The following is a 57,121-nucleotide window of genomic DNA, read 5'->3' on the forward strand; positions in this document are numbered from 1 at the left end:
GAATTCTTCATTCTTCAGGCGAGCATGCGCAGGACATCATCACTTATCAGGATCACAGTCGTCGACCGTGGTTTCGTCGGCAACGAACAAACGAGGACTTCGTGAGTAGATACTTCGGGCCTTTGCGCCAATTGGGTTTTGTGGTCAACGACATCGACAGCGCGCTGAAGCATTGGATCGACGTTGTCGGCGTTGGCCCCTTCTTCTTCGTGGAGGACCAACCGTTGAACGACTTCGTCTTCCGTGGCAAGTCGAGTGCGCCTCGATTCAGTGTGGCGCTCGCGCACAGCGGAAGCGCGCAGATCGAGCTGATTCAACAACACAACGATGAGCCGTCGGCATTTCGCGAGTTCGCCGATCGAGGGCTCGAAGGACTTCAACATGTTGCCTACTGGACAACGGATTTCGATCGATATGTGGAGGAATCCAAGAACCGAGGGCTCGTCGAATTGCAGAGTGGTAGATCCGGTAGTGGCGCACCGGATGAGCGATTCGTTTACTACGAGGACGGCCCGTATCCGGGAACAGTCATCGAAGTCTCGGAGGTCAGCGGAAGGAAGGGCGATCTGTTTCGCGCAGTCGAGGCTGCATCGAAGGAGTGGGACGGGTCGAATCCCATTCGCGACATGAGGAAGGTGCTGTAGTCGTGAGTAGGAAGGTAGCGATCGTCACTGGTGGCGCATCCGGGATCGGCCTGGCAACGTGCAAACGATTCGCCGACTTGGGTTGGCATGTCATCTCTGCCGACCTGTCGCATACATCCGGAGACACTGCGCCAGAACCAGATACACGGACGGTCGGCGTTCGAGTGGATGTCACCGATGAGGGAGACATCCGACGGCTTCGCGACGTCGCCGAAGAGCTGTTCGGTCGTGTCGACACGGTTGTGACCTCGGCGGGAACCGCGGACAACGCGCCGATCCGGCACACCACACCCGATCGATTCAGGCGAACCCTCGAGCTGAACCTCGTTTCCACGTTTGCGGTGGTCAGGGAGTTCGTGGATCTGCTCGCCGCAGATGGCGGCGGATCCGTGGTGACAATTGCCTCGGTTTCCGGCCTACGCGGCAGCGTAGACCGTGCTGCGTATTCCGCATCGAAAGGTGGCGTGGTCGCGTTGACCACACAACTCGCGATCGAGCTCGCCGGCGAGGGGATCCGAGTCAATTGTGTTGCACCGGGTTCGACGCGGACACCGCTTGCAAGTCGGGCCCAGAGCCCTGAAATGCAGAGCGCCATCTTGCAATCGATCCCGTTGAGCCGTTACGCGGAGCCGGCTGAGATTGCCGAAGTCGTGACCTTTGTCGCTGGTCCCGGCGCCGGTTTCGTGACGGGTCAGACGTGGACAGTCGACGGAGGTCAGTCGATGACAGCCGGTTGGAATCTTCCGAAGGAGCGACATGACTCTTGAGGCAACGTCCAGTACAACGGAGAAACCGGTAATCATCGGAGTGCACGTCAACGAGAACACCATGCGCGCACCCAATCCCCACATTCCGTGGACGCCCAGCGAAATAGCCGACACTGCCCTCGCTTGTGAGGGTGCGGGGGCGTCGTTGATGCATTTTCACGGTCGAGCCGTGGACGGCGGCGTGGATCACTCGGCGGCGACCTACGGAGAGATCGTCGAGCGGGTTCGGGCGGTATCGAATCTGCTGCTTGCGCCGTCGATGGCCAATGTTCCCGGCTACACGATAGACGAGCGGCTGTCGAATCTTGCCCCGAACCAAAGTGATCCGAAACGACGTTCGGACTTCTTGGTCGTCGACATGGGCTGTGCGGCGATGGACTTGATCGATGCGACGACAGGCTTGTTCGCAACCGATTCCAGGGTCTTCGTCAACGACACTCGAACACAGATCGAATTACTCTCGCGCGCTAGTGAATTGGGTCTGGTGCCGTATCAGACGTCATTCAACGTGAGTTGGACGCGCGCGATCTTCGCCCACGCAAGGGTGCGGAATCCGTCGTCACCATTGGTGATCGCTTTCATTCTCGGTGGTGACGAGTTTCCGGCTGCACATCCGGCGACAGCAGCAGGGCTACGTGCGCAACTGGACCTCCTGCCGGCTGATCTTTCAGTGGAGTGGATCGTCTCGGCCTACCGAGGCAATGTTCTTGCAGCAGCGGAGGAGTCGATCAAGCGCGGGGGCCATGTAGCAATCGGTGCCGGTGACTACCACTACGAAGAACTGGGATACCCCTCCACACCTGATCTGGTCGCCGAAGTTGTTTCGATCGCTCGGCGGTACGGGCGTGAACCCGCAACTCCTGATCAGGCACGTCGAATTCTAGGGGTGGATGTCCATGCGAGTAGTTGAAACCGAAGGTGCCGAACCTACTTTGGTTCATTCCTCTAACGGAACGAGAGTGTGGATCATGGATTCGATTGCGTTTGCTTCCTCGGCTCAGGCCGGTGATGTGATCGTGACCGGATCACACGGAGGGACGAGTGCTGGAGAGTACGCCGTCGGGTTCGGGGTTCGTGTTGTGGTGTGCAATGACGCCGGCATAGGGAAGAACAAGGCCGGAATCGCAGGTTTGGCTGCGATCGACGCCCAGAAGATCGTCGGCATTGCAGTCGGACACGAGAGTTCGCGTATTGGAGATGGCAACGACGTGTGGGAGTGCGGCATCGTGACGTATGCCAATCCGACTGCAGTCGCAGCGGGTGTGCGTGTGGGCAGCCGCGTTTCCGAAGAAGTGCTGGCACTGATAGAGAGGAGCGTCGACTGATGTTTCGGAACATTGTCGGTGTGGAGAACGGTAGACAGATTGTCGTCATGGACAGTATGTCGCAGATCGAACGGTCGGACCGCGACCGCATCGTCGTTGCGGCATCCAACGGCGGTCAAGAGTCAGGGCGGATGGCGATTGCGACGGGCTGTGCGTTGGCGGTGCTGAACGATGCCGGAATCGGCAAGGACAACGCGGGGATCATCGGAATCGTCCGCATGGGAGATTCGGGACTTGCCGGCGTAGCGGTCAGTCACGACTCTGCCGAGATCAGCAATGGAATGGATATGTGGCACAACGGAACTGTTTCGTATGTCAACGAGCCTGCAGCGGAGGCTGGGATACGGGTCGGTGACAACGTTCGCACGTGTGTGAGTGCGTTTGCGGTTCGCTTCCCTGTCGGCCCAATGTCGGCGTCCGAGAGTTCGTCATGATCGGCCATGTGGTCAACCGGCCCGAGGATGTAGTCCGCGAAGCGCTCGAAGGACTTCAGATCCTGCACCCGGAAATGCTCTCCTACCACCGAGATCCGTTGTTTGTGACTCGCGCGGGTGTCGCCCGAGACAAAGTTGTGTTGGTCTCAGGTGGCGGGGCCGGGCATGAGCCGTTACACGCGGAGTTCGTCGGATCCGGCATGTTGGACGCCGCAGTTCCTGGGTCGGTCTTCGCCAGTCCCACAGCCTTTCAGATCCGCGCTGCGGTCAATGCTGTCGAGACCGGACGGGGTGCACTTCTCATCGTGAAGAACTACACCGGAGACAAACTGAATTTCTCGATCGCGGCCGAGTTACTCGGAACTGAGCGGCAAGTGGAGATCGTGATGGTCGACGACGACCTCGCGACGACGACTGCAGACGAGGGTGGACCTGGACGTCGTGGTACCGCTGCGGTAATTGCCGTGGAGAAGATTTGTGGGGCGGCCGCGGAACGGCACTGGGCGCTTTCCGAGATCGCTGACCTGGGGCGCCGGGTGGTGGCGGCGTCGGCGACGTTGGGTGCAGCTTTCCGCTCGTGCACGGCTCCCGGACAGGATCGTCCGTCCTTCGAACTGGCGCCGGGGGAGATGGAGTTCGGCATCGGAATCCATGGCGAGCGTGGACGTGAGACGCGTCCGACGGTTCCTGCCGCCGAACTCGTGGCGCAGTTGTCGGAGCCGATCCTCGATGCTGTCGGGGTTGAGCGCGGGGACGGTGTGATAGCGATAGTGAATGGGCTAGGGGCAACCCATGGACTCGAATTATCCATTGCCACTGCAGAATTAAAGTCTTTCCTCGAGGATGCCGGTATCGGTTTGGATCGTGTGATTGCAGGTTCTTTCGTCACTGCATTGGATATGCACGGGCTCTCTATCACCCTTCTCCGTTCGACCGAGGAGTTTCTGGATCTCTGGGATGCAACGGTACGCACTCCCGCACTCGCTTGGTAACTCGAATATGCACTACTGAAAAGAGTTTCATGATGACAATGTTGAGCGTCGGGGACACTCGGGCGTGGATCGATCGATTTGCCGATGCCGCCGAAGATCAATTCGATTCCCTCACAGATTTGGACCGGCTTGTCGGAGACGGCGATTTCGGAATGAATCTGCGGACGGGCCTGCGAAGTGCGGTGCAACGACTTCGTTCCGACCCGCCGACCAGTCCTGGTGAAGTGTTCGCCCGTACGTCGGATGCGTTTCTCGACATCGGTGGGACAAGCGGACCACTTCTCGGTCTGTGGTTCGGCCGGATCGGAGCAGTCTCTGGAGTTGAAGTGACCGCAACAGACTTGGCTTCTGCCCTGGGTACGGCGACAGCTGCGGTGCAGCGTCTCGGCAATGCCCAGGTGGGTCACAAGACCATGGTCGACGCCATGGTCCCCGCAACCAGCGCATTGACCGAGGCGGCAGTCAGCGGGGCAACCTTGTCCGCTGCCTTGAACTCTGCGGCCACGGCTGCGAGGCTCGGCGCCGAATCGACTCGCGCGATGCTCGCCCGCCGCGGACGCGCGACCTACGTGGGAGAACACGCCAGGGGCGTCGAGGACCCGGGGGCATCGGCGATTGCCATGTTCTTCGCCGCATCCAGCTACAGGAGCGTTCCGGCATGAGCGATCTGCGAGACAAGGTCATCGTCACAGTTGCCCCGACGGGTGGCTTCCTCACTGTTGCCGACAATCCGTTCATTCCGACTCAGCCTGAGCAGATTGCGGCGGATGTGGCACGCTGCCACAGCGCTGGAGCCAGCGTGGCAGCACTTCATGCTCGACGACCGGACGATCAAGCGACCTGTGATGCCGCAATCTATCGGCAGATGAATACGCTTGTCCGCCAAAGCTGCGACATCGTGATCAACAACTCGACCGGCGGCGGAGTCAACGGTGACATGGTGAGTGTTCGCAGTGACGGTGCGCGCATCGTGGACTGGGACGCGAGGCTCCAGGGCCTGCATGGCGGCGCAGACACATGCACGCTCGATGCCATCACGGCCTATGTGACCTCACCGGTCGGTGAGGTACTGATGGACACGCCGCCCAGTCGTGCCGCCGAACTGGCAGCGTCAATGCGCAAACTAGGAATCAAACCTGAGTGGGAGGCCTTCAGCCCGTCACATCTGCTCCAGGAGATACGTACGTTGACCGAAGGGCAGCCTGGCCCGCACCTCGTCAACCTTGTACTGGGACTTGATCGAACTTTTCAGAATGCGATGCCGTACTCCCCGCAGATCTTGCAGCAGATGGTGGAACACCTACCGGAGGAATCGGTCTTCTCCGTGAGCATCAGCGGGCCAGATCAACTGCGTGGTCTGACTCATGCACTCCTGCTCGGAGGGCACGTGCGTGTGGGAATCGAAGACTATCCGTTTCTCGCGAATGGAGAGCCGGCCGAGAACGTTCGTTTGGTGGAGAACATCATCGACATCGTCCAGCGACTCGGAATGCAGCCTGCAACACCTGGGGAGGCAAGGGCAATCCTTGGTTTGGAGGGTTCGGATGAGTAGAACACCGACGAGTAGAACACTTCGCTCGCAGGATTGGTTCGGAGGCAATGATCTCAATGCATTCATCCACCGCTCGTGGATGAAGAACCAGGGTATCCCTGATCGGATGTTCGACGGCCGACCGGTTATCGGTATCTGTAACACGTATTCCGAGCTCGCGCCGTGCAACGCTCACTTCAGAGATCTGGCCGAGCAGGTGCGACTGGGAGTCATCGAAGCAGGCGGATTTCCAGTTGAGTTTCCGGTGATGTCATTGGGTGAGACGATCATCCGCCCCACCACGATGCTCTATCGGAACCTCGTCAGCATGGATGTGGAGGAGTCGATTCGAGCCAATCCGATCGACGGCGTCGTACTGCTCTGCGGCTGCGACAAAACCACCCCGGCGCTGGTGATGGGCGCAGCCAGTTGTGACCTTCCCACCATTGTCGTATCCGGTGGGCCCATGTTGAACGGCCGCCATCAAGGTAAGACTGTCGGATCTGGAACCTCGGTGTTCGAGATGAGTGAAGCAGTGCGAGCCGGATGCATGAGTGAATGTGAGTTCAGAGCAGCGGAATCGGCTATGTCTCGATCGCCCGGTCACTGCAACACTATGGGCACCGCGTCGACGATGGCGTCGCTTGTCGAGACTTTGGGCCTCACGCTCCCCGGTAACGCTGCGATCCCGGCAGTGGATTCACGGCGACGTGTACTTGCACGCGACAGCGGCGTGAGAATCGTGGAGATGGTGGCCGAGAACCTGACGATGTCTTCGGTCGTCGACCGAAATTCATTCGAGAATGCGATCAAGGTGAACACGGCTATCGGTGGGTCCACCAACGCTGTGGTGCACTTGCTTGCCATCGCCGGGAGGCTGGAAATTCCCCTCGAGCTCAGCGATTTCGGGGAGCAGAGTCGTGACGTTCCCCTGCTGGTCAACCTCATGCCTTCGGGTACCTATTTGATGGAGGATTTCTTCTACGCAGGCGGACTGCCTGCGGTGATCGCCGAGCTCGGAGACATCCTCCATCTGGATGCCGCCACGGTTACCGGAAAGACTCTCGGTGAGAACAACTCCGGCGAAACAATTTGGGACGACGACGTAATTCGTAGCACGGCGGCACCGTTGCTGGAGCAAGCCGGCATAGCGGTATTGACCGGCAATCTCGCGCCGAACGGTGCAGTGATCAAGCCATCTGCGGCGTCGCCGGAGTTGCTCAGCCACGTGGGCCGTGCGGTCGTGTTTCACGGAATGGACGACTTCACGGCGCGCGTCGACTCGCCGGATCTCGACATCGAGGCCGACGACGTCATCGTCCTCACCGGCGCTGGACCGAAGGGGTTTCCGGGTATGCCAGAAGTAGGTAATCTGCCACTCCCTCGAAGGCTGCTCGAGCGGGGTGTACGAGACATGGTCAGGATCTCTGATGCGCGAATGAGCGGAACAGCCTTCGGCACAGTCGTTTTGCACGTTGCGCCCGAAGCGGATGCCGGTGGGCCTCTCGGCGCGGTCAGGGATGGTGATTTGATCGAGTTGGATGTTGCTCGTGGGGTCTTGCGTGTACTCGTCGACGACGACGAGCTGGCCAGGCGTCTCGAGGCGTTGCCGCCACGCGTACAAAAGAGTACGAGTGGGTATCAACGACTGTTCGTGGATCATGTGATGCAGGCCGACCGCGGAGTCGATTTCGATTTCCTGGTGGGCAGGCGTGGAACGGAGGTACACGGTGACAATCACTGAGCGTGTCGGCCGAGTCGTGGTCGTGACCGGTGCAGGGTCGGGACTCGGCCGCGCAATGGCCAGAGGTCTACTCGATGCAGGACACCACGTTGTATTGGCTGGTCGAAACAGCGTGAGCTTGGAAGCGACAGGTGGGGGTCACGAGCGCGCAGTGGTAATTCCCGCTGATGTGTCCTCGCCCGAATCGGTTCACCGGTTGTTCACATCCGTGACTGAGTGTTTCGGCAGACTCGATGTGCTTGTCAACAACGCAGGGACATTCGGGCCGTCGGGGAGTGTGGACGAGATCGATCCTGAAGCGTGGAACGCGACAGTCGCAGCCAATCTCACCGGCGTATTCCTTTGTGCGCGTGAAGCGATTCGTATCATGAAAACACAGGATCCGAGAGGAGGCCGGATCATCAACAACGGGTCGCTCTCCGCTCACACGCCCCGGCCCGACAGTGCCGCCTACACGGCGACCAAACACGGTGTGTCAGGTTTGACGAAGTCGATCTCTCTCGACGGCCGAGAGTTCGACATCTGTTGCAGTCAAATCGACATCGGCAATGCGGCAACTGACATGACAGCCGGAATCGGCCACTCGGCAAGACAAGCTGACGGCACCACCAGGCCCGAGCCGACATTCGATCCTCGTCATGTCGCGAACACCGTTGTGCAACTGATAGATCTACCACTCGACGTGAATGTCCCGACTCTGACGATCATGGCAAACCGGATGCCGTACGTCGGGCGCGGTTGACGGCATCAGCGTCGTTGTAGGACAGGGCGGACGACGGACTGGGCACTCGAGAGATCACGTGAGATGGCGATTGCCGTCGTCCGCACCGCCGCGTCGATACGGGTCAGATTTATTCGGCCTGCCATACCGGAAATGGAGATTGCGCCGAGGACGCCTTCGTCCGGGCCGAATATTGGTGCTGCGGCGCCGACGATCCGGGGAAATGCTTCCTGGCGGTCGAAGGCGACACCACGCTTGCGAACACGATCCAGTTCTCGGTGGAAGAGTTCGGGATCGGTGATGGTGTTCTCGGTGTGTGCTTCGAGGACAGTGGGCCTCGTGAAATCCCCAGAGTTGGTGAACGCCAATACTGCTTTGCCGGAACAACTTGCGTGTGCAGGCCACCGACCACCGATTTGCTGCGGAAGGCGTGGTCCGTCGTCGCCACGGAAGACATCAAGGTAAACCACGTCGAAACCGTCCAATACAGCGAGTCCCACGTTGTGTCCCGTTGCTTCACGCAAGGCCGAAAGGTGGCGCCGCGCTGCTTCGCGGAGGTTTCGCTGCCGTGGAACAGATTCGCCGATCTCGAACAGGAGGAGACCCAAGCGGTAGTTGGTTCCTTGCCGTTCGAGCAACCCGACTCGGACGAGATCGTCGACCATTCGATACACCGTTGTTTTGGCCATGCCTGTCCGTCGAACAAGCGCTGCTGCGCTGAGAACGCCTGAGCTGTCACGAAAAGTCTTCAGTATCTCGGTGGAACGACCAATTGCGGAAACCTCGCCATCGGCCCGATGAATGGGACTCACCGAACTATTCTGTCTGCCGGATGCGAGATTGTCGAGGGGCAATCGCGCATCAGATCACGCAGGTCTTCCGGTGATGGGATCGCCGGAAATCGTCACGACTCGCACACCACGTCTTCTGCCGGCAGTGAGCCGTCGAGCAGGTACGAGTTGACGGCGGCGTTCGCGCAAGTATTCGCGTAGCCGGGGAACACCGCATGAGTGCGGCCTGGAACTGTCACGAGCCGTGAGCCTTTCATCGCTTCATGCATGCCGAGGCCTTCGTCGTACGTCGTGCGGGTGTCACCGGTTGCCTGGATCTGCAAGGTCGGAACGTTGTTGTCGATGTCGATCCGCGTAGGGGCCTCACTGCGCCAGAACGCGCACGGCATGATCGTGTTGTGTGTGCCGGCAAAGATCGGCTGATCATCACGGTGCTCCTCCAACTTGTTGCGGTACCACTGGGGATCGCTCGGCATCGATACGTCTCCGCAGACGATGGCGATTGTCCCGGCATAGTCAGGACCGGTTCCCAGTTCGGTCTGGAACCATGCCTGCATCAATCCCGTCAGCTGGGGATGGATGTTCTCGACGGTCTTGCCTGCGGCGAGATCGCGCAACTGAACCAATACCTGCGCGAATGCCTCGCTTTCCTTTTCGGTGTCGCCGGTTCCGTTGACGTACATCAGGAATGGAAGGACGTGATCATCGACGGCATGATCACCGATCTGTATCGGAGTGGTGGCCGCGTCCGAGATCAGCTTCTCGATGAGGGCGCGAACTTCGGCGGGCGTCGATCCGAGTGCATAGGTGGAGTTGTGTTCTGCTGCCCACTGCGAGAATCCGTCGATCGCTTTCTCGTTGGCCGGGCCCATGTCCTGGAACATCTCGTATCCGTATTTCTTCGGATCCGGTGCACTGTCGAGAACCACACGGTCGATCCTGTCCGGGAACATTTGAGCATAGGTTGCACCGAGGTATGTGCCGTACGACCACCCGAAGTACGACGCCTTCTCCTGGTCGAGGGCGCCACGAATCACGTCGAGGTCGCGGGCGATGTTTTGAGTATTGATGTGTGGCAGATAGTCCGGGTACTTGTCCCAGCATGTGTCAGCGGCCTCGCGTGCGAGCGCAACACTCTCGTTCCATCCCTCGTCCGTGGTGCCCGGCGAACGCATCCATGTCATCTGTTCGACGCCGCAGTCGATCGGTGTGCTCTTGCCGAGTCCTCGGGTGTCCATGCCGATGACGTCGTATGCCGCTGCGACTTCCGGTGTCATGCCCGCATTCAGAATCTCGGGCAATCCCAGTCCTCGGCCACCCGGGCCACCAGGGTTGGTGAGCAGGATCCCGCGTCGCTGTGCGGGGTCGGTGGACGCGACCCGCGAGATCGCCACTTCGATCGTTTTGCCGTCAGGGACGGAATAGTCCAAAGGTACTGTGACCATGGCGCATTCACTTGCGGTCGACGTTCCGGTATCTGTGGCGCATGGCCCCCACTCGAGATCCTGTTCGTAGAACGCGCTGAGATTCGATTGTGGATCTTCCTGCGGAGTAGCAGGATCCGAGCACGCCGCCAATGCAGGTACGGCGAGCGCGGCAGCGGCGATTGTGGTAGCCAGCCACCTTCGTGGTCGAGGCATGCGTGATCTGGGCATGGTGAATCCAGTCATTGTCGTGTCCTTGCGTTGAGCCCATTTTCGGGCAGTGTTGGTCACCCCACTTCGAATGTGGGGGTTAATCAGGGGTTTTCAGAGGCGGGATTGACGGGCGGCGAATTCCGCGGCCACAGCCTTCGCGAATCTTTCCTGGGTGACGGTTCGTCGATCCGCTTGGTGTTCGCGCAGTACCGCTACCAGCCGGGTGGGGGAAGCGTCCTCCGGTGCAGCCTGTTCGGGTAGCACGCTCTCGGTGAAGTCGCAGAACTGAATGGCAAGGGCCGCAATCGTGTCCGCGTCAGCCGGTGCGTCGGCGAGGGCATACATGCGAGTTATCAATTCGATGGCCTGCTCGCGGTTCGGCTCGGCCAATACCCGGCGATGGGCGGACAGGAGTGAATCGCAGACCTCGGGATCGCCCCCGGAGACCGTGAGTGCGAGGATCAGAAGTTCACGCTCGTTGTCGATCCACGCTGTCGGCGCACCGGCAACGACGTACTGTGCGAGCACTTCCGAAAACGCGTCGGGTAGTTCAGGATCGGCATTGCGGCGTAGCGACTCGATGTGCGCACGCTGAACAGCGATCTGTTCGGCCTTCGTCGCCAATTCCTTGTCGAGGGCATCGAGTGCGGTCCGAGTGTCGTGAGCGTCGCCGTCGAGTAGTTCGGCGATCTTGGCAACAGGAATCCCCAGATCGCGCAGGCGGCGGATGCGACTCAGTCGTGCCAGGTCCACCGCCCGGTACATGCGGTAGCCGTTGGGTTGGCGTTGTGGTTCTTCGAGAAGGCCGTTCGAGTGGTAGTAGCGCACGGATCTGACGGTGGTGCCGGCCAATTTGGCCAGCTCGCCGATGGTCATCATCGCCCTGCCCTCCCGTGATCGAATCGGATTCCGTCTGTGAAAACCATTCTCCAACCTTGACGCGGCGTCAGGGTCAAGATTCGCGCCGGAGAACGTGACCGTTGACACTTTAAGGAGACGGACTTAATCTGACTTTTGTCCTTTACGACATCGGCGATTTCGAGGAAGTGCCCTGATGGCTACCCTTTTTCCTGCGGCAACAATCTTTCCGATCCCCACCGACCCGCTTGCTGCGTACGGTCCACTCGTTGCTCGCCGGAATCCCGAGTCGGTAGTTCCGGCACCGTACGAACACTTTGCGGTCAAGGCGGTCGCGCCGACGATCGGAGCGGAAATCTCCGGTATTCGACTCGGTGGGGGTCTGTCTGATGCCGTGATTGCGGAACTCCGCCGAGCTCTCCTCGAATGGAAAGTCCTCTTCTTCCGCGATCAGGACCTCGACCGAGCGGAACATCGAGCTTTTGCCGAGCGTTGGGGCGATCTCGAACAGCATCCGTTCTTCAAGTACACGCAGCCCGGGCAGACGGACGTCGATGTCACGACACTGGCGAAGGATGCGATGGTCGGCGGAGTCGAGAACAACTGGCACAACGACGTTACGTGGCACGAGTTTCCTTCGTTCGCAGCAGTTCTTCGTGCGGTCGAGGTGCCAGAGGTGGGTGGTGACACTTTGTGGGCCGATACTGCAGCTGCCTACGATCTGCTTCCTGAAGACATCAAGAAGCGTATCGACCCGCTTGTTGCAGAACACGATTGGATCAACTCGTTCGGCAGGTCGATGCCGGTGGATGCGGTCGAGATGTTGCGTCCGAAGTTCCCCGCTGTGCAGCATCCGGTGGTTCGGATCATTCCGGAAAGTGGCAGGCGGGTGTTGTTCGTCAACATGACCTTCACGCAACGGATCTTGGGTGTGTCAGAAGAAGAATCGAACGAACTTCTCACGATGCTGTATCGCCACGTCAATCGTCCGGAATTTCAGGTCCGTTTGAAGTGGGAGCCGAATACTGTTGCCTTCTGGGACAATCGGACCTGCCAGCACTACGCGGCCAGTGACTACTTCCCGGCTCGTCGTGTGATGGATCGAATCTCGATTGTCGGGGATCGACCGGTGGGCGTCGGGGCTGATACGACGCTCAGCGCCTCGAGTGTCTACTACGGGAAGTAGTAACGCACCTCACATAGTTTTTCGACGCCTTGTCGATATGATTTCGACAAGGCGTCGATAAAAGTCGGCGTGACTCGTATCGACGACTTTGGAGCTTCCCGAATGTTCCTCGCCCTGCGTGAACTGTGGTTTGCGCGAAATCGATTCCTCTTGATGGGTGCCGTGGTTGCCCTCATCTCGATCCTGATGGTGATCCTGTCCGGCCTCTCGTCCGGACTGGTCAATGATGGTGTGTCCGCGTTGCAGCGGACGCCGATTCAGGCGTTTGCCTTCGCGCCGGACACCAAAGCCGACTCGGCGTTTTCGCGCTCGGTCGTCACCGAGGAGCAGGCGCAGGCATGGCGCATGCAACCCGATGTCCAAGACGCCGAGCTCTTCGGCAACATGATCGTCAATGCAAAAACTCGCAGTGGCATGCCTGTCGATCTCACGCTCTTCGGTATCGAACCTGGCTCCTTCCTCGAGCCTGTCACCGCCGACGGGAGGGGACTGCAAGCCGACACGGACATCATCGTCAGCTCTACTTTCCGCGACGACGGTGTTGCGATCGGTGACACCGTGATACTCGATCGACTCGGTACGGAGCTGACAGTTGTCGGATTCACCGAAGACAAGCGCACTTTCGGTCACGTCGACGTCGCCTACCTGCCCCTGCGTACTTGGCAGGAGGTTCACGCCGGTGCCAAGATCGGCGAAACCGTCAATGCCAGTGCCTATTCCGAAGCAAGTGTTGTTGCGATTCGGGGCGTTGGTGGCGCGTTGCCGGACCTCGTGTCGGGCGATGCGGCGGCAGGAACGTCCGCAAAGACGCTCGAGGAATCTTTCGACTCCTCACCAGGCTTCTCTGCGGAAATGATGACAATGTCGATGATCAAGGCGTTTCTGTACGCGATTTCGGCGCTGGTGGTCGGTGCATTCTTCAGTATCTGGACGGTTCAGCGCGGTCGTGAACTCGCAGTGTTGCGCGCGATGGGAGCCTCTACCGGCTTCCTGCTTCGTGACGGCATGGCGCAGGCACTGGTAGTGCTGCTTGGTTCCATCGGCCTCGGTGTGTTGCTGGGCTTGGGGCTCGGTTCGGGGCTCGAAGGCGGGGGGATGCCGTTCGCCCTCGAGTCCGGCCCAGTCGTCAACGGCGCAGTGCTCTTGGCGGTACTCGGGCTGGTCGGCGCAGCCGTTGCCATCGTCCGTGTTACCCGTGTCAACCCGCTCACCGCATTGGGAGAAAACCGATGACCACAGTCGAAAAGACCACAACCGGATTGGTATTGACCGCTGTCAGTCTTCGATTCGGTGACGGTGACTCCACCGTGCTCGCCCTCGACAACGTGAACCTGGAGGTCTCGTGCGGCGAACTTGTCGCGATCGTCGGACCTTCAGGCGCTGGAAAGTCGAGCTTGCTCGCTGTGGCCGGCGGACTCGGTCGGCCGTCGAGTGGAACGATTGTCATCGACGGCGTGGACGTGTCGGCGATGCCGGCCCGTGCTCTCGCCAAACTTCGACGAGACAAGGTCGGCTTCGTCTTTCAGTCCGGCAACCTGATTCCAGCGCTGACGGCGCGCGATCAGCTTCGGCTGATTCCCAAGCTCACGGGGCGGCCGGGTCGCGATCCCGAGGAGTTGCTCGACTCGGTCGGTATGAGTCACCGTGCAGATCGTCGACCCGGTCAACTCTCCGGCGGTGAACGCCAGCGCGTCGGTATCGCTCGGGCATTGATGAGCAATCCCTCACTACTGCTCGTCGACGAGCCGACGGCTGCTCTCGACCGCAAACGCAGCCATGAGGTGGTCGAACTGCTCTCGCGCGAAACTCACGAGGCAGGCGTCGCTACGATCATGGTGACCCACGATCACGACGTGCTCGGGCACTGCGACCGCATCCTCGAAATGGTTGACGGTCGGTTGCGTCAGAGCGAGTAAGCCCGCGAGGGGACTGGAGGAGATTCGGTGCCGAGGATCGATGCGCCCACTGTGGTCGAGCATCGTGCTGCTCAGCGCCGTGCCCTCCTCGACGCTGCACACGCTCTTCTGTCCGAGGCCCCGGACCGGCCGCCGGGGCTCGGTGAGGTGGCAGCGAAGGCAGGGCTCGCCAGGTCGAGTGCCTACCACTACTTCCGGTCCCGGGAAGATCTCCTCAGTGCCGTCGTCGAAGACATGTTCCCGCGCTGGAACGACAAGATCGTCGAGGCGATGGCAGGCGCAGACGATCCGGTATGGGCGTACGTCGAGGCAAACCTCCAACTGGTTGCCGACGGGGAGCATGCGATAGTCGGAGCGCTGGCGACACTGACCCCGCAAACATTTCGAGATTCGCGGATCATGGAAATGCACGACAGTCTTGTGCTTCCGCTGGTCGAGGCCCTCCGCCTCCGTGGCGTGTCGGACCCGAAGCTCACCGCCAAGTTGATCAACTCGCTGGTGCATACGGGTACCGAACTGATCGAATCCGGTTGCAGCATGGAGGAAGTCAGGTCCGCCGTGCGTGAGGTCCTCGCGTGACGGGCACCCTCAGGCCGTAATCAGATCCATCCGAAGGTACTCGGTGATGCGGAGCAGCCTCGGGGGTTGGGACACGTCTGAGGAAAGTGCTTGAAATGCTTCGTCTTTCGCGACGAGGCGTGGGGTGCCGAGGCTCACCTCCGTCTCGTCGACCGACAGTCGAGCGCTTCCCGCTCTCAAGACGTTCTGCACCCAGTCCGAGCCTGATCCGTACACCAGAATGAAGACGTAGCCACCCTCGACCGGATAGGCGTCGAGGGGCGTCCGGTAGGTCGTGCCGGATGTGCGTCCGACGTGAGTCAGTACCGGCCATTTACCGCTCGAAATTGCACGCGGGTTGAACACTCGTTTGTTGACATGTCCCCACCATCTAGGCATCGGCATTGTGATCTCCTCTCTCGATCGCCTTACGAGCGTAAGGCGGGCTTACACCTGTAAGGGTGACTTACGTATGTAAGGTTGTCAACGTATTCGTTCCGCCGAGGGGAGTCTGTGTGTCACGGCAACCGCGACAGTCGCTGAACAGAACTCGCGTGATCGAGGGTGCGATCCGCGTTGCCGACGCGGGTGGTGTCGAGGCCGTCACGATGCGACGGGTGGCCCAGGAGCTGGGCATCGAGGCGATGTCGCTCTACCACCACGTGCCCAACAAAGATGCGATTCTCGACGGCGTCGTCGATGCGGTCTTCGAGGCGATCGACCTGCCCGACAGTGAGTGTGTGGATTGGCGAGACGCAATCCGTGGACGCGCCTTTTCTGCTCGCACAGTCCTGTCGCAGCACCGTTGGGCTCTCGGTCTGCTGGATTCGCGACGCAACCCTGGCTCGGCGACCCTGCGTCATCTCGACGCTGTGCTCGGAGTCCTCCGGAAGGCCGGGTTCACACTCCCGATGGCCGCCCACGGAGTCTCGCTGATCGACAGCTATATCGGCGGATATGTTCTGCAGGAAGCGAATCTACCGATGAGCGCACCCGGCGACGTCGAAGAAGTTGCGAGTGACATCCTCGAGCACCTTCCGGCTGAAGAGTTGCCCTTCCTTCACGAGATGATCGTCGATCACGGTCTGAGTCCGGCTTACGACCACACGAGTGAGTTCGCCTACGGTCTCGATCTCATCCTCGATGCGCTCGAGGCGCGTCGCGCATCGGCGGCACCGGTCCTCGAATAGCAACGATTCGTGCCCAGTTGCTCACTCGTACTGGGGTGACGCAAGGTGTGTGCACGCGGATGAGCTGCAGTGTCCCTATTGACAGGTGGCTGTATATACAGGACTATACATTCATCAAAAGTGACCCAAGGCACATTACGTAGATGATGTGATGCACGCCGACCGCGGTGGCCGAGTCCTTCGATCGATGGAGTTCTGATGACTGAACGTCTTCCTGGAGAAGACCGGACGGAAGACGACAATGTCCTGCTCGACGGGAAAGGGTTGTCGGTTCACCGGGTGAACGAAATCGCGCGAGAGCCGGCCGTGATTCGACCTGCCGACGCGGCTCTCGAGCTCACACGGCGGTCATGGGAGACCGCGGTTCGGGTTTCCTCCCGTCAAGCGGTGTACGGGCGCACTACCGGGGTAGGCGGGAATCGCGAAACATCTGTCTCCGACGGTGTGCAGCAGGATCTGAGGCTTCTGAGAAGTCACGCAACGGGATCGGGCCCCAGACTCCCTGACCGGTTGGTGCGCGCCGCGATCGTCATCCGCACCAACCAGATCCTCAACGGCGGCTCAGGTATGCATCCCGACATCATCGACGGTCTGGTTGCTGCTGTTGCTTCACAGAACCTGCCGACAGTGCACGCACGCGGTGCGATCGGAACGGGTGACCTGAGTGCGTTCTCCGAAATCGCCATGGGGCTGATCGGTGAGAGCCCGCTTCGCGACGGACGCACCGGAATCGGTTGGACTCCGCACCACGGTGATGCGCTTCCGTTCATTTCCACCAATGCGATGACGGTGGCGATCGCCGGCGACACCAGTATCGAAGTCGCGGGGTGGCTTCAGCACTGCTTGGTTGTCAGTGTTCTTTCCGTGCTTGCGTCGCGTAGTTCTGTCGAACCGTTTGCTGCACAAGTACAGTCGGCAAGAATGCACTTCGGTCAAGCGGAAGTCGCAGAGCGGGTTCGCGATCTGCTGGCACCACACGACATCACACCCGTGAGAGTTCAGGACTCGTTCGGGTTTCGCGCCCTACCGCAAATCTTGGGTGCCACCTGGCAAGCGGTGCATCGACTGCAGAACACGCTGAGTATCGAGATGAATTCGTCTTCGGAGAATCCGCTGGTGTCGGTCGAAGACGACATGGTGTTTCACAACGGAAATTTCCACGCAATGCCAATAGCCCTTGCAGTCGACGAGGCGAAGTTGGCGGTCGCCAGTGCTGCCCTGCTCTCGCAATGTCGGCTCGCCAACCTCTCCGACCCCGCAGTCACCGGCCTTCGTGCGTTCCTTGCAGACGGTCCCGACGGCAGCAGCGGAACAATGCTTCTCGAATACACGACTTCTGCTGCCATTGCCGAGATCCGCTCGTCGGCGGCACCGGGGTCGTTGGGCCACACGGTAATTTCGCGCGGCACCGAGGATCACGCAAGTTTCGCATCCCAAGCTGCAACTCAATTGGCGGACATTCTTGCCCAATCTCGATTGGTGCTGGCGTGTGAACTGATCTCGGCAGTTCGCGCACTCTCGCAACAACAGCGTGAGCTGGATCCGGCGACCGAGCTCGGCGCGTACCTCGCGCGTGCGCGTTTGGTGCTGGACACGAGGACCGAAGACCGGCCACTCAGTGCAGATCTGAGTGCCGCCGTGAACTTTCTTTCTCAACCGCTCGACCAGTAAGCAGGTGGACCGAATCACAAGTAGGTGTGTGCTCGAACGGAACTCGACCATTTCTCCTGGGTGCGTCCGGACTCAGGTCGACACGAAAGTAGTTCGTAGATGATCAAATTCGACAAGGTCACCAAGGCGTATCCAGACGGGACCATTGCCGTCGATGCTCTCGATCTGGAGTGCCCGACGGGAAAGATCACCGCGTTGGTGGGTCCTTCCGGCTGCGGCAAGACGACCTCACTCCGCATGATCAACAGGCTGATCGAACCGACGTCAGGCACGATTTCGCTCGACGGCGAGTCCACGGCGGGAATGGATCCGGCCCTTCTGCGTCGACGCATCGGGTACGTGATCCAGCACGCGGGTCTCTTTCCCCATCGCACCATCGTCGACAACATAGCGACCATGCCTCGATTGCTCGGTGCGAGTAAAAAGGAATCTCGCACTCGCGCTATGGAATTGCTCGAAACGGTTGGTCTGACGACCAACTTCGCCGACCGCTATCCGTGGCAGCTCTCCGGAGGGCAGCAGCAACGAGTCGGTGTTGCGCGAGCATTGGCTGCGGATCCGTCATTCATGCTGATGGACGAACCGTTCAGCGCCGTTGATCCGGTTGTTCGCGGCCAGCTGCAAGACGAGTTTCTCCGTCTGCAGAAGGAAATCGGAAAAACGATCATCATCGTCACCCACGACATCGACGAAGCGCTGAAACTCGGGGATCAAGTGGTGGTTCTGCGTACCGGCGGCATTCTTGCGCAGGCGGCGACGCCCCTCGAATTACTGACTCAACCTGCCGACGAATTTGTTGCCGACTTCGTCGGACGTGACCGTGGGTACCGATCGTTGGGGTTCACGACATTGGACGGCGACCTACCGACGGTGTCAGAACCCGTTGCGCATCTGGGCGATTCCGCTGCGGCGGCCCGCGCACTCACCGGCGATACGTGGCTGTTGGTAGTGGATCCCGCGAACAAGCCGCTCGGATGGGTGAGGCCGGACGCGCTCACGGATTGTATCCGCCCGGATGACTTGAATCTCAGTGGAACACTTGCTGATTCCACCGGGACGATGCGCGCTCTGCTGGATGCGGCGCTGTCAGCGCCGAGCAAGCGGGGCGCTGTCGTGGACGACGCCGGACGCCTGGTGGGAACCGTCACTGCGCATGCTGCAGTGGAAGCCATCGAGGCTGCCGATCTGGCTGACGCGGGGAGGGCGCTCCGATGAACTTCGAATGGCTCGGACGTCAGTCCGACCGGATCATGGACTTGGTGGGATGGCATGTTCTGCTGTCGTTGATTCCCTTGGTGATCGGCTTGGTGGTCGCGTTGCCGATCGGCTGGGTCGCCTATCGCAGTCGTCGGTTGCATCCCTACGTGGTGGGGACGGCCGGATTGCTCTACACGATCCCTTCGCTCGCGCTCTTCGTGCTCCTGCCTCCAATTCTGGGTACCAAGATTCTGGATCCGATGAACATCATCGTGGCGCTCACCGTGTACACCGTTGCTCTGCTCGTGCGGGTAGTGGCCGACGCGCTCGATTCGGTTCCGCCGGAGACGGTTCTGGCAGCGACGGCGATGGGTTACCGGCCGTATCAGACGCTGTTGAAAGTACAGTTGCCAGTAGGAGTTCCGGTGATCTGTGCAGGTTTGCGCGTCGCAGTCGTCTCGAACGTCAGTCTTGTCTCACTCGGCGCACTCCTGGGTATTCCGCAGATAGGTTCCTTGTTCACCCAGGGATTTCAGTTGCGTTTCTACACGCCCATCATCGCGGGTATCGCTCTGTGTCTGGTGCTGGCGTTGATCCTTGATCTCCTCATCATGTTGGCGAATCGGCTGTTGACGCCGTGGACCCCGAAAGTGACTACATCATGATCAGCTTCCTTCTCGACGGATCCCACTGGACCGGGCCGGACGGCATCCCCACCCTTCTCGTTCAGCATTTGATGTACACATTCGCCGCGCTGGCGGTGGCTGCGGTTATCGCGATCCCGCTCGGTCTCTACATCGGACATACGGGCCGTGGCTCCGTTGTTGTTGCTGGACTGGCCAACTCGCTACGAGCGCTGCCGACCATCGGTCTGCTGATCCTACTGGTTCTCATCATCGCGCCGTCATTCCCGAACAAACTCGCGTATCTGATCCCCAGCCTCATCGTCCTGGTGCTTCTCGCGATCCCTCCCATTCTCACCAACACGTACGCCGGAGTTCGAGCGGTCGATCAGGCTGCAGTCGACGCCGCGCGGGGGATGGGATTTCGGTCGATGCGGATCTTGACCGAGGTCGAGATTCCATGTGCCCTACCACTCATGTTGTCCGGCATCAGAAGTGCCGTGCTTCAGATCGTCTCCACTGCGACTGTCGCCGCTTACATTTCTTTGGGCGGACTCGGCCGGTTGTTGATCGACGGAAAAGCTCAGAGCGATTACGGCCAGATGGCGGCCGGAGCCGTACTGGTATCGCTGATTGCCCTGGTTTTCGATCTCGGAATCGGAGCACTGACTGCGCGGGTCGTTTCGCCTGGCCTGACCAGGCGCGATCGGAAGAAGAAGACCGAGAAGACCGCCGCCCCCTCACAGCGCACCGCTGTGCCTGAGCCCGCACCGATCTGAGGACGTTCGACATGAAGAAGGTATTGATCGCCGCGTTGGTCGGCGTGACAGCGGTTGCGTTGTCCAGCTGCGGAATCGGCAAGGACCCCTTGGCTACGGACGGCGGCGGTAGTGCTGAGGGCGCCATCGTGATCGGTTCCGCCGATTTTCCCGAGAGCCAACTGATTGCGACCATTTACGCCGAAGCGCTTCGTGCCAACGGTATCGACGTTACCGAGAAGTTGAACATCGGTAGCCGAGAACTCTATGTACCGGCACTGCGCGACGGTTCCATCGATCTGATCCCCGAGTATTCCGGCGCCTTGTTGCAATATCTGGACAGCAAGACAACGGCGACGGCTTCAGATGAAGTATCCGCTGAAATCGATGCGAAATTGCCCAAGGGTCTGGTGGCTCTCGAGCCCTCGCCCGCAGAGGACAAGGATGTACTTGCCGTCAAACAGGAGACGGCGGAAAAGTATTCGCTGGAGACCGTCGAGGATCTGGTGCAGCATGCCGACGAGTTGACTCTCGGCGGACCGCCGGAATGGAAGACGCGTGAAAACGGCGTCGCCGGCTTGAAGACCAAATACGGCCTGACATTCCGGGAGTTCCTGGCACTCGATGCAGGTGGACCGCTCACGCTCAATGCGCTTCTGAGCGGGCAGATACAGGTTGCCGATGTCTTCAGTACCGATCCTGCGATGCGCTCGGAGAACTTGGTTGCACTCGAGGATACGAAGCACCTCTTCCTCGCGGAGAACATCACGCCGATCATCAACGAGTTGAAGGCTCGCGATGACGTCCGATCCGTGCTCGCGGGGGTTTCGGCGGCGCTGACCACCGAAGATCTCATCGAGATGAACCAGCGCGTTGCCGATCTCGACGACATGAGTGACATCGCTCAGGACTGGTTGCAGGAGAACTCCCTGGTGCCATGATCGAAGGCCGGGGTGGCGTCCTTGTCGTCGGCCGAACAGGCGATATCGATTCGACCCCGCTCGGGGTAGCGTCGCGAAGTCAGGCACGCCTCGACCTCGCGGCGAGCCGTTCCGACCAAGGATGCCGACATGCCGAGAAGCCGACCGCGCACACCCATTGGACGAGTTCGGAACGGCGCAGCCACTACAACCACGGTTGTAGTGGCCGGCGTGTGTCTGGCATCAGGCTGGAACGCCCATGCAGTTTCCGAGTTACGCTGTAGTTCCGTTCACGACGCCTAGTGGCACCGGACGGGCAATTCTCACCAGCGAGGGCGTCACCGTCATCTAATCACCGCCGGGAACGCTGACCGACCGCGGCGTCGGTGACGGCTCACCGTGGCTCAAATCGAATCGGCCTACGGCAACGATCATTCGACACGGACGATTCAGACTGAGTCAGGCCAATCGATCTTCGTCACCACCGGTGATCCGGGGCAAGTCGGTAATGGCGACCCCGGAGGGTTGATCGGCTTTTCGATTCACGACGGTACGGTCGGGCCTCCTGTGATCGGTGGTGTCCCCGGCTTCGAGTACTGCTCGGGCAATTCGTCGACTTCGACTTCACGATTGCCGACGGCATCCACATCCGAGCGGTGCGGAACGATCACGTACCCCGAGACAGGCGTTGTCGCCGCCATCGGCAATCTGCAAGGCGGCATCACTTGTGAGGTGGCAAAGGACATAGTTTGGAGTGCTCGGACAGAACTCGTGGAATCAGTTTTCAGGCAGTCCCGTAGATCTGCTGGAGGCGCGCCGAGGCTAGCGCTGAACCGGCACGTGCTTCGTGACTATCCGGTGGATCAGACGAGCAGCCGTTCGGGCAGTGCGATTGTCGACGTCGAGGCTCGGGTTCAGTTCGGCGACATCGAGAACCGCGAGTTTTCCGCTGGACGTGACTCGGTCACATACGTATTGGATGGTTTCGAGGCTGACTCCGTAGGCCGCAGGTGCGCTGACGCCCGGCGCCACAGCTGCAGGCAGGACATCGAGGTCGATGGTCAGGTAGACCAGATCGACGTCGTCGAGGAAGTCTGCGAGGAACTGATCCACGACGCCTCGGCCGATCGCTCCGCATTCTTCGTCGAGCAGATAGCGAACACCGAGGCGGTGAGCCGTGTCGAACAGTGCCGTGGTGTTGCTCGGTTGGCTGATTCCGATCACGCTGTACTGATGTGAGGTGCCTGCCGCGGCTTCGTCCTCGGCGATCTGACGAAAGGGTGTGCCGGAGCTGGGTATCGGATCGCCCCGCAGGTCGAAGTGCGCATCCAAGTTGAGGATTCCGAGTTTGGCTCCAGCGGTTCGCAACTCGGAGCCCGCGACGCCGAGGTATGTGCCGTAGGCGATTTCGTGTCCTCCCCCGAGAACCACAGGGAAGTGTCCCGAATCAAGCGCAGCGCTGACGGCGTTCCCGAGTGCGGCTTGACCGGCCTCGAGTTCTTCACCCGACACGGCAACGGTTCCGGCGTCCTGAATCTGCAGTGGTTCGGCCAGCGCCATGGAAGCCAACCCGGCTCGCAAAGCGTCCGGGCCATCCGCGGCACCGCGGCGGCCCTTGTTGCGGCGGACTCCTTCGTCGCTGGAGAATCCGATCAGAACACAGTCGCCGGGAGCTGTTTCGGCTGAATACGGTTGCACGGCATGATGCCACCGCAGATGCTCGGCAGTGGTGCCGTCGGAGCGCCCGGTCCACGGCTTGGGTTCGATGTCGACTGCGATCTGATGTGCCACGACGGCCTCCCGGTGAGTATTTCAGTAGCTTGTGGCGAGTGCGCCGTTTTTCCAGACCTCGCGCACCAGTGGCACGCCCGGGCGGTAGGCGAGGTGGAGGTACGACGGTGCATCGAGCGCGATGGCGTCGGCACGTGTTCCGAGAGAAAGGGTTCCGACGTCGGTGCGCTGCAGCGCCCGGGCGCCTCCTGCAGTGGCTGCCCAGACTGCCTCGGCGGGTGTCATGTGCATGTCTCGCACCGCAATTGCTATGCAGAACGGGAGGCTGGTGGTGTAGCAGGTGCCGGGATTGCAGTCGGCGCCGAGAGCTACTGTGACGCCGGCGTCCAGCAGTGCGCGGGCGTCGGGGTACTTGTTGCGGGTGGAGAAGTCGGCACCTGGCAACAGTGTTGCGACGGTGGAACTCTGAGCCAGGGCGTCGATGTCCTCGGCGGTGACGTAGGTGACGTGATCGACGGACGCGGCTCCCATCTCGACGGCGAGCTGAACTCCTGGCCCTTCGCCGAGTTGATTGCCGTGGACGCGGGGGATCAGTCCAGCGGCGACGCCTGCGCTCAGGACTGCATGTGCCTGTTCGCGGTTGAACGCCCCTCGTTCGCAGAAGACGTCGATCCACTTCGCGTGTGGCGCACAGGCAGGGATCATCTCGTCGCACGCCATGGCGACGTAGTCATCGGCGCGGCCGGCATATTCGGGTGGTGGAACGTGGGCGGCCAGCAGTGTGACCTCGTCGGTGAACTGTCCGGCGATCAGTGCGCTGCGTAGTTCGCTCTCGGTGTTCTGCCCGTATCCGGTCTTGCATTCGACGGTTGTGCTGCCCGAGCGCAGGGATTCGTCGAGTAGGCGTCGAACATTGGCCTGCAATTGTTCGTCGGTGGCCGAGCGCGTCGCTTCGATGGTGTTGCGAATACCGCCCGCCGCGTACTTCTCGCCCGCCATGCGAGCTGCGAATTCCTCGGCCCGCTCGCCACCGAACACCAGGTGCGAGTGACTCTCCACGAATCCGGGGAGCAGGGCCCGACCGCCGATATCCTGACCGATATCGGCAGCCGGGGCGTCGGCGGAATCACCGACCCAAGCAACAACGCCCTCGTCGAAAACGATTGCCGCGTCGTGTCGTACGCCGAGCTTGCCCTCACCCAGAGTCGGGTCATTGGTGACGAGGGTTCCGATGTTGGTCAGAACTGTGGTTCGAGAACCATTCGTGGTCAATGTAATTCCTAACTCAGGGTGAGGTGGTGAAGCTGTTTCAGTTCTCGGTCATCGGGATTCGGACGCCGCGGGTGGCTGCCGTGTCGATGGCGTGGTCGTATCCTGCATCCGCATGCCGGATGACGCCCATCCCGGGATCGTTGGTGAGAACTGCTTCGAGCTTCTTGGCTGCGAGTTCGGTGCCGTCGGCGATGCACACCTGTCCCGCGTGGATGGAGCGTCCCATACCGACGCCGCCGCCTTGGTGGAGTGAAACCCACGAAGCGCCGGACGCGGTGTTGACCAGGGCGTTGAGCAGCGGCCAGTCGGCGATCGCGTCGGACCCGTCGATCATCGATTCGGTTTCGCGGTACGGCGAGGAGACCGATCCGGAGTCGAGGTGATCGCGGCCGATGGCGATCGGTGCGGAGAGCTCGCCCGAGGCCACCATCTCGTTGAACTTGAGGCCGGCGAGGTGGCGCTCACCGTATCCGAGCCAGCAGATGCGAGCCGGAAGGCCTTCGAAGGCAACCTTTTCGCCGGCCATGGTGATCCAGCGGCGCAGGTGCTCGTTCTCGGGGAAGAGTTCGAGGATGGCCTTGTCGGTGGCCTCGATGTCCTTGGGATCACCCGAGAGCGCCGCCCAGCGGAAGGGGCCGAGGCCTTCTTCGAAGAGCGGACGGATGTAGGCGGGAACGAATCCGGGGAAGTCGAATGCACGGTCGTAGCCGGCCTTGCGGGCCTCGTCGCGGATGGAGTTGCCGTAGTCGAATACCTCGGCGCCGGCGTCCATGAATCCGACCATGGCCTTGACGTGTGCGGCCATCGCGTTGCGGGAATCTTCGGTGAACTTCTGCGGATCCTTCTCCGACATGGTCTTCATATCGCCGAAGTCGATGCCGATCGGCAGGTAGGCGAGGGGATCGTGCGCCGAGGTCTGGTCGGTCACGATGTCGATGGGGGCCTTCATCTCCAGCAGCGCCGGGAAGATCTCTGCCGCATTGCCTTCGAGGCCGATGGAGAGCGGCTTCTTGGCATCGCGTGCCGCGGTCGCCAGTTCGAGCGCGTGCTCGATGCTGTCTGCCTTGGTGTCGAGGTACTTGTGGGCGATACGACGGTCGATGCGGGTGATGTCGCAGTCGACGCAGATCGCGACGCCGTCGTTCATAGTGACGGCGAGAGGCTGAGCGCCGCCCATGCCGCCGAGACCCGCAGTGAGGGTGATCGTTCCGGCGAGTGAGCCGTTGTAGCGCTTCTTCGCGATGGCGCCGAAGGTCTCGTACGTACCCTGCAGGATTCCCTGGGTGCCGATGTAAATCCAGGAGCCTGCGGTCATCTGGCCGTACATGGTCAGGCCGAGGTCTTCGAGACGGCGGAACTCTTCCCAGTTCGCCCAGTCACCGACCAGGTTGGAGTTGGCGATCAGCACTCGCGGTGCCCACTCGTTGGTGCGGAAGACACCGACCGGCTTGCCGGACTGCACCAGCATGGTCTCGTCGTTCTTCAGCGTCTTCAGCGTGGCGACCATGGCGTCGAAGGCAGCCCAACTACGCGCTGCGCGACCGGTTCCGCCGTAGACGACGAGGCTGTCCGGGTGCTCGGCAACATCGGGGTCGAGGTTGTTCATGAGCATGCGCAGGGCACCCTCCTGCTGCCAACCGAGCGTCGTGAGCTCGGGGCCGCGGGGAGCACGGACGGGGCGCGGCTCGTGGCCGGGGGTGCTGATTTCCATTGTGTTCTCCTAGCTTGCTGAAGTTCGAAAGACGTTGGGGGATCAGACGCGAGAGTCGGTCATCGCGGTGTGATCGGGGTAGATCATCGACGAAGGGGGATTGCTCGTGCGCTTTGCGAGTGGGTAATAGATCAGCCCGGTGAACACGATGCCGACCAGCCACGAGATGTCGGCGCCGCCGAGCATGTCCGTGACGGGGCCGGTGTACATCTTCTGGGCGAGGAACGGGATCTGGGCGAGAACGCCGGCGGCGTAGCAAGCCAATGCGGTGAAGTTCCATGCTCCGTATCGACCATTGACGTCGTACAGCGCCGGAATGTCGATGCGTTCCTTGGAGATCAGGTAGTAGTCGATCAGATTGATCGCACTCCACGGCGTGAACACCATCAGCAACACCAGGACGAAGTTCTTGAAGTTGTCCAGGAAGTCGGCGCTGGCGGCGATGGCGATCAAGACCGAGACCGCAGTGAAACCGAGGATGTAGAGGGTGCGCGCGGTGCTCGAGATTCGCGACTGTCCGTTGAAGGCGGTGACGGTGGTCAGGATCGACATGAATCCGCCGTAGGCGTTGAGCACGTTCACCGTCAGCTTGCCGACCAGGATGACGAAGTAGATCAGGAAGGCAATGGCAGCGGGTCCGGCCAGATCTCCCATGAAGCCGACCTGGTTACCCAGGAACGCGTCGCCGGCGCAGGCCGCGACGAGAGCGCCGAAGGTCATGGACCACTGCGATCCGATGACACTACCGAGGAACGTCGACCAGAACGTGGTGCTCTCGGAAGTGCTGCGCGGCAGGTAACGCGAGTAGTCGGCGACGTACGGGCCGAAGGTGAGCTGCCAACCGGCACCCAGCGAGATCGCGAGCAGGAAGGTGACTATGTCGAAGCCCTTGATGCCGACGTACGAGGCGACGTCGTACTCGAGGAACAGTCGAACGGCCAGGTAGGAGAATCCGACGATGCCCACGACGGTGGCGATCCTGCCGACGATGTGGATCAGCTTGTAGCCGGTGACCGCGACGAATGCGGTGAGGAGACCGAAGACGACGATGCCGACGGTGGGGCTGTCGATGTGCAGGATCTTGTTGACGGCCTGTCCGGCCAACACGGTGCCGGTGGCAGCGAAGCCGAGGTACATCAGGATGACGAGAACAAGCGGTACGACTGCTCCCTTGACACCGAACTGGGCGCGACTCGAGATCATCTGGGGGAGACCCATACGCGGGCCCTGTGCGGAGTGAAGCGCCATGACAGCGCCACCGAAGATATTGCCGATCAGAAGTCCGACGATCGCCCAGATGGCGTCCGCGCCGAATACGACGGCGAGAGCGCCGTCGACGATTGCAGTGATCTGCATGTTGGCGCCGAACCAGAGAGTGAACTGGCTGCGCGGGGTGCCGTGTCGTTCTGCATCCGGGACGACGTCGATAGTGCGTCGTTCCGGAGTGAGGATGACCTCGGCCGGTCCATCGTGAGTCATAGGCCTGTCTTTCTGCTGCGAGCCCGTCGAGCGACGGAATCGACGTCGGGGTATTGCCCACCTTCTTCGTGCTTGGTGCTTTGCGCCTTGTGCTTTGTGCGCTGGGTCACTGTCACTGCGGATAAATGTATATGCCTGTATATACAGGCGTCAATACCCGGGACCCGTTTTCGCGTAAATGCTGTGTAACACCACGCGAGAAATCAGAAACCCTTACCCGGGTTGAGGATTCCGAGCGGGTCGAAGGCAGCCTTGATCGATCGGTGCAGTTGCATGCTGTCCTCGCCGAGCTCGAGAGAGAGCCAGCGACGCTTCAGAACGCCGACGCCGTGCTCTCCGGTCAGAGTTCCGCCGAGTTCGAGAGCACGCCGGAAGACCTCGTCCGCGGCGGTCCACACGGCTTCGGGGACCGAGCCGTCGGCAGCGCGGTCGAAGACGAAGGTCGGATGGACGTTGCCGTCACCAGCATGCGCGACAGTCATGATCTTGACCATGTGCTCGGCGGCCGCTCGGTCGATACTCTCGAGCATGTCGGGCAGTTTCGACCGCGGGACCCCGACGTCTTCCACGAGACATTGCCCGAGTCGTTCGGAAGCCGGATAGGCGAGTCGACGAATCTCGAGTAGCTGTGCGGCTTCTGCCGCGTCCTGCGAGACGGCGACAAAATCGGCGCCCGCCCTCTCGAAGTGTTTCTGCATCGCCGCGGCTGCTGCGTCGGCATCGACCCCGTCGGCCTGTGCGATCAGCATCGCGGCGGTGTTGTCTTCCAACCCGATTCGTTTCCAGTCGTCGACGGCGCGCAGCGTTGCTCGATCGATCAGCTCCAGCAGGCTCGGCCCGATTCCGTCGCGAACGACCGCGGCAACCGCGTCCGCTGCGGAGCGGAGAGAATCGAAACTGCCGACGACGGTGACCGGTGCTCTCTTGGGCTTGGGCTGCAACTTCAGCGTGGCACTCGTGACGACTCCGAGTGTTCCTTCCGAACCGACAAGAAGACTGGTCAAGTCGTATCCCGCAACACCTTTGACGGTCCTTCGGCCTGTCCGCACGATCCGACCGTCGGCGAGCACAACCTCGAGACCCAGGACTGAATCGCGGGTGACGCCGTACTTCACGCAACGCAGTCCACCGGCGTTGGTGGCGATGTTTCCGCCGATCGTGGAGATCTCGAAACTGCTCGGATCAGGGGCGTACATCAGCCCGTACTCGTCTGCTGCTCGGCTGATGTCAGCGTTGATCACCCCGGCTTCCACGACAGCGAGCTGATCGTCCGGATTGACCTCGAGAATCGAGCGCATGCGAGTGGTCGAGATGACCAGGCAGCCCTCGACGGCTACCCCGCCGCCCGCCAAACCGGTTCCCGCACCGCGGGTTACCACCGGGACACGGTGAGCAGTAGCCCATTTCAGAGCCTCGGAAATGTCGGCCGCAGTTTCGGCGAGCATGACGGCTACCGGATGGCCGGGTTCGGCGAGATGGGCCTCGTCACGGCGGTACGAGTCCATTACCGCAGGGTCGGTGATCAGGCGACTCGAACCGATCGACCGAGCAAGTTCGTGGACGGACATTCTTTTCTCCAGTCGGTCAAAGGTTGTGTGCGAGTGCATCCACAGCGGCGATCACGGCGTCTTCTGCTGCCCGCTCACCTACGGTCACCCGCACTCCCTCGCCGGGGAACATCCGGACCGAGACACCCTGCGCGACGCAGGCCGCTTCGAGTGCAGAAGCTCTCTTGCCGAGAGGGATCCACACGAAGTTGGCACCGCTCGGGACCGTCTCGACGCCGCGCAGAGCCAATTGCTCACGTAGGTGAGAACGACCCGCGGTCACCGTTTCGGCTATCGAATCGGTGTGTGCCGGATCGGTCAGGGCCGCGCAGGCCGCGGCCTCGGCCACGGCGCTGAGCCCGAAGGGCGGTGCAGCGCTGCGAAGATCCGCTGCGATCGCCGAGTTGGTGACGGCATAGCCGGCACGAAGTCCGGCCAATCCGTAAGCCTTGGAGAAGGTTCGGAAGACGACGATGTTGGGAAAGGCTCGAAGCAGGTCGACGCCGTCGACATCGCTGGTCGCGAACTCCCGGTAAGCCTCGTCCAGAAGGATGAGGACGTCACCCGGGATCGAGCGGGCGAACGAGACGAACTCCGCGGTCGAGAACTCGCTACCGGTCGGATTGTTGGGGTTGCAGACGAGTACCGCGCGGGTTTGCGGGGTCACCGCCGCCGCCATTGCACTCAGATCGTGCCGATGTTCGGAATCGAGTGCGACGGGGACACCGCTCGCCCCGGCGATTCCGATCAGTATCGGGTACGCCTCGTAGCTGCGCCACGGGTAGACGACCTCGGTGCCCGGACCCGTGTACGCAGTCAATACCTGCTGGAGCAGTGCCAACGAACCGGCGCCGACCAATACCTGGTCGTCGCCGACGCCCAGGCGGCCGCTCAACCGAGCGATCAGCGTGTCGCCGAACAGCGACGGATACAAGTGCGAGTGTGAGGCCGCGAGATTGACGGCCTCGAGAATGGCCGCCGAGGGTGCAACCGTCGACTCGTTGCTCGACGCCCGCCACCGAACCTGCTCGAGGCCGGCGGCTTTGGAGTATCGAGGGAGTGCTTCGATTTCGGGTCGGGGGCGAGGCCTCAGCGCACCGGGCGCGGTCATGCCAGGGCGCCGATCGCGTTCTCCGCGGCCGCAACAAGTGCACCCGATGCCGCCAAGTCCACCGCGGCCTCGATCTCGGGGGACAGGAAGCGATCGGTACCCGGCCCCTGCACCTTCTCGCGCAGGGTCCGAAGGACGGCTCCGGTGGCGGGGGAGGGCTCGAGTGGGGAGCGCAAATCGATTCCTCGTGCTGCAGTCAGTATCTCGATCGCGAGAACTCGGGTGAGACCGTCGATGGACCGGCGGAGCTTGCGTGCACCCGACCATCCCATGGAGACGTGATCTTCCTGCATGGCCGAGGAGGGAATCGAATCGACACTGGCCGGGCTCGCGAGTCGCTTGAGTTCGGACACGATGGCAGCTTGTGTGTACTGCGCGATCATCAGTCCGCTGTCGACACCGGGGTCGTCGGCGAGGAAGGGGGTCAGACCGTGATTGCGTGCTACGTCGAGGAAACGGTCGGTGCGGCGTTCGCTGATACCCGCGACATCCGCGGTCACGATGGCGAGAAAGTCCAAGACGTAGGCCACGGGAGCTCCGTGGAAGTTACCGTTCGACCGAACCCTTCCGTCGAGAGTGACGACGGGATTGTCGACAGCACTGGCCAATTCGCGCCCGGCAACCAGTCGGGCGTGATCGACGGTGTCGCGTGCGCCGCCGGCAACCTGCGGTGCGCACCGCAGTGAGTACGCGTCCTGAACTCTGGTGCAGTCAGGGCCCGCATGGCTGGCGACGATCGGGGAGTCGGCAAGCAAGCGCACCATGTTCGAGGCGGCCGCGCCCTGTCCGGGGTGGGGGCGAAGCGCCTGAAGATCGGCGGCGAACACTTGATCGGTGCCGAGCAAGCCCTCGACGCTCATAGCGGCAGCGATGTCGGCCAACTTGAGCAGATGATCGAGATCGGTGATCGCAAGGGCCAGTTGACCGAGCATCCCGTCGGTACCGTTGATCAGTGCGAGGCCTTCCTTCTCGGCCAGAACCACCGGTTCGAGACCATGGGCAGCCAATGCCGTTGCCGCATCGGTGAGTTCACCGTCGGCGGTGCGGACGGAACCTTCACCGATGATTGCCATCGCCACATGCGCCAGTGGTGCCAGATCTCCCGAGCATCCGAGGCTGCCGTATTCGTGCACCACCGGGGTGATGCCTGCGGTGAGTAGGTCGGCGTACGCCTGTGCGACTACAGGGCGCACTCCGGTCCGCCCGGTGGCGAGCGTCGACAGACGCAGAAGCATCAAGGCCCGGATCACTTCGCGTTCGACTTCCGGTCCCGAACCTGCCGCATGTGAGCGGATCAGGCTGCGCTGCAACTGTGTCCGCAGATGCGCCGGAATGTGCCGGGTGGCGAGTGCGCCGAATCCGGTGGAAACTCCGTAGACCGGTGTGGGGTCTGCGGCCAGGGCTTCGATGCGTGCACGACTTTCGGCGATCGCGGCCAGTGATTCCGCGGTCAATGCAACGCCGTATCCGTTGCGCGCGACGTCGACGACGTCGGCGATGGTGACAGCGCCGATTCCGACCTCGATGGTTCGGGTGGCTGTCTGGGTGGCAGGGGTGGCGTTCATGGGACTCCAATGATGATGCGTGGCTATCTAACAAAGTCTTGTATACGAGACTTTAGTCTTGAATATGAGACGAAAACAAGGCCCGCAAAGTACGGAACGGAGAAATTGGCTACATGTCTGCGGTCGGGGTCTCCACCATTCGATCTCCGAGATCGGCGGAGAACTCGGCGCTGACGGCGCGCACTCGGTCGGCGATCAGGGCACTCTCCTCGGCCGATTTGGAGCCGGAGAGGAAGGTGACGCCGAGAGCTGCGACCGGACGACCGTCCCGTGTGATCACGGGGCTGGCGATGCAGTTGATCCCGGATGTCGTCGCATTCTCTTCGACCGCATATCCGCTCTCACGTGCTGCGGCGAGCAGTTCTCGCAGTTCGGCGAGCGTCGACGGACCCGTTCCGGTCCGCGTCGGCCAGGTGTACCCCTCGTAGAGCGCGCTGATCTGTTCCGCATCCAGACGGCTCAGAATCGCCCGCCCGACTGCGGTGAGATGCGCCGGAAGGCGGGTCCCGATCTCGGTCACCAACCGAACGCCGGGCTTCAGAGGTTCACGTTTGTCGAGGTAGATGACGTCAGAACCCTGAAGTACCGCCAGATGGGAGGTCTCGTCGGTCGACTGAGTGAGTGCCAGCATGAATCGTTGGCCCTCACGGTGAAGTGGGCCGGACCGCATGTACGACGCACCGACTTCGAACGCCGAGACACCCAGGGTCCAGGCGCGTTGATCAGCCCAGTACGAGACGAACCGTCGATCCCGCATGACATTGAGGAGGTGATGCGTCGTACTCTTCGGCAGCTCGAGGGCGCTGGAGATTTCTGCCGTCGCCAGCGGCACACCCCGGCGGGCCAGGAGATCGAGCACGTCGAGCACGCGCTCAGCAGATTTCACGCGGCTCGTCGTCATGTGGGGTGTGTCCTTACGGGTAGGGCTGAGGTGGGAGCGGGGAACCACATTGTCTCGGATACGAGACTGAATCGCCAAGTGCTCGGGGTGGTCAGGGTGTCTGGCTGCCGAGTTCCGCGGACAACCGGGCGCAGTGCTCCACCAAGACACGACCGTGGCTGGCGCAGACCTCGTCCGTCAGACGGAATGTCGGGCCGACGACGCTGAGCGCTCCGGCTATCTGACCGACCGCGTTGTAGATCGGCGCGGCAACTCCGGTCGAGTGATCCTCGATGGTGTCGTGCGCAATGGCGTACCCGCTCTCGCCTACCTTGCCGCTCAACGCTGCGCCGACGGCGGTGCCGTCCAGGGGAACGCTCTGGCCCACCCACCCCATGTGGCGGATCGCGTGCGTGCCCTCGATCTGATCGAGATACAGCGCAGTGTCTTTCGGTCCCTTCGTCGACAGGTAGGTCGACTCTCTCGTGGTTTCGGCGATGGCCTTCATCGCGGGCCGCGCTCTCGGCAACAGTTGATTGTCACCGAGAGCGCGAGCCCCGATCTGTAGTAGCCGCGGGCCGACGCGATAGACGTTGTCCTCGCCGCGGACGACGAACTCGGTTTGTTCGAGGCTTCTGATCAGGCGAAGCGCGGTACTGGTTGCCAGATCGGTTGCCTTGGCGGCGTCGCCGAGCGTCAACCCGCCGTGCTCGACGATCGCACCGAGAAGTTCGAACGTGCGATTCGCGCTGCGGGTCACGTCGCCGGGGGCCATGTCCTACTCCAAGTGCCGAGGGATGTCTGCGCTGAATCTATCGCGAGCCCGGCAGTACCTCACCGTGGTGCTCGTCCAGCAGGGGACTGCGGCGGACATCGGGGCGTCGGCTATCACCGAACACGACGGGTTGTCGTACGTAGGAGATTTTTCCTGCTACCGGGTGCTCGAACGATTCGACGACTCCGCGATACTCGGCCTGCGCGGAGGTGAGTGCCTGCTGGACGTCCCAGATTTCCGAGCCGGCGAGGCCCGCGTCGCCGAGAATACCGACCACGTCGGCGACGGTCTTTCCGGCAGCCCAGTTTTCGATCTCCTTGCGCAGTGCCGGTTCGTTCTCGGTCCGGGCGGTGTCGTCGGCAAATCGGGGATCTGCGATCAGGTCGACGCGATTCATCGTCTGCGCCAGCTTCTCGAAACCCGACTGGCTCGCAACTGCGAGGACGAAGAGTCCGTCGTCGGCCTTGTAGGTGTCGAACGGTGTTGACACCGGATGACGGTTGCCGACGCGTGGGGGAGTGAGCCCGGTGGATTGCAGTTGGCTGTGTGCTGTCGGCAGCATGGCGAGCATGCTGTCGAACATCGCGACGTCAAGGTGCTGCCCGAGTCCGCTCGCCCGTGCACTCAGCAGGGCGGTACTGATTCCCCAGGCGGCGAACAGCCCGGCGACCAGGTCTCCGAACGACTCACCCAACCGTGTCGGCCCGGATTCCTCCGAACCGGTGATGCTCATGATTCCCGAAAGAGCCTGGACTACAAGGTCGTAGGCGGCGGCTCCGGACATGGGCCCGTCCTGTCCGAAACCGGAGATGGACGCGTACACGATCCGCGGATTGCGAGCCCGCGCAGCCTCGTAGTCGATTCCCAGGCGCTTGGTGACGCCGGGGCGAAAGTTTTCGACGACGACGTCGGCGGTCTCGATGAGCGTCAGCAGCGCCTCACGGTCCTCGTCGTTCTTGAGGTTGAGTGCCACCGAACGCTTGCCACGATTGAGCACGTTGAAGTAGATGCTCTCGCCGTCGCGGAACGGGCCGAGGTGCCGAGAGTCTTCACCGTGTTCGGATTCGATCTTGACGACGTCCGCACCGGCGTCGGAAAGCAGTGCGGTGCAGTAGGGTCCGGCAAGGACGCGCGAGAGGTCGATGACCCGGATGCCGTCGAGTGGGGGAAGTGCAGTCATGTCCGCGCCTTTCAGAACTCGGTGGAACGCGGCGACGGAGCATTGCCGGCAATGGTGAGCAACTGGATCTGCGAGGTGCCCTCGAAGATGCGGAGAATGCGGCAATCGCGGTACAGGCGTTCGATTTCCGATTCGCGCATGAAACCTGCGCCACCGTGGATCTGTACGGTTTGATCGACGATCGAGAAGCAGGCTTCGGTGGCGACGTACTTCGAAATCGATGCGGCGCGGCGGATGTCCTGACCGGCGTCCTTGACGTCGGCGGCCCAGTCTGCGGTGACGCGTGATGCGACAAGTTGCGCGTCGCAGCCACCGAGGAGTAGCTGGATTGCCTGGAAGTCGAAGATCGGCGTGCCGAACTGCTTTCGCTCCGTTGCGTACTCGCGTCCCAGTTCCCAAGCGCGCAGAGCGATGCCGTTTGCCATTGCCGCTACGTCGATGCGTGCTCGGTTCAGGGCGGTCAAGGCAATGTTGCCGCCGCGACCTTCGGTGCCGATCACGGAGTCGAGCGGCAGAACGACGTCGTCGAGGTAGACGGTGTACGTCGGGGCCGAACGAATTCCCATCTTGTCCTGCGGCTCCGAGTAGCTGATTCCCGGAGTTCCCTTGGGGACGACGAAGGCGGTGATGCCTCGGAATCCTGCGCTCGGGTCCGTCTTGGCGAAGAGCACGACCAGGTCGGCTTCCTTGGCGTTGGAGATGTACGTCTTCGATCCGGAGAGATGCCAGCCGTCGTCCTCGCGTCGGGCGACGGTACGCATCGAGGCGATGTCGGAGCCGGCATCGGGTTCTGTGAGTGCAAAGCCGGCCAGTAGTTCGCCCGACGCGAGCTGGGGCAACCAGCGATGCTTCTGCTCTTCGGAGCCGCCGACGAGAATCGGCTCGAGGCCCAGGTAGTGGGCGGTGTAGATCGATGCCAGCGCGGCGTCGGTGCGTGCAACTTCTTCGATGGCGACCAGTTGGGTTCGTGTCGACAGACCCAGGCCGCCGAATTCCTCGGGCACGGAAATGCCCATGAGGTCCTGCTGCCCGAGGCGCTTGACCAGCTGCGCCGGGAACTCCTTGGACTCGTCGCGTGCGGCTGCTCCTGGGTGGATCTCGGCGTTGGCGAAGGCTCGGACAGTGCTGCGGAACTCTGCGAGATCGACGCTGTCGGTGTCGGGCGCGGTCTGGGTAGTCACGGGGGCTCCTTCGAGGCGGAATAGTTACGAATTTCATCTAATGAAATCTAATTGCCACTAGTTGGCATGGACTGACTATGGCCGAGGGTGGCGAATTTGTCCAGGGGTGAAGTTGTTGTGTCGCGGCTCACGTTCTGCAATGATCAACTTGTCTAAGCCTGTATAGACAAGTTGATTGCGGATCGAACCCACTACAAGTCGGAAGCAGCGTGGCTTTCGACGGAAGGTGCTGACATGAGCCTCGTTTCAGTCGACACGACACCGGACTCCGAGAATGTGAGGAGGGTGTCCAGTACGTATTTCGAGGGCTTGTCGGCGGATCGATACGCTGCGCTCGCCGAAGACCGCAAGCTGGCGATTGTCGCCGCGCACATGGACCTTTCGCGTCGACGAGGACACAACTCGTCGATCTCGCGACTCGCGCCGGCCGGGGAGTTAGGGGATGGCCCCGCGATTCAATACGTCGGCGACGACATGCCGCAGCTCGTCGAAGCGGTCTTGGCGACACTTGCCCGTGCCCGCGTGGAACCTGAATTCGTGGTGCACCCCGTGCTTCGCACAGCCGTACAACCGGCGCACAGCACCGAAGACGCCCGGGCCGGGGAGCGCACCGAATCATGGATCCACATAGGACTACCCGCACACTGTTCGGACGCGCAGGCGCAGGTGATCGCGGACGACGTCGCCGGAATCCTCGACCGTATCGCGCGTGCCTTCCGCGATTCCGTGCCCCTGCGGGACCTCGTCGACGAGGCGCGCGAGCAACTGGACTCGAACGGCTACGCCGAAGAAGCTGACTTTCTCCGGTGGTGCAGCGCCGGAAACTTCAGTGTCATCGGTGGTGCGCGAACTGTCGACAGTGACGAGCCGTACGCCATCGGCGTGCTCCCCGATCCAACCGGCTCTTCGGATTCGAAAGCGGCGCCCCTCGCGATTGCAGTGGTGTACCTCCGGCAAGGGTTCGGTGGATCCGAATACGCCACCGAGATCGACGTGTCCGTCGGCGACCGTGCGTACCGATTCGTCGGGTTCTTCACCGCGACCGGTATCGTCGCCGACGTCAGGCGAACCCCGCTCGTGCGAGGACGCGTCGCAGACATCTTCGAGGCCTCAGGATCCACCGTCGATTCGTTTGTCGGACAATCGATGCTGGCAGTGATTCAGTCGATTCCGGTCACAGTGCTCCTGGCGGCCGAGCCGGCCCGAATCGCGGACGCGCTGGACGAACTCACTTCCGTGGACGGCCGCACATCGATCCATCTGTTCTTGCAACCGGTGGGAAGTTCCCCGGTCACAGGGCGAGATCAAGAGTTGTCGGCTCTGCTCTTCGTTCCGCGCGAGAAATTCAGTACGACGATCAGAACAACGGCCGAGTCGGTACTCGCCGACGCACTCGGTGCCCACAATATCGAGTTCTCCAGTCGAGTCTCGGAATCCCCCTTGGCCGTCGTACATTTCACGGCCACAGTCGGCGGCGGCGCGAACTTCGCGTCGGCGCGACAAGCACGGGAGATTCGGGACCTCGTCGTCGACGCGTGCCTGACGTGGGACGAACGATTCGTTCTGGATGCTTCGCACTACGACGAGCGGCGCAGGCGTGCTCGGTTCGCCGAGCGCGTTCCGGTGGCATACAAGCAGGATTTCGACGCTGTCCGAGCCGCCGAGGACATGGCGGTGTTCGAGGGCCTCGCGCCCGGAGAAGTAAGTCCACGGTTGGCCCGATCTGTCGACGGACCGGGTACTCACCGTCTCGGACTGTACGTATCGGGTGATCCGCTCTCTCTGGGCGAGGTGCTGCCCGTATTGCAGAGCCTGGGCGTCGAAGTGGTCGACGAACGTCCGTACGAGATCGCACCGGTGGGAACCGAACAGTCCAGGATCTACGAGTTCACGCTCTACTACCCGAGTGCTCCGGTCGAAGGCTTCGACAACTTTGCCGCGCGATTCGCGGCGACGTTTGCCGCGGTTCGAAACGGTGACGCCGAGCCGGACTCGTTCAACGAATTGGTCGCGATCGCGGGACTCGGCTGGAAACAGGTAGTGGTGCTGCGGGCGTACGCGGAGTTCTTGCAGCAAGCGGGATTTCCTTACAGCACCGGTCGCGTCGCCGAGGTACTTGCCGATCATCCCGAGATCGCCGGCAGATTGTGCGAATTGTTCGAGAGCCGTTTCGATCCTGGCGTCGTCGACGGAGATCGAGGTGCACGTGCAGCAGCGGACGTGGAAGCGGCCGTGGCGCAGGTGCAAGGACTCGACGCCGATCGGATCCTGCGCGCATTGTCCGAACTGGTCCGTAACACGTTGCGTACCAACTATTTCGTGTATCCCACTCAATCGCTCGGCGCGCTCTCGTTGAAGTTCGATTCGGAGAAGCTGTCCGTATTGCCTTTCCCTCGACCGAAGTTCGAGATATTCGTGTACTCACCCGATGTAGCAGGTGTGCACCTTCGTTTCGGTACGGTGGCTCGCGGCGGCTTGCGCTGGTCGGATCGGAAAGAGGACTTTCGCACCGAGGTACTGGGATTGGTGAAGGCGCAGGCAGTCAAGAACGCAGTCATCGTGCCTGTCGGAGCGAAGGGCGGATTTGTCGTCAAACGCCCACCGGTTCCAGGGCTGGGCGCAGACGCAGACCGAGAAGCCGCGTTGGCGGCCGGGATCGATTGCTACCGATCCTTCATTCGCGGACTACTCGATCTGACCGACAACGTCGACAAGCAGAGCGGGGCCGTTGTCGCGGCGCGGCGGGTCGTTCGCCACGACGGAGACGACACGTATCTTGTTGTCGCCGCGGACAAGGGAACTGCGAAGTTCTCCGACATCGCGAACGAGGTTGCCGCGGAGTACGGATTCTGGCTCGGCGACGCCTTCGCGTCCGGCGGGTCGGTCGGCTACGACCACAAAGCCATGGGTATCACGGCGAAGGGCGCCTGGGAAAGTGTCAAGCGGCACTTCCGTGAGCTCGGCGTCGATACCCAGCACGATGACTTCACCGCGGTGGGGATCGGAGACATGAGTGGCGACGTCTTCGGCAACGGTATGTTGTGCAGCAAGCACATTCGCCTGATCGCGGCGTTCGATCATCGGCACGTGTTCGTCGATCCGGACCCGTCGCCTGAGCGCTCGTACGACGAGCGATCACGTCTCTTTGCGCTCCCCCGATCCTCGTGGGCCGACTACGACCCGACCTTGATCAGTGCCGGCGGCGGAGTGTGGGAACGCTCGGCGAAGCGCGTTCCGATCAGTGACGAGATACGAGAGGCACTGGGCCTCGAGGACGACGTCACCGACCTGACTCCACCGCAACTGGTTCGGGCGATTTTGCGGTCCCCGGCAGATCTGTTGTGGAACGGCGGCATCGGAACGTACGTCAAGGCCTCCGGTGAGTCCGACCTCGAAGTCGGCGACAAGAGCAACGACGCCGTTCGGGTGAACGGCAACGAAGTGCGTGCCCGAGTGATCGGTGAAGGAGGCAATCTCGGCCTCACCCAGGCCGGACGGATCGAATACGCACGCGGCGGTGGACGGATCAACACAGACGCCCTCGACAATTCGGCCGGAGTCGATTGTTCCGACCACGAGGTGAACATCAAAATCCTTCTCGACTCCCTGATCAGCTCAGGCGTCGTCACGGACTCACGTCGTGACGCACTACTCGAATCGCTGACCGACCAGGTCGCAGAACTCGTTCTCGCAGACAACCGTTCGCAGAACGAACTGATGGGTACCACGCGGGCGGATGCGGGGGCGATGATCGGTGTGCACGGCAGAGTGATTTCCAACCTCGAATCGCGCGGGATCGTCGACCGTGTCATCGAAGGGTTTCCGACCAAGAAGCAGTTCGCCGCGGCCGAGAAGTCGGGAACGGGGCTGACGTCGCCGGAACTCGCCACACTGATGGCCCACGTCAAGCTCGATCTGAAATCCACGCTGTTGGCGGGAAGCTCGATCGACAACCAGATCTACCGCCAGGTGCTGGCGAACTATTTTCCGGAGGGCGTTCGAGTTGCAGGGGGTGACGCCCTCGACCGGCACCCACTTCGTCGCGAGATCGTCGCGACAGTGCTGACGAACAACGTCATCGATCGAGGCGGCATCACCTATGTGTATCGGCTCGGTGAAGAAGTCGGCGCTGATCCGGAAGACGCAGTACGTGCCTTCACTGTGGTCTCCGAGGTGTTCGGACTGTGGAAGTTGTGGCACGACATCAGCGAAGCCTCGCTCTCGACCGCAGTGTCCGACGAGTTGATCCTGCTCACCAGGCGACTGCTCGACCGGGCGTCACGGTGGATGCTGACACGTCGTCCGCAACCGCTGGCCGTCGGGGCCGAGATCAGCAGATTCGGTGATCGCATCGCGGAGGCGTCGGCAGAGCTCGATGACTGGCTGGTAGGCGCAGATCAGCGGAACCTGGCTGCGCGAACGGTCCTCATCACGGACAAGGGCGCGCCGGAGAACCTGGTCAGGCGAGTGGAGATATTGCTCGATCAGTTCGGACTGCTCGACGTGGTGGAGATCGCGGACCTTGCCGATCGGACGATCTCGGAGACCGGCGAACTCTATTTCCGGCTCGGTGAGCATGTTGGGCTCGTCCCGATGCTCAATCGAGTGTCGGCATTGAGCAAGGACGGAAAATGGAACGCGTTGGCGAGGTTGTCGTTGCGGGACGAGTTGTACTCGACGGTGCGGGCCCTGACCCTCGACGTCTTGGCCGACGCGGAAGCGGGTGACACGACAGCGGAAAAACTCTCGAGGTGGGAAGAAAGGAATGCGTCGAGAATCGAGAGGTCCACTCTCGCGCTCGCAGAGATCGAGGCGTCCGGGCAACACGATCTTGCTGCGCTTTCGGTTGCGACGAGCCAATTGCGGCGCATGGTGGGTTAGGTCCGGCGCGGACGCTCGCGGATGGATCGGAAAGGTGCACGAGGCGGATAGACTTCGGAGGCCGAACGGGAGAACCGACTCGGTGGTTTTCGACGAACGGGTGGTGGCGATGGCGATTGCCGAAGTGGACGCAGAACTCGCCGTGCTGTTCAACGAGGCAGGCGGCGAGTCCGCCCCTGCCTACGAACGGGTCAAGAACCTCGTGGTCTCGCAGATCAACTCGGGTCGGTGGACCGAAGGCGATCAGCTGCCTTCGGAGAATCAACTGGTCAGTGCGCTGGGGTTGTCACGAATGACGATCAATCGAGCGCTTCGCGAACTCACCAGCGACGGTCTGATCGTGCGGATGATGGGGGTCGGTACTTTTGTCGCCGCCACGAAGACCGCGTCCCCGCTGTTCGAAGTCAAGAACATCGCCGACGAGATTCAGCGCCGCGGCCACCGTCATCGAACCGAGGTCGTCTTCGTTCGTGAGGAAGAAACCGACCACGGGCAGACGTTCCTTCGTGAATCGGTGGGCAAACGGGTGTTCCATTCGCTGATGGTGCACTTCGAGGACGAAACTCCGATTCAGGTGGAAGACCGATTCGTGAATCCGAACGAGGCGCCAGACTATCTGCGCCAGGACTTCACCGCGATCACCCCCAACAACTACTTGAGTGACGTTGCGCCTCTGGTTCGCGGCGAGCATGTCGTGGAAGCGGTGTTGGGTAGCCCGGACGAATGCGAGCTGTTACGCATCGATCGCGGGGAACCGTGCCTGCTGATTCGCCGCCGCACGTGGTCGGCTAACGGATTGGTCAGCGCGGCGCGCTTGATCCATCCGGGTTCACGCAATCGCTTGGAAGGAACCTTCGAGCGCTGATCGTTTCGAATGGCGAATCCTGAACACTCGCTCGTCGGATTGCACCATTTTCGGGGTCGACTTCGGTGCAATCGACCAGGACGTGACTGCGAGCACACTGAGATCATGGGTGGACGGTTATTGCTTCCGCAACCTCACTTCCCGACGAGTGAGACCTGAGCGGATCCCAGCAACGCCGTCTACGCCGCTCGCTTCCATGATCGAAGGAGTTCGACCTGTGACCGACTTGCCCAAGGACCTACTTGTCGCCCCGAAGTGGCAGGAACGCCTCGACGAACTGGCAGCCAAGCATTCGGTACCGGGCGCGCAGGTCGGTGTGATCGCGCTGGGCGAAGACGGCGCAGCGGACATCCGTGTCATCACCACCGGAGTGACGAGCCTGAACACGCGCGTCGACGTCGACGCAGACACCCTGTTCCAGTACGGATCCGCGAGCAAGATCTGGACGACGACGCTGATCATGCAGCTCGTCGACGAGGGCAAGCTGACGCTGGACACCCTGGTGGTGGAGGTGCTTCCGGAGTTCACGATCGCGGATCCTTCCAACACGAAGGAAATCACGATCCGCCAGTTGCTCACGCACACAAGCGGTATCGACGGAGACCTGTTCAACGACACCGGTGACGGTGACGACTGCGTCGAGAAGTACGTCGACGAACTCGCGACCGCGATCAGCGTCACCGAGCCCGGCGGGCATCTGAGTTACAGCAACGCGGGTTTTGCCGTTGCCGGCCGCATCGTCGAGGTCCTTCGTGAGATGACGTGGGACGAGGCGTTGGTCGAATATCTCTGGAAGCCACTCGGATTGACGCACATCATCACCAAGGCCAAGGACGCGCCGCTGTTCCGCACGGCCGTCGGCCACGTGGCCAACCCGGATCGGACGTCGCCGGACAAGGTGATTCCGACCAAGCAGTGGCTGCTTCCGCGCGGTATCGGTCCGGCCGGGATCATCACCGGATCGGTCAGCTCGCTCCTGACCTTCGGTGCTGCACACATGCGTGACGGACTCGCATTGACGGGTGAACGCATTCTGTCCGAAGAATCCGCGCGCCTGATGCGCACTCCGCAATTCGACCTGACCGCGGTCTCGAGCGTCGATCAGGCCTGGGGCCTCGGCTGGATCCTGTCCGACTGGGGCGGCGTGACGTCCGCGCAGCACGGTGGTGCGACGATCGGCCAGATCACTCGTTTTCACACCTTCCCCGAGCTCGGTCTCGCCATGGCCGTGGTGACCAACTCGCGTGGCGGCGGCGCCCTGGCCCACGACATCGAGAAGGAGATCGCCCAGGAGCTCGATCTCGTTCTGCCGGAACCGAAGTCCGAGCCGAATGCGGAAGACATCGACCTGTCGCACATTCTCGGAACCTATGAATCGACAACCGTGCGAATCGAACTCACGCGCGGCGAGGACGGCGGATTCCAGGTGCAGAACTTCGCCAAGGTCGAGATCGACGGCGAGCCGCCGGCTCCGCCCACCAAGGTCGTACCTCTGTCCGCCTCCAGGTTCTTGATCAGTAACGAGAGCGCTTCGGGTGAGATGGCTCATCTCACGATCGATGGCGAGCAATATCTGTACATGACAAGGCTTTTCAAGAAGATTTCCGACTAGTCGCGGCGATTCTCTCCGCTGAATGAAATCTCGGGCAGGTCGAAGGCGATGAGGGCCCTCGACCTGCCCGCACTACTTTTCGAGGAAAACTCATGATGAAACCTCTCGCTCCTTTTCCGGACGTGAATCACCCCGCGGCACTCGATGCTTACGGCCTTGCGCCGGTCATCGACGGTCACAACGATCTGGCCTGGACGGCTCGCGAAACTGCCGCATACTCGGTGGAGAATCTCGAGAAGGATTCCATCTTCCAAACCGACATCGACAAACTCGGTCGTGGCGGCGTCGGTGCGCAGTTCTGGTCGGTCTACACCCCGTGTGACCGGACGGAGCCAGAGGCGGTTCAGTACACACTCGAACAGATCGACTACGTGTACCGGATGATCGAGCGATATCCGGATACTTTCGAATTCGCGCGTACAGGTGACGACGTGCGTCGCATCTGGAGCGAGGGCAAGGTCGCGTCCTTGTTGGGCGCGGAGGGCGGTCACAGCATCGGCAGCTCGCTCGGTGTCCTGAGAATGATGGCGCGCCTTGGTCTTCGGTACATGACGCTGACGCACAACGACAACACCGGGTGGGCGGACTCCGCGACGGACACTCGAGTACACGGCGGGCTGACCGATTTCGGTCGCGAGATCGTGCGCGAAATGAATCGGCTCGGCGTGCTCGTCGACCTGTCGCACGTCTCGGTGGAAACGATGAGAGATGCCATCGAGACGTCTTCGGCGCCGGTGATTTTCAGCCATTCGTCGTGCTCTCAGCTATGCGGTCACCCCCGTAATGTTGCCGACGACGTCATGCGACTGCTCGCGGACAACGGCGGGGTCATCATGATCGCCTTTGTACCCATGTTCCTTTCTGCCGAGTACAACGAGTGGTTCAAAGGCGGGCGAGTCGGCCCACGACCGGCGATGACAGTGGACCATCTCGCCGACCACGTCGAGCATGCCCGAGACGTCGCGGGCATCGACCACATCGGTTTGGGCAGTGACTACGATGGGTTCGACGACTTTCCGGACGGTATGCAGGACGTATCCGGTTTCGCGGTGTTGATAGACCGTCTGGCGGAACGCGGTTGGTCCGCGGAGGACTTGGCAAAGCTGATGGGCAACAACGTGTTGCGTGTGCTCGACGAGACCAGTGCGGCCTCGATGTCGAGCCTTTCCTAGCCGTATCGACGCCCGAGAAGATGAGGATGAGAATGAAGAAGATTCGTACCGTTGCACTGAAGCTGGTTGTTTCGGTGTCCGTAGTTCTGGTTGTGCTGGTATCGATAGCGCTCGTATTCAATGTCGGCTCCAGCAAAGCGAGCGTTCCGGCCGGGGAGACGGGCAACCAGTTCGTGTCCGTCGACGGAAAGAACATGAGCTACTCGATCCGCGGCAACGGCGATCAGACCATAGTGCTGTTACCCGGGTTCGGAACGTCCGCACCGATTCTCGACTTCACACCGCTTGTCAACGAGCTCGCACCCGACTACCGCGTCGTCACGATCGAGCCCTTCGGTTACGGCTACAGTGACGGAACGGACAAGGACCGCACGACTGCGAACATCGTCGAAGAGATTCATACGGCAGTACAGTCGCTGGGAATTGACGAATACATCCTCATGGGGCACTCGATCACTGGTCTCTATGCGCTGGACTACACCGCGAAGTACCGTGACGAGGTCACCGCATTCGTGGGTATCGACAGCAGTGTTCCAGGGCAGCCGAACATGGATACCAAATTCCCGATCGACGCACTCCGAGTTGGAAGGCAATTGGGCTTGGCGGAATTGCTGTCCAAGGTCGTCGGTGGTGAAGCCTCGGACGAGTACCTCGATCCCGCCGCAAAGGACGAGATGCGACAGTTGACTGCGAAGAACAACTTCAGCGATACCTATCTCAACGAGATGGATCATCTTTCGAGTAACTTTGCTGAAGCAATCGGCAAGACGTTCCCAGCCGATCTTCCGATTCTGTTGTTCGCCGTGAACAATTCAGAAGTTCAGGGCTGGACAGAGCTGCACGAGGGGCAGGCAGCCTCCGTCGATCACGGAGAGGTGATCTTGCTGGACGGAGACCACTACCTGCACCACACCAGGTCGAAGGAAATCGCCGAGAACCTCGGAAGGTTCTTGGGTGAGCTGAACTGAATCCGGGAGGACGTTAAAGTTGGAGGCGGGGCCATCGAGTCGAGATGGTCCCGCTTCTTTCTTCTCCACTGATCGTTCGGAGGCATTGTGGCGCAGACCTGGTCACGCGAAGAACTGGTGAGCGAGCTGGACTCGGCGTATTCGAAACTCGAAGCGTTACTCGACGGCGTCGCCGAGGCCGATGCGTTCGACGTCGTTGCCGTCGACGCGTGGACGGTGCACGACGTACTCGCTGTGCGTGTCTGGTGGGCAGAGGCCGTCGCAGAGTGGATAGGTGCCGGGCTGCGAGACGAGGCTCCGCAGACGCCGGCGGCGGGTTACAAGTGGACGCAAACACCCGCACTGAACCAGTCGGTTGTCGACGCGAGCATCGACATTCCGGCTCAGGAGCTTCGTGACCGCTTGGGAGCTGCTGTTGCGATATTGCGCAACTACATCGAGGCCCTTGACGATGATCAACTGCTGTCGGTCGGGGTTTTCTCGTGGACCCGGACGTGGCCGGTCTCGAGGTGGATCGCCGTCAACACGATCACCCAATACGCGTCGTTGTCGAAAATGATTCGGCGAGTGCTGAAGTCGAACAATCAGCCCTGAAGTCGATGCATCCGCCATACGTCCGGTCCGTCGGGGAGCGAGGTCTGGCCGACGATCGTGAAACCGAACCGTTGGTACAGCGGTAGATTTCGTTCGGTCGACGTATCGAGCCAGCAATTCTGTTCGGTTCGATCCAGTTCCGCCAAAGCATGTTTCAGTAGCGCAGAACCCAATCCGGTTCCGCGTGAGCGCGGCGTCGTACCGATCGTTGCCAACGACCACGCGTTGTCGGGGACGGGAAGCGCAGACAGTTGTTCGTCAGCCTGAAGAACGCGCTCGAACCGATCTCCGTGCAGTTCGACGATCTTCTCGACGGTCGCTTCATCAGGCTCTGGAGTGTCCGGCGGCAGGACTGCGATGACGCCGTTGCCGGAATCGTCTATGTAGGAACGCCCGAACGGTAGTGCCAGGTGTTCGAGGTAGATCCGTTGCAGAGTCGCGACGCGTTCCACGTGGGAGTCTTCGGCGACGCACCAGTTCGTCCAGGGGTAGTCGGCAAACGCCTCGCCGAGAACCTCGGCGGCACGGTCGAGGTCGTCGATGGACAGCGGTCGAACAGAATTCTGCATAGTGCCACTTCAGCACAGTGAGGTCTTCCGTCGCCACTCGATTTCGGCGGTGTAGCAGGTGCGCGGGCCGTGGTCACGTACTTGTGAGTTCATTCAAGAAAGTTGGACGAGGCTGTCGATCCTGCGTTGACTGGTAGTGATCGGGCAATCGCCGAGCTGTCAACTCCGGGCACGTGAGATCCGGGTACGGCGATTCTCCGCGAAAGGAACAGATATGAACAGGCTCGAAGGCAAGAATGTAGTGATTACAGGCGCCGCAAGTGGAATCGGGCGTGCAGCAGCACAACTCATGGCGGCAGAGGGCGCCAAGGTGCTGGTCGCCGACCTCGATCCTGCGCGTGCAGAGGAAGCGGCGGTGGCGATTCGCGAGACGGGTGGCAATGCAGTGGGTTTCGGCGTCGATGTCATGAACGAGGACTCTCTGGCAGCGATGATCGAAAAGGCGGTCACCGAATTCGGCGGCATCAACGTCCTGTGTAATCACGTGGGCGGTAGTAACCCGCGCAAGGATCTCGACCTGCTCCGGATGGACTTGGACGAGTGGGATCGCGTGATGTCGCTCAACGTCCGCAGCACTGTCGTCGCTTCACGACTTGCCATTCCGCACATGAACAGTGCCGGTGGAGGATCGATCGTCAACACGGCCTCGGTAGGTGGATTGATCGGGGATTCCCTGCAGTCTGCCTACGGATCCGCCAAAGCGGCAGTCATTCGTCTGACGCAGTACATCGCAGTCCAGTACGGAGCAAACGGTGTTCGGTGCAATGCCGTAGCGCCGGGCGCGATCATGACACCCGCTCTCGTGGACAACATCCCCGCTGATGTCATCGACGGCATGAAGCAGGCAAACGCCCTGCCTTACCTCGGCGAACCCGAAGACATCGCGCATGCCATGGTCTACCTGGCTTCGGACGAATCTCGCTACATGACGGGGCAGACCCTGGTGGTCGACGGCGGACTCACCAGCAAGAGTCCGCTCGCGACCGGCCGTTCGTCGATGTTGAGCTGAATCAGCTCCGCCAACCGCTGGGGCCGGCGCCCAGAACCTCGATGGATCCCTGACTGGCGTGTGAATGCTTGGTGCGGTGCGTCATTCGCCACTTTCCGTCGATCCGCGCCCATGAGTCGTGGTAGTCGCCGAGGGTGAAGAAGTTCAGGTGAGCCTTGCTCCCGGTGCCCACATGCATGTCGCTGACATAGGAGCGGCTGGTGGCGAGATCGCCGACCACCTCGACCAGCACGTTACCGATCAGATGTTGGGTGGGACCGCACTCGTCGAGGAACGAGCGGATGGACGCCACTACCTCGGCGGGTCCGCGCAGAGTTCCGGTGCCCAATTCTGCCGTAGCGTCCGGCGTCATGATCCGGTGGAGTTCATCCCACTCTCGCGCATCCATAGCTCGGGCGAACTCGAAGATGGAGCGGGTGATCTCGCGTTCGTCGAGAAGAGTGGTGATGTCGATGCTCATGCTGTGCGCCTTTCTTAACGTCGGGGGGTTAATAAAGGCGCACAGCAGATGTCAGCGGTTGAGCAGCTTGCGCATCGCTTCGGCAGCACCCTTGACCATCTTGTCTCGGGGGAAGCCACTGCGCTTCTTGGCGCCTTCGTAGTTTCCTGCAGCCACCCAGATCGGGCCGTCGGCAAGGTGTTCGAGACCTTCACGTGCAACATCATCGGGCTCTGCGACGTTCATGCCCGGGATGTCGAAGTTCAGTCCCGCGCGAATCATAGCGGGTGTGCGAGTGACACCGAGAATGAACTCGACGACGTGAACGCCGTACGGCTGGAGTTCGAGCCACAGGCTTTCGGCGAAGATGCGCCCGAATGCCTTGGACGCCGCGTAGATGCTCTGGTGCTCGGAGCCCATGAATCCGGCCAGCGAACCGAGCAGCATGATGCCGCCGCGTCCGCGATCCTTCATCAATCCGCCGAAGTGGTGCGAGAGTTCGAGCTGCTTGTTGATGTTCAGCTCGATGACTCCGGCAAATCCCGTCAGATCTCCGGTGACGAACTCGTGGCCGTAGCTGTTGGCGCCGGCGTTGAAAATGAGGAGACCAACCTCGACGTCGTCGGTGACAGCCTTGATCTGATCGAGCGCGTCCGGAACGAGCAGATCCAATGCGAGAGTGCGTACTTCGACGCCGTTGGCGCGTGCCTTGGCCGCGGTCTCCTCGAGCGGGCCAGGCTTGCGGGCGATGAGAACGAGGTTGATGCCGATCTTGCTGAGCTCGTCGGCGAACCCTGCGCCGACACCTTCTGAACCGCCGGCGATGACTGCCCACGGGCCGTAGTACTGAGGATCGATCATTACTACCTTCTTCGAAAGATGTTGGCTTGACTAGTGAAACGGAGTCGGTACGGGTTCGCTGTCGTCGACGATCGGCTGAGGCACCGGCTCGTCGTTGAGGATCTCGAGTTCGCCCGCTGTTGCAGCGTTCACGATGGACGCGATCAAGGCGCCGCACTGCTTGCGAGGGGCACCGGGTCGTCCCTCTCGCTGCCCGAATTCACGGTCGTCGGCGATTTCGAGGCACTGGGCGCGGGCCTGGTCACTCCACTGAACGGTGGTGTGTTCCCAACTGTTCTTCTGGACCAGGACCTGAGCCTTGCACTCAGCGCACTGAAGAGGCTGCATCTTCGTCTGCCTTCTTTGCAGCGAGGTTGTCTTCGACTTCCTTCTGCCAGGCTGCGACGGGTCGCGCGGTGTCGAGTTCGAATTCGAAGCGCTCGGTCATCTCGGGAGCGATGTCCGCGACATCGACGTAGAACTGTTCGTACCAGCGACGGAGCTGGTAGACCGGGCCGTCTTCTTCGCACAGGAGCGGGTTCTCGATGCGAGTCTTGTTCTTCCAGATCTCGACGTCCTGCTCGAAGCCCTTGGCGATGAACGTGCCGAAGTTCGCGGCCATCGCCTCGGCGGCTTCACCCTGGAAGCGATCCGACTTCTTGACGATGATGCCGTACTGGAGCACGAACTTGTCAGCGCTGACCGGGTAGTGGCAGTTGATGAGCACAGAGTCGACGTTGTAGTCCTCGTACTCGTAGGTCAGGTCGTCGACCATGAAGGAGGGGCCGAAGTACGTGGCAACCGAGTTGCTGCCGACCATCTTCGGGGTGCCTGCTGCGTGGGGACGCATGTCCGAGCGAGCGACGCCGCGCATGTACTGCGTTGCGGCGTGGCCTTCGAAGACGTTCTTGAAGTACGTCGGGAAGGAGTAGTGCACGTAGAAGAAGTGCGCCATGTCGACGATGTTGTCGACGATTTCACGGCAGTTGGTGTCGACGGTCGTGGTGTACCAGACCCAGTCGCTCCACTCGTCGCTGAGCGCGCCTTCGATGCGGGGGATAGCCACGTCGTCGGTCGGCGGGTTGCCCTCGGGGTCATGCCAGACGAAGAGCATGCCGTCCTGGTCGAGGGTCTGCCAGGCGCGCGTCTTGGCCAGCGGGGGGACGCGGCGTGCGTACGGAATCTTCTGGCACTTGCCGTTGCCGCCCCAGCGCCAATCGTGGAACGGACAGGCAATGGCGTCGCCCTTGATGGTGCCCTGGCTCAAGTCGCCACCCATGTGACGGCAGTACGCGTCGAGGATCTTGACGTTGCCTTCACTGTCGGCGAAGACGACCAGTTTGGTGCCGAACGCCTCGATGGAGTGCGGCTGGCCGTCCTTGAAGGACTCCGTGAGTCCAATGCAGTGCCATCCACGCGCAAAGCGTGTAGGCGCGGTTCCAGCTTGGATCTCGCGAACCTCGTCGTTGTCGGACTGAGTGATCGTCACGATGAGTCCCGTCCTTTCCAGGGGCAGTGTCGACGCCCGACGCTAGGGGAGCGTGAATTGCCTCTGGGATCTCGTCTCACTGGCCGGGACCAGCGGCGAGCGCGAGGATCCGGCGGCTGATCCCGGCCTCCGGGACTTCCGATCACCGGAACGCGTGACCGACATATCGTGACGGGGCAGCCGTTATGTCTATCTGCCGATCCGCTCCCTCACGGTTCGGTGCGAGGAGTGTCTCCCATGGTCAACAAGGTTCTGAGTTCAGTCCGTGATCTGCTTCCGAAGATCGCGGCCCGCGCTCAGAAGGTCGACGATTCGCGCAAGATCTCCGAACGGACCATCCGGGAGCTGTCCGAAGCCGGCGTCTTCTCCATGCTGGCGCCGAAAAGATACGGAGGTGCCGAGAGCGACCCGGTTCAGTTCTACGAAGTGGTCAGGGCCATCTCGGCTGCCTGCGGCTCGACCGGTTGGGTCGCGTCGGTGGTGGGGGTGCACCCGTGGCATCTTGCACTTTTCGACGACCGAGCGCAGGCCGACGTGTGGGGAGAGGATCAGACGACGCTCATCTCGTCCGCCTACGCGCCGGTCGGTCGACTGACGGCGGTGGACGGTGGTTACGAACTGTCGGGCCAGTGGGGCTTCTCTTCCGGCTGTGATCACGCGAGTTGGGCATTGCTGGGCGCGATGGTGGTCGGCATGGATGGTCGTCCCGTCGATTTCATGACGGTGTTGGTGCCGCGTACGGATTACGAGATCCGAGATGTCTGGGATGTCGTGGGGATGCGCGGCACCGCGAGCAACGAGATCGTGGTCGACAAGGCCTTCGTTCCCGAGCACCGATTGAAGCGCAACTACGAGACCGCACAACTTCGCGGCCCAGGCCAAGCAGTCAATCCTGGTCCGCTGTACAAGCTTCCGTTCGGGAGTATCTTCACCTCGACGGTTGCCGCTCCGTGTGTGGGCATCGTCGCCGGTTGTTACGAGGGGTACCTGGACGTGATGCGTGAGCGCGTCCGTCTGAGTTTGGGTGGTGGACGGTTCAGCGAGGATCAGTTCGCTCAGGTCGCCGTCGCACGTGCGTCGTCGGAGATCGATGCTGCGATTCTGCAGATGGATCGCAATATCCGGGAGATGTACGAACTTGCTGTGGCCGGTCAGGAGCTCCCACTCTCGATGAGGCTGCGTGCGCGTCGTGATCAGGTTCGTGCGACGGAACGCTCGGTGGAAGCGATCGACATGCTTTTCAAGACGGCAGGCGGGAACTCCCTCTCTCGCGGAAACCCGATCGAGCGTGCGTGGCGTGACGTTCATGCGGGCAGCGTTCACGTTGCCAACGAACCCGAGCGCGCGTTGGCGCTCTACGGCCGGGCGGCGTTCGGACTGCCGGTGGAGGACAACCTGATCTGACGGGTTGGCGCGTCACCGGGTGGGGTATTTGCCTTTGGATGAGGGAAGTACCGGCTCTGACCATCGGCTCGATCGTCGACATGGCGGGTGTCGCGCGCGCGAAGGTGATGCCGGCCGGCCGAACCGGTGTCTTCGAGAAAGCCGGTGCGGGAGTCTCACCGAGCTGGAACGTCTTCTGTAGCGACGATCGGATTGCCTTCACCGATTCCTTTTCCGTCGTGGGTGATCTCCGGTTGCGTATCGACCGCTCCGACCTCCGTGATCTCGGCGGGGGCGTGTCGTGGGCGCCGGCGACGTTGCACGAGCAAGACGGTGCGACGGCTGCCGTGTGTACTCGGTCCGCACTCACTGCCGTCGTGGCGCGGCTTGCCGCCGACGGACTGGAAGCTCGGGTGGGTCACGAGATCGAGTTCACTCTTTTCGGTGATGCGTGCAACGGAGCGTGGTCGGCGTACGGGTTAGGTGCAGTCCTGCGCCGCGAGGACTTCCTCAAGGACCTTCTGCGCAATGCCGAACGCGCACAACTTCATATCGAGCAAGTTCATGCAGAGTACGGACCGGATCAATTCGAGATCTCCATCGCTCCGGCAACTCCTGTTCAGGCTGCCGACCTGGTGATACTGGCCCGGATCTTGATCAGCCGCACTGCCAGAGCCCACGGATTGGCGGCCTCGTTTTCACCGATACCTACGATCGGAGGTACAGGGAACGGTGCACACCAGCACTTTTCGTTGAACTCAGGTGGGCGGCCCGTCTTCTCCGGTGGCGGGCAGGAGTACGGGATGACCGACAAAGGATCATCAGCTTTGGGTGGAATCCTCTCTCACCTCACGGAATTCACGGCCGTCTTTGCGTCCTCACCGCTCTCCGGGGTCAGGCTGCGACCGGACAATTGGTCGGGGGCCTACGTCTGTTGGGGGCTCGAGAACCGGGAAGCGGCACTGAGGTTCTGCGCAGAGTCACCGTCGAATCCACACGGCGCCAACGCCGAAGTGAAAATCGTCGATCCATCGGCCAACCCGTATCTGGCGACCGCTGCGATACTTGGCCTTTCGCATATCGGTATCGGCAATGCCTCGCCATTGCCGCCGGAAATTGTGGTGAACCCGTCGACTCTCACGGAGGCGGAACGTGATGAGCGCGGGGTGACCCGAGTCCCCACCGATCTGCGCGAGATAGTGCAGAAGTTCAACTCCTCCTCGGTGGCGAAGGAAATCTTCGGGGAGTCGATCATCGAAGCGATGGTGTCGGTGAAGGGAGTTGAGCGCGAGACTTTCTCCCAGATGGACGAGGCGACAACCGTCGAGCGGCTTCGATATACCTGGAGCTGAAAGGGTTGACGCGCAAGATGTCGAGTCCTATGTTTAAGCTATTCCTTAATTAAGGAGTTGCTTACATGGACGAGCGAAGTGGCCGACTCGATGCAGTGTTCAGCGCATTGGCCGACCCGACGAGGCGTGAAATGCTCTCTCGCCTCACTGATGGTTCGATGACCGTCGGTGAGTTGGCCGAGCCGTTCGAAATGAGTCGACCCGCCATCTCTCAGCATTTGAAGGTGCTCGAGCGAGCCGGTCTCATCGAACGAACCGCCACCGCGCAATGGCGCACGTGCACCCTTCGCGCAGAGGGTCTCGACGACGCCAGCGCCTGGGTCGACGAACACCGGCGAGGCTGGAACGAACGCTTCGACCTCCTCGACGAGCGTCTACGTGAGCTGAAGCAACGTCGACCGAAGAAGGAGAAGGACAATGAGTGACCAGAACGTCGATGCCACTGCAGAATTCACCATCACCCGGATCTTCGATGCGCCGCGCGACCTTGTCTGGCAGGCGTGGACCGACCCCGACGAGGCGGCGCGCTGGTGGCATCCGAAGGGTGTCAGCAGTCCTCGGGAGTACGTCACGATCGACCCCCGGGTTGGCGGAACGTACCGCTACCTGATGATCAACGACGAGAACGGAGCCGAGTACCCCACCGGCGGAACCTATCTCGAGGTCGACGAGCCGAAGAGGCTGGTCTTCACCTGGGGAAATCCGAGTGATCCGGTGGATGCCGCACCTCGGATAACGGTCACGCTCGCAGAACGGGGTGACAAAACCGAAATGACCTTCCACCTGGTAGGAATTCCGGGATTCAAGGGTGACGGGAATGTGTACGACGGATGGGAATCCGCTTTCGACGTGTTGGACGAAGTTCGCGCCGGCGACTAGTCGGGAATCGGACACCGCGACAGCGGTGCCGGTGATTGAATGGGGCTGATAGTCCATTCGTCACCGACGCAGGAGAGCCTGATGGCACCAGAAGTTGCGGTAGTTCTCGAGGGATACACCTACTTCGAATGCCCGCGCTGGCACGAGAACCGGATCTGGGTATCGGACTTCTACACCTACCAGGTGATTTCGGCCTGCGAGGACGGGACAGACATACGCGTCGAGGCGGAGGTTCCAGGGCAGCCGTCCGGGCTGGGGTGGCTTCCGGACGGCAGATTACTGGTCGTCTCCATGCGGGACCAGAAGATTCTGCGGCGAGAATCCGATGGCGAGTTGGTGGTGCACGCAGACTTGTCCGAGTACGTCAGTGCCAACGTCAACGACATGCTGGTCGACGCACAGGGACGAGCGTACGTGGGCAACTTCGGGTTCGATCTGATGAACCTGGCCCCCGTCGAGACGGCAGATCTCCTCCGCGTCGACCCGGACGGATCGGTGCACGTCGTCGCGCGAGATCTCCACTTCCCCAACGGAATGGCTCTGACGTCGACCGGAGATCTGCTCGTGGACGAAACGCTGGGAAATCGAATCAGTGTGTTTGCCGTCCAGGCCGACGGCTCTCTGGGTGAACGCCGCGACTGGGCGTCGTTCGGGCCGGTGCCTGGTGGACCCGAGAGGGAGACCACCCTCGCTCAGATCGTCGTTGCGGCGGACGGGTGTTGTATCGACGGAGACGATTCGATGTGGGTGGCCGATGCCCTCGGAAGCCGTGTTCTTCATGTGGGCGCCAGCGGGGAGATAGTCGACGAAATTGCCTTCGACAGCGGTGTCTTCGCTTGCGGACTCGGCGGTTCCGACGGTCGTACCCTGTTCGTTTGTGCCGCCCCGGATTTCAATGAACACGCTCGCAAGGTGGCTACCGAAGGAAAGCTGCTGTCGATTCGCCTGGAGCCTTTGATCTGATATGGAATTGGTGACCTCGCTACCTGCCGACACTCCGCTGCGGCAGGTAGCTCAGCACGTCCGACGCATCGAGAACCTTGGTTTCGACACGGTGCACATCTCCGAAACCATTCGTGATCCGTTTGCGGTGGCGGCCCTGGCCGTCGAGCACAGCAGTACTCTCACTGTTCGGACGTCGATGGTTGTCGCGTTTGCGCGCAGTCCCATGGTGACGGCTTTGGCTGCCTGGGATCTTGCGGGTTTCTCGGGTGGGCGATTTCAACTGGGGCTTGCGACGCAGGTGCGTGGGAACATCGTCGGGCGGTACTCGATGCCGTGGACGGATCCTGTTGCGCAACTGCGTGATTACGTCAGCGCTGTACGCGAGATCTTCCGAGTGTTTCAGGAGGGTGGTGAACTCGACCATGCGGGAACGCACTATACCTTCGACCGGCTGCAGCCCTACTTCAATCCGGGGCCGCTCGATGTTCCGGCTCCGGAGATCTGGACCGGGGGAGTGAACTCTCGCATGTGCTCACTGGCGGGAGCCGTCGCCGACGGTTTTGTTTCTCACCCCACCAGCTCCCATCCGAAGGTGCTCGCGGAGAGGATCATTCCATCGTTGACGGCAGGAGGAAGGAAGCCGCGACTGATTGCCGTTCCGAAGATGATCACCGGCAAAGATCCTGCCGCGATACTTGCTCAACGAGAAGCGGTGCGCAGTGAACTTGCCTTTCTCTACTCCACTCGGGCGTACCGAGTCGCGCTGGAGGTCCTCGGATTATCCGAGGTCGGGGAAGAACTGACAGTGATGGCGCGGGCAGGTGATTGGGCTCGACTACCTGACGTCCTCACCGACGATGTTCTCGACAGGCTGGTCACGCAATGCACCTACGCCGAACTCCCCGAGGTGCTGAGTTCGAAATACGCGAGTCTCTGCGACGGCATTGCACTGGCGGTGCCGGCGAATCCCGCCGACGACCGCGTCTTCGCAGCGATGTGTGAGGAGATTCGAGCCGCCGCAGCGTCTGCCCCGTGACGTCCAGTCGGCGCGAACTACACTCTCGACATGGGGCGCGTCTACGAAGGCATCGATGAAAAGCTCACCACGTGGTTGCAGGCTCAACCGCTGTTCGTCGTTGCCACCGCACCGTTGTCTGCTGACGGGTTGGTCAATTGCTCACCCAAAGGGGGAGTCGGATCGTTTGTGGTGCTGACATCCACCCGGGTGGCGTACCTCGACCTCACCGGCAGCGGTGTGGAAACCATCGCGCACGTGCGCGAGAACTCGCGAATAACACTGATGTTCATGGCGTTTGACGGACCACCGAAGATCGTACGACTGCACGGTCACGGACACGTTCTGCTTGCAGGGTCGGAACCGTTCAACGAGCTTGTCGGTAGGTTCCCTGAGCACCCGGGGCTGCGGTCGATCGTCGTGGTCGATCTGACGCGCATTTCGGATTCGTGCGGATACGCAGTACCGCTGATGGACTACCAATCCGATCGTGACGTGCTCGACCGCGTAGCGGAGAAGAGGGGGCCGGAGCGGCTCATCGCCTATCGCGCCGAGAAGAACGCGAAGAGTGTGGACGGGTTGCCCGGTATCGACCTGGAGTGATACAAAATCGCGTCGCCGTGCGAAAGAGTGTGGGGCAGGTGATTCTGACATTGCCTGCCCCACGTCCTCGTTGTGCTGGTTACTTCGCCATGTCCTGGGCTGCTCGGTACGAGAAGACCATGGCCGTGCCGAGCGGAACGCCAGGACCGGGGTAGAAGCGGCCGCTCAGTGACGCGCTCGTGTTGCCGGCGGCGTACAGGCCGTCGATGGCGCTGCCGTCGGCACGCAGGACTCGACCGTTGACGTCGGTGACCAATCCGCCCTTGGTGCCGAGGTCACTGAGGACGATGCGGGCCGCGTAGAACGGACCGTTCTCGATCGCCGTCAGTGCCGCATTCGCGCCGCCGTTGGGTGGGCAGAAGAATGCGTCGTACGGGTCTTCGCCGCGATGGAACTCTTCGTCGACTCCCAGCTTTGCGGCATCGTTGAACTTTTCGACAGTACTGCGCAATGCGTCGGCCGGCAGTCCGGTCTTGGCGGCGAGTTCTTCGAGAGTGTCGGCGGCGACCCAGGTTCCGGCCTCGAGGTGCTTGGCGGGCGCCGTGTTCGGGATGCAGATGGCAGGTAGTCCGCCACCCTCGCGCGAGTCGAAGATCATGAACGACGGCACT

General features: G+C 61.5%; 57 protein-coding genes (1 of these 57 running past the window's edge). 34 read left to right on the top strand and 23 right to left on the bottom strand.

The features are described 5' to 3' along the window. Positions 1-101: 101 nt before the first annotated feature. From RhoBH5_RS17785 to RhoBH5_RS17830, 10 genes are read left to right on the top strand one after another with little or no spacing between them, the layout of a single operon-like run. Entirely contained in the window at positions 102-644 is a 543-nt protein-coding gene (locus RhoBH5_RS17785) for a VOC family protein (protein ID WP_042448493.1), read from the top strand. Positions 645-646: 2 nt separating this feature from the next. Beyond that, positions 647-1,411 carry an SDR family NAD(P)-dependent oxidoreductase gene (locus tag RhoBH5_RS17790; protein WP_042448491.1) on the top strand — a complete coding sequence of 255 codons (765 nt, stop codon included), beginning with the start codon at positions 647-649 and terminating at the stop codon, positions 1,409-1,411. Next, positions 1,401-2,321 (top strand): 3-keto-5-aminohexanoate cleavage protein, encoded by a 921-nt coding sequence (locus tag RhoBH5_RS17795; RefSeq protein ID WP_042448488.1) that lies wholly within the window; start codon positions 1,401-1,403, stop codon positions 2,319-2,321. The genes RhoBH5_RS17790 and RhoBH5_RS17795 overlap by 11 nt, the downstream gene beginning before the upstream one ends. A gap of 58 nt (positions 2,322-2,379) precedes the next feature. Next, positions 2,380-2,736, top strand: coding sequence for a hypothetical protein (locus RhoBH5_RS17800; protein WP_007732768.1), 357 nt, complete (start codon positions 2,380-2,382; stop codon positions 2,734-2,736). After that, the gene (locus RhoBH5_RS17805) at positions 2,736-3,170 is read left to right on the top strand and encodes a hypothetical protein (RefSeq protein WP_042448482.1); all 435 of its coding nucleotides are present in this window, start codon (positions 2,736-2,738) and stop codon (positions 3,168-3,170) included. The genes RhoBH5_RS17800 and RhoBH5_RS17805 overlap by 1 nt, the downstream gene beginning before the upstream one ends. Next, the gene (locus RhoBH5_RS17810) at positions 3,167-4,162 is read left to right on the top strand and encodes a dihydroxyacetone kinase subunit DhaK (RefSeq protein WP_042448479.1); all 996 of its coding nucleotides are present in this window, start codon (positions 3,167-3,169) and stop codon (positions 4,160-4,162) included. Before RhoBH5_RS17805 ends, RhoBH5_RS17810 begins: the two co-directional genes overlap by 4 nt. A gap of 32 nt (positions 4,163-4,194) precedes the next feature. Next, positions 4,195-4,824, top strand: a complete 630-nt coding sequence (gene dhaL, locus RhoBH5_RS17815; RefSeq protein ID WP_007732765.1) for a dihydroxyacetone kinase subunit DhaL — start codon at positions 4,195-4,197, stop codon at positions 4,822-4,824. Next, positions 4,821-5,714, top strand: coding sequence for a 3-keto-5-aminohexanoate cleavage protein (locus RhoBH5_RS17820; protein ID WP_042448476.1), 894 nt, complete (start codon positions 4,821-4,823; stop codon positions 5,712-5,714). The genes dhaL and RhoBH5_RS17820 overlap by 4 nt, the downstream gene beginning before the upstream one ends. Next, positions 5,707-7,437 carry an IlvD/Edd family dehydratase gene (locus tag RhoBH5_RS17825; RefSeq protein WP_042448473.1) on the top strand — a complete coding sequence of 577 codons (1,731 nt, stop codon included), beginning with the start codon at positions 5,707-5,709 and terminating at the stop codon, positions 7,435-7,437. Before RhoBH5_RS17820 ends, RhoBH5_RS17825 begins: the two co-directional genes overlap by 8 nt. Then, positions 7,424-8,179, top strand: coding sequence for an SDR family oxidoreductase (locus tag RhoBH5_RS17830; RefSeq protein WP_065351428.1), 756 nt, complete (start codon positions 7,424-7,426; stop codon positions 8,177-8,179). The genes RhoBH5_RS17825 and RhoBH5_RS17830 overlap by 14 nt, the downstream gene beginning before the upstream one ends. Before the next feature lie 5 nt (positions 8,180-8,184). Here the strand turns inward: RhoBH5_RS17830 and RhoBH5_RS17835 are convergent, their stop codons facing one another. From RhoBH5_RS17835 to RhoBH5_RS17845, 3 genes are all read right to left on the bottom strand, one after another. Beyond that, positions 8,185-8,970 carry an IclR family transcriptional regulator gene (locus RhoBH5_RS17835; RefSeq protein ID WP_042448469.1) on the bottom strand — a complete coding sequence of 262 codons (786 nt, stop codon included), beginning with the start codon at positions 8,968-8,970 and terminating at the stop codon, positions 8,185-8,187. A gap of 92 nt (positions 8,971-9,062) precedes the next feature. Next, positions 9,063-10,619, bottom strand: a complete 1,557-nt coding sequence (locus tag RhoBH5_RS17840; RefSeq protein ID WP_166502659.1) for an alpha/beta hydrolase — start codon at positions 10,617-10,619, stop codon at positions 9,063-9,065. Between the two features lie 78 nt (positions 10,620-10,697). Further along, complete coding sequence (locus RhoBH5_RS17845; protein ID WP_030536956.1) at positions 10,698-11,465, bottom strand: MerR family transcriptional regulator; 768 nt, start codon at positions 11,463-11,465, stop codon at positions 10,698-10,700. A 175-nt stretch (positions 11,466-11,640) separates the two neighbouring features. Between RhoBH5_RS17845 and RhoBH5_RS17850 the strand changes: the two genes are divergently transcribed. From RhoBH5_RS17850 to RhoBH5_RS17865, 4 genes are all read left to right on the top strand, one after another. Further along, complete coding sequence (locus tag RhoBH5_RS17850; RefSeq protein ID WP_270008611.1) at positions 11,641-12,630, top strand: TauD/TfdA dioxygenase family protein; 990 nt, start codon at positions 11,641-11,643, stop codon at positions 12,628-12,630. 102 nt (positions 12,631-12,732) lie between these two features. After that, positions 12,733-13,863 (top strand): ABC transporter permease, encoded by a 1,131-nt coding sequence (locus RhoBH5_RS17855; protein WP_270008638.1) that lies wholly within the window; start codon positions 12,733-12,735, stop codon positions 13,861-13,863. After that, positions 13,860-14,546 carry an ABC transporter ATP-binding protein gene (locus tag RhoBH5_RS17860; protein WP_003939803.1) on the top strand — a complete coding sequence of 229 codons (687 nt, stop codon included), beginning with the start codon at positions 13,860-13,862 and terminating at the stop codon, positions 14,544-14,546. The genes RhoBH5_RS17855 and RhoBH5_RS17860 overlap by 4 nt, the downstream gene beginning before the upstream one ends. Before the next feature lie 27 nt (positions 14,547-14,573). Then, positions 14,574-15,125, top strand: coding sequence for a TetR/AcrR family transcriptional regulator (locus RhoBH5_RS17865; protein ID WP_054781557.1), 552 nt, complete (start codon positions 14,574-14,576; stop codon positions 15,123-15,125). Positions 15,126-15,134: 9 nt separating this feature from the next. On the opposite strand, the gene RhoBH5_RS17870 is transcribed toward RhoBH5_RS17865, so the two are convergent. Then, the gene (locus RhoBH5_RS17870) at positions 15,135-15,509 is read right to left on the bottom strand and encodes a nitroreductase family deazaflavin-dependent oxidoreductase (protein WP_058037648.1); all 375 of its coding nucleotides are present in this window, start codon (positions 15,507-15,509) and stop codon (positions 15,135-15,137) included. 110 nt (positions 15,510-15,619) lie between these two features. Between RhoBH5_RS17870 and RhoBH5_RS17875 the strand changes: the two genes are divergently transcribed. From RhoBH5_RS17875 to RhoBH5_RS17900, 6 genes are all read left to right on the top strand, one after another. Further along, on the top strand, positions 15,620-16,294 hold the full coding sequence (locus RhoBH5_RS17875) for a TetR/AcrR family transcriptional regulator (RefSeq protein ID WP_270008612.1): 675 nt from the start codon (positions 15,620-15,622) through the stop codon (positions 16,292-16,294). A 198-nt stretch (positions 16,295-16,492) separates the two neighbouring features. Next, positions 16,493-17,965 (top strand): aromatic amino acid ammonia-lyase, encoded by a 1,473-nt coding sequence (locus tag RhoBH5_RS17880; RefSeq protein ID WP_003940419.1) that lies wholly within the window; start codon positions 16,493-16,495, stop codon positions 17,963-17,965. A gap of 99 nt (positions 17,966-18,064) precedes the next feature. Continuing rightward, positions 18,065-19,180, top strand: coding sequence for an ABC transporter ATP-binding protein (locus RhoBH5_RS17885; RefSeq protein WP_161121078.1), 1,116 nt, complete (start codon positions 18,065-18,067; stop codon positions 19,178-19,180). Continuing rightward, positions 19,177-19,827: an ABC transporter permease gene (locus tag RhoBH5_RS17890; protein WP_003940005.1), complete on the top strand. Its 651-nt coding sequence runs from the start codon at positions 19,177-19,179 to the stop codon at positions 19,825-19,827. Before RhoBH5_RS17885 ends, RhoBH5_RS17890 begins: the two co-directional genes overlap by 4 nt. Beyond that, positions 19,824-20,564 (top strand): ABC transporter permease, encoded by a 741-nt coding sequence (locus RhoBH5_RS17895; protein ID WP_030536962.1) that lies wholly within the window; start codon positions 19,824-19,826, stop codon positions 20,562-20,564. The genes RhoBH5_RS17890 and RhoBH5_RS17895 overlap by 4 nt, the downstream gene beginning before the upstream one ends. An 11-nt stretch (positions 20,565-20,575) precedes the next feature. After that, complete coding sequence (locus tag RhoBH5_RS17900; protein ID WP_030536963.1) at positions 20,576-21,484, top strand: ABC transporter substrate-binding protein; 909 nt, start codon at positions 20,576-20,578, stop codon at positions 21,482-21,484. Here RhoBH5_RS17900 and RhoBH5_RS17905 read toward each other — a convergent pair. The 13 genes from RhoBH5_RS17905 to RhoBH5_RS17965 form a co-directional block, all read right to left on the bottom strand. Continuing rightward, a complete protein-coding gene (locus tag RhoBH5_RS17905; RefSeq protein WP_270008613.1) occupies positions 21,448-21,669 on the bottom strand; it encodes a hypothetical protein in 222 nt (73 codons plus the stop codon). The genes RhoBH5_RS17900 and RhoBH5_RS17905 overlap by 37 nt on opposite strands. Positions 21,670-22,005: 336 nt before the next feature. Beyond that, positions 22,006-22,164, bottom strand: coding sequence for a hypothetical protein (locus RhoBH5_RS17910; RefSeq protein ID WP_164490598.1), 159 nt, complete (start codon positions 22,162-22,164; stop codon positions 22,006-22,008). 121 nt (positions 22,165-22,285) lie between these two features. Next, positions 22,286-23,254 (bottom strand): formimidoylglutamase, encoded by a 969-nt coding sequence (hutG, locus tag RhoBH5_RS17915; protein ID WP_042926100.1) that lies wholly within the window; start codon positions 23,252-23,254, stop codon positions 22,286-22,288. 21 nt (positions 23,255-23,275) lie between these two features. Further along, the gene (gene hutI, locus RhoBH5_RS17920) at positions 23,276-24,466 is read right to left on the bottom strand and encodes an imidazolonepropionase (RefSeq protein WP_042926102.1); all 1,191 of its coding nucleotides are present in this window, start codon (positions 24,464-24,466) and stop codon (positions 23,276-23,278) included. 37 nt (positions 24,467-24,503) lie between these two features. Further along, positions 24,504-26,177, bottom strand: a complete 1,674-nt coding sequence (hutU, locus tag RhoBH5_RS17925; RefSeq protein ID WP_269611058.1) for a urocanate hydratase — start codon at positions 26,175-26,177, stop codon at positions 24,504-24,506. Positions 26,178-26,219: 42 nt separating this feature from the next. Then, complete coding sequence (locus RhoBH5_RS17930) at positions 26,220-27,656, bottom strand: purine-cytosine permease family protein (RefSeq protein ID WP_003940251.1); 1,437 nt, start codon at positions 27,654-27,656, stop codon at positions 26,220-26,222. Between the two features lie 203 nt (positions 27,657-27,859). After that, a complete protein-coding gene (locus tag RhoBH5_RS17935; protein ID WP_270008614.1) occupies positions 27,860-29,224 on the bottom strand; it encodes an FAD-binding oxidoreductase in 1,365 nt (454 codons plus the stop codon). A gap of 16 nt (positions 29,225-29,240) precedes the next feature. Next, complete coding sequence (locus RhoBH5_RS17940) at positions 29,241-30,314, bottom strand: histidinol-phosphate transaminase (RefSeq protein ID WP_270008615.1); 1,074 nt, start codon at positions 30,312-30,314, stop codon at positions 29,241-29,243. Next, the gene (gene hutH, locus RhoBH5_RS17945) at positions 30,311-31,879 is read right to left on the bottom strand and encodes a histidine ammonia-lyase (RefSeq protein ID WP_007732730.1); all 1,569 of its coding nucleotides are present in this window, start codon (positions 31,877-31,879) and stop codon (positions 30,311-30,313) included. Before hutH ends, RhoBH5_RS17940 begins: the two co-directional genes overlap by 4 nt. Before the next feature lie 109 nt (positions 31,880-31,988). Then, on the bottom strand, positions 31,989-32,780 hold the full coding sequence (locus RhoBH5_RS17950) for an IclR family transcriptional regulator (RefSeq protein ID WP_007732728.1): 792 nt from the start codon (positions 32,778-32,780) through the stop codon (positions 31,989-31,991). Positions 32,781-32,871: 91 nt separating this feature from the next. Next, entirely contained in the window at positions 32,872-33,534 is a 663-nt protein-coding gene (locus RhoBH5_RS17955) for an IclR family transcriptional regulator (RefSeq protein ID WP_003939923.1), read from the bottom strand. Between the two features lie 37 nt (positions 33,535-33,571). Next, a complete protein-coding gene (locus tag RhoBH5_RS17960; protein ID WP_003940060.1) occupies positions 33,572-34,714 on the bottom strand; it encodes a CaiB/BaiF CoA transferase family protein in 1,143 nt (380 codons plus the stop codon). Positions 34,715-34,725: 11 nt separating this feature from the next. Next, entirely contained in the window at positions 34,726-35,895 is a 1,170-nt protein-coding gene (locus tag RhoBH5_RS17965; RefSeq protein ID WP_007732726.1) for an acyl-CoA dehydrogenase family protein, read from the bottom strand. Between the two features lie 234 nt (positions 35,896-36,129). Here RhoBH5_RS17965 and RhoBH5_RS17970 point away from each other — a divergent pair, with 234 nt between their 5' ends. The 6 genes from RhoBH5_RS17970 to RhoBH5_RS17995 all read left to right on the top strand — a co-directional run bounded on the left by RhoBH5_RS17970 (position 36,130) and on the right by RhoBH5_RS17995 (position 45,987). Then, positions 36,130-40,776 carry an NAD-glutamate dehydrogenase gene (locus RhoBH5_RS17970; protein WP_270008616.1) on the top strand — a complete coding sequence of 1,549 codons (4,647 nt, stop codon included), beginning with the start codon at positions 36,130-36,132 and terminating at the stop codon, positions 40,774-40,776. 109 nt (positions 40,777-40,885) lie between these two features. Further along, positions 40,886-41,641 (top strand): histidine utilization repressor, encoded by a 756-nt coding sequence (gene hutC / locus RhoBH5_RS17975; RefSeq protein WP_024487384.1) that lies wholly within the window; start codon positions 40,886-40,888, stop codon positions 41,639-41,641. Between the two features lie 217 nt (positions 41,642-41,858). Next, the gene (locus RhoBH5_RS17980; RefSeq protein ID WP_003940270.1) at positions 41,859-43,253 is read left to right on the top strand and encodes a serine hydrolase domain-containing protein; all 1,395 of its coding nucleotides are present in this window, start codon (positions 41,859-41,861) and stop codon (positions 43,251-43,253) included. Positions 43,254-43,345: 92 nt separating this feature from the next. Further along, positions 43,346-44,425 carry a dipeptidase gene (locus RhoBH5_RS17985; protein WP_270008617.1) on the top strand — a complete coding sequence of 360 codons (1,080 nt, stop codon included), beginning with the start codon at positions 43,346-43,348 and terminating at the stop codon, positions 44,423-44,425. Between the two features lie 32 nt (positions 44,426-44,457). Further along, positions 44,458-45,393 carry an alpha/beta fold hydrolase gene (locus RhoBH5_RS17990; protein WP_270008618.1) on the top strand — a complete coding sequence of 312 codons (936 nt, stop codon included), beginning with the start codon at positions 44,458-44,460 and terminating at the stop codon, positions 45,391-45,393. Between the two features lie 87 nt (positions 45,394-45,480). Continuing rightward, the gene (locus RhoBH5_RS17995) at positions 45,481-45,987 is read left to right on the top strand and encodes a ClbS/DfsB family four-helix bundle protein (RefSeq protein WP_042448439.1); all 507 of its coding nucleotides are present in this window, start codon (positions 45,481-45,483) and stop codon (positions 45,985-45,987) included. Here RhoBH5_RS17995 and RhoBH5_RS18000 read toward each other — a convergent pair. Continuing rightward, complete coding sequence (locus RhoBH5_RS18000) at positions 45,978-46,556, bottom strand: GNAT family N-acetyltransferase (RefSeq protein WP_058037659.1); 579 nt, start codon at positions 46,554-46,556, stop codon at positions 45,978-45,980. The two genes, RhoBH5_RS17995 and RhoBH5_RS18000, sit on opposite strands and share 10 nt — an antisense overlap. A gap of 214 nt (positions 46,557-46,770) precedes the next feature. Here RhoBH5_RS18000 and RhoBH5_RS18005 point away from each other — a divergent pair, with 214 nt between their 5' ends. Then, positions 46,771-47,565, top strand: a complete 795-nt coding sequence (locus RhoBH5_RS18005; RefSeq protein WP_042448434.1) for an SDR family NAD(P)-dependent oxidoreductase — start codon at positions 46,771-46,773, stop codon at positions 47,563-47,565. 1 nt (position 47,566) lies between these two features. On the opposite strand, the gene RhoBH5_RS18010 is transcribed toward RhoBH5_RS18005, so the two are convergent. The 4 genes from RhoBH5_RS18010 to RhoBH5_RS18025 are packed head-to-tail and all read right to left on the bottom strand — an operon-like array spanning position 47,567 to position 50,333. Continuing rightward, positions 47,567-48,025 carry a nuclear transport factor 2 family protein gene (locus RhoBH5_RS18010; RefSeq protein WP_003940631.1) on the bottom strand — a complete coding sequence of 153 codons (459 nt, stop codon included), beginning with the start codon at positions 48,023-48,025 and terminating at the stop codon, positions 47,567-47,569. Between the two features lie 51 nt (positions 48,026-48,076). After that, positions 48,077-48,865, bottom strand: a complete 789-nt coding sequence (locus RhoBH5_RS18015) for an SDR family NAD(P)-dependent oxidoreductase (RefSeq protein WP_209447976.1) — start codon at positions 48,863-48,865, stop codon at positions 48,077-48,079. A 30-nt stretch (positions 48,866-48,895) separates the two neighbouring features. After that, on the bottom strand, positions 48,896-49,192 hold the full coding sequence (locus tag RhoBH5_RS18020; protein WP_003940353.1) for a hypothetical protein: 297 nt from the start codon (positions 49,190-49,192) through the stop codon (positions 48,896-48,898). After that, on the bottom strand, positions 49,170-50,333 hold the full coding sequence (locus RhoBH5_RS18025) for a Rieske 2Fe-2S domain-containing protein (RefSeq protein ID WP_042448430.1): 1,164 nt from the start codon (positions 50,331-50,333) through the stop codon (positions 49,170-49,172). The genes RhoBH5_RS18020 and RhoBH5_RS18025 overlap by 23 nt, the downstream gene beginning before the upstream one ends. 237 nt (positions 50,334-50,570) lie before the next feature. Here RhoBH5_RS18025 and hsaA point away from each other — a divergent pair, with 237 nt between their 5' ends. The 7 genes from hsaA (at position 50,571) to RhoBH5_RS18060 (ending at position 56,510) form a co-directional block, all read left to right on the top strand. Beyond that, positions 50,571-51,737: a 3-hydroxy-9,10-secoandrosta-1,3,5(10)-triene-9,17-dione monooxygenase oxygenase subunit gene (hsaA, locus tag RhoBH5_RS18030; protein ID WP_042448427.1), complete on the top strand. Its 1,167-nt coding sequence runs from the start codon at positions 50,571-50,573 to the stop codon at positions 51,735-51,737. A 38-nt stretch (positions 51,738-51,775) separates the two neighbouring features. Beyond that, positions 51,776-53,068, top strand: coding sequence for a glutamine synthetase family protein (locus tag RhoBH5_RS18035; RefSeq protein WP_042448424.1), 1,293 nt, complete (start codon positions 51,776-51,778; stop codon positions 53,066-53,068). Positions 53,069-53,133: 65 nt separating this feature from the next. Next, positions 53,134-53,493, top strand: a complete 360-nt coding sequence (locus tag RhoBH5_RS18040) for an ArsR/SmtB family transcription factor (RefSeq protein ID WP_003940373.1) — start codon at positions 53,134-53,136, stop codon at positions 53,491-53,493. Next, complete coding sequence (locus tag RhoBH5_RS18045) at positions 53,486-53,947, top strand: SRPBCC family protein (RefSeq protein ID WP_050656857.1); 462 nt, start codon at positions 53,486-53,488, stop codon at positions 53,945-53,947. The genes RhoBH5_RS18040 and RhoBH5_RS18045 overlap by 8 nt, the downstream gene beginning before the upstream one ends. A gap of 81 nt (positions 53,948-54,028) precedes the next feature. Beyond that, the gene (locus tag RhoBH5_RS18050) at positions 54,029-54,910 is read left to right on the top strand and encodes an SMP-30/gluconolactonase/LRE family protein (RefSeq protein WP_270008619.1); all 882 of its coding nucleotides are present in this window, start codon (positions 54,029-54,031) and stop codon (positions 54,908-54,910) included. 1 nt (position 54,911) lies between these two features. Further along, positions 54,912-55,928, top strand: coding sequence for an LLM class flavin-dependent oxidoreductase (locus tag RhoBH5_RS18055; RefSeq protein WP_204855385.1), 1,017 nt, complete (start codon positions 54,912-54,914; stop codon positions 55,926-55,928). Between the two features lie 30 nt (positions 55,929-55,958). Continuing rightward, a complete protein-coding gene (locus tag RhoBH5_RS18060) occupies positions 55,959-56,510 on the top strand; it encodes a pyridoxamine 5'-phosphate oxidase family protein (protein WP_073512548.1) in 552 nt (183 codons plus the stop codon). 79 nt (positions 56,511-56,589) lie between these two features. Here the strand turns inward: RhoBH5_RS18060 and RhoBH5_RS18065 are convergent, their stop codons facing one another. Next, positions 56,590-57,121, bottom strand: the final stretch of a protein-coding gene (locus RhoBH5_RS18065) for an FAD-dependent oxidoreductase (RefSeq protein WP_037128865.1). It continues 1,001 nt past the right edge of the window; 532 of the gene's 1,533 nt are visible here — the last part of the coding sequence; its start codon lies beyond the right edge, outside the window — the gene reads right to left on this strand; the stop codon is at positions 56,590-56,592.

This window comes from Rhodococcus sp. BH5, from assembly GCF_027583855.1.
GTDB lineage: Bacteria > Actinomycetota > Actinomycetes > Mycobacteriales > Mycobacteriaceae > Rhodococcus_F > Rhodococcus_F qingshengii.

Coding starts and splice junctions, on each gene's coding strand:
- RhoBH5_RS17795 (WP_042448488.1), top strand. CDS start 1,401: ATGACTCTTGAGGCAACGTCCAGTACAACGGAGAAACCGGTAATCATC.
- RhoBH5_RS17800 (WP_007732768.1), top strand. CDS start 2,380: ATGGATTCGATTGCGTTTGCTTCCTCGGCTCAGGCCGGTGATGTGATC.
- RhoBH5_RS17805 (WP_042448482.1), top strand. CDS start 2,736: ATGTTTCGGAACATTGTCGGTGTGGAGAACGGTAGACAGATTGTCGTC.
- RhoBH5_RS17810 (WP_042448479.1), top strand. CDS start 3,167: ATGATCGGCCATGTGGTCAACCGGCCCGAGGATGTAGTCCGCGAAGCG.
- dhaL (WP_007732765.1), top strand. CDS start 4,195: ATGACAATGTTGAGCGTCGGGGACACTCGGGCGTGGATCGATCGATTT.
- RhoBH5_RS17820 (WP_042448476.1), top strand. CDS start 4,821: ATGAGCGATCTGCGAGACAAGGTCATCGTCACAGTTGCCCCGACGGGT.
- RhoBH5_RS17825 (WP_042448473.1), top strand. CDS start 5,707: ATGAGTAGAACACCGACGAGTAGAACACTTCGCTCGCAGGATTGGTTC.
- RhoBH5_RS17840 (WP_166502659.1), bottom strand. CDS start 10,619: ATGACTGGATTCACCATGCCCAGATCACGCATGCCTCGACCACGAAGG.
- RhoBH5_RS17845 (WP_030536956.1), bottom strand. CDS start 11,465: ATGATGACCATCGGCGAGCTGGCCAAATTGGCCGGCACCACCGTCAGA.
- RhoBH5_RS17850 (WP_270008611.1), top strand. CDS start 11,641: ATGGCTACCCTTTTTCCTGCGGCAACAATCTTTCCGATCCCCACCGAC.
- RhoBH5_RS17855 (WP_270008638.1), top strand. CDS start 12,733: ATGTTCCTCGCCCTGCGTGAACTGTGGTTTGCGCGAAATCGATTCCTC.
- RhoBH5_RS17860 (WP_003939803.1), top strand. CDS start 13,860: ATGACCACAGTCGAAAAGACCACAACCGGATTGGTATTGACCGCTGTC.
- RhoBH5_RS17870 (WP_058037648.1), bottom strand. CDS start 15,509: ATGCCGATGCCTAGATGGTGGGGACATGTCAACAAACGAGTGTTCAAC.
- RhoBH5_RS17880 (WP_003940419.1), top strand. CDS start 16,493: ATGACTGAACGTCTTCCTGGAGAAGACCGGACGGAAGACGACAATGTC.
- RhoBH5_RS17885 (WP_161121078.1), top strand. CDS start 18,065: ATGATCAAATTCGACAAGGTCACCAAGGCGTATCCAGACGGGACCATT.
- RhoBH5_RS17890 (WP_003940005.1), top strand. CDS start 19,177: ATGAACTTCGAATGGCTCGGACGTCAGTCCGACCGGATCATGGACTTG.
- RhoBH5_RS17895 (WP_030536962.1), top strand. CDS start 19,824: ATGATCAGCTTCCTTCTCGACGGATCCCACTGGACCGGGCCGGACGGC.
- RhoBH5_RS17900 (WP_030536963.1), top strand. CDS start 20,576: ATGAAGAAGGTATTGATCGCCGCGTTGGTCGGCGTGACAGCGGTTGCG.
- RhoBH5_RS17910 (WP_164490598.1), bottom strand. CDS start 22,164: ATGGCGGCGACAACGCCTGTCTCGGGGTACGTGATCGTTCCGCACCGC.
- hutU (WP_269611058.1), bottom strand. CDS start 26,177: ATGGAAATCAGCACCCCCGGCCACGAGCCGCGCCCCGTCCGTGCTCCC.
- RhoBH5_RS17930 (WP_003940251.1), bottom strand. CDS start 27,656: ATGACTCACGATGGACCGGCCGAGGTCATCCTCACTCCGGAACGACGC.
- RhoBH5_RS17935 (WP_270008614.1), bottom strand. CDS start 29,224: ATGTCCGTCCACGAACTTGCTCGGTCGATCGGTTCGAGTCGCCTGATC.
- RhoBH5_RS17940 (WP_270008615.1), bottom strand. CDS start 30,314: ATGACCGCGCCCGGTGCGCTGAGGCCTCGCCCCCGACCCGAAATCGAA.
- hutH (WP_007732730.1), bottom strand. CDS start 31,879: ATGAACGCCACCCCTGCCACCCAGACAGCCACCCGAACCATCGAGGTC.
- RhoBH5_RS17950 (WP_007732728.1), bottom strand. CDS start 32,780: ATGACGACGAGCCGCGTGAAATCTGCTGAGCGCGTGCTCGACGTGCTC.
- RhoBH5_RS17955 (WP_003939923.1), bottom strand. CDS start 33,534: ATGGCCCCCGGCGACGTGACCCGCAGCGCGAATCGCACGTTCGAACTT.
- RhoBH5_RS17960 (WP_003940060.1), bottom strand. CDS start 34,714: ATGACTGCACTTCCCCCACTCGACGGCATCCGGGTCATCGACCTCTCG.
- RhoBH5_RS17970 (WP_270008616.1), top strand. CDS start 36,130: ATGAGCCTCGTTTCAGTCGACACGACACCGGACTCCGAGAATGTGAGG.
- hutC (WP_024487384.1), top strand. CDS start 40,886: ATGGCGATTGCCGAAGTGGACGCAGAACTCGCCGTGCTGTTCAACGAG.
- RhoBH5_RS17985 (WP_270008617.1), top strand. CDS start 43,346: ATGATGAAACCTCTCGCTCCTTTTCCGGACGTGAATCACCCCGCGGCA.
- RhoBH5_RS17990 (WP_270008618.1), top strand. CDS start 44,458: ATGAAGAAGATTCGTACCGTTGCACTGAAGCTGGTTGTTTCGGTGTCC.
- RhoBH5_RS18000 (WP_058037659.1), bottom strand. CDS start 46,556: ATGCAGAATTCTGTTCGACCGCTGTCCATCGACGACCTCGACCGTGCC.
- RhoBH5_RS18005 (WP_042448434.1), top strand. CDS start 46,771: ATGAACAGGCTCGAAGGCAAGAATGTAGTGATTACAGGCGCCGCAAGT.
- RhoBH5_RS18010 (WP_003940631.1), bottom strand. CDS start 48,025: ATGAGCATCGACATCACCACTCTTCTCGACGAACGCGAGATCACCCGC.
- RhoBH5_RS18015 (WP_209447976.1), bottom strand. CDS start 48,865: ATGATCGATCCTCAGTACTACGGCCCGTGGGCAGTCATCGCCGGCGGT.
- RhoBH5_RS18020 (WP_003940353.1), bottom strand. CDS start 49,192: ATGCAGCCTCTTCAGTGCGCTGAGTGCAAGGCTCAGGTCCTGGTCCAG.
- hsaA (WP_042448427.1), top strand. CDS start 50,571: ATGGTCAACAAGGTTCTGAGTTCAGTCCGTGATCTGCTTCCGAAGATC.
- RhoBH5_RS18035 (WP_042448424.1), top strand. CDS start 51,776: ATGAGGGAAGTACCGGCTCTGACCATCGGCTCGATCGTCGACATGGCG.
- RhoBH5_RS18040 (WP_003940373.1), top strand. CDS start 53,134: ATGGACGAGCGAAGTGGCCGACTCGATGCAGTGTTCAGCGCATTGGCC.
- RhoBH5_RS18045 (WP_050656857.1), top strand. CDS start 53,486: ATGAGTGACCAGAACGTCGATGCCACTGCAGAATTCACCATCACCCGG.
- RhoBH5_RS18050 (WP_270008619.1), top strand. CDS start 54,029: ATGGCACCAGAAGTTGCGGTAGTTCTCGAGGGATACACCTACTTCGAA.
- RhoBH5_RS18055 (WP_204855385.1), top strand. CDS start 54,912: ATGGAATTGGTGACCTCGCTACCTGCCGACACTCCGCTGCGGCAGGTA.
- RhoBH5_RS18060 (WP_073512548.1), top strand. CDS start 55,959: ATGGGGCGCGTCTACGAAGGCATCGATGAAAAGCTCACCACGTGGTTG.